This window comes from Denitratimonas organivorans (genome assembly GCF_037478135.1).
Taxonomy (GTDB): Bacteria; Pseudomonadota; Gammaproteobacteria; order Xanthomonadales; family Xanthomonadaceae; genus Denitratimonas.
This window is the reverse complement of sequence record NZ_JBBHDV010000002.1, coordinates 1-56,587: the sequence shown is the minus strand read 5'-3', so window position 1 is coordinate 56,587 and position 56,587 is coordinate 1. Positions and strand designations below refer to the sequence as shown.

The window sequence follows — 56,587 nt, the reverse complement described above, 5'->3', positions numbered from 1 at the left end:
CCAGGCACCGCCTCGCCAATCCGTGGCCAAAAGTGTCACAAACTTGGTGGTCGTTTTTGGCACTTTTGCGAGATGAAAAAAAGTGCCAGTGCCACAGAACCTGTCACAGAAAGCGTCAAAGAACTCCTGAGTCCCAAAAAGCAAAAGGGCCAACAAGCGCTAACTTGTTGGCCCTTTTGGCTTTTATATGGCGCGCCCGGAAGGGTGGGCCGTTGCGGCTTGCGAAGCACCGCTTCGCGCAACGGCGAACGCCCGCCGCGCTGCGGCGGGCCGGAAATCCGACGGGCGCACAAAAAAAACCGGCCCAAGGCCGGTCTTTCATAAAATGGCGCGCCCGGAAGGATTCGAACCTCCGACCCCCAAGTTCGTAGCCTGGTGCTCTATCCAGCTGAGCTACGGGCGCGTGAGAAGCGGAATTATGTGCGGTTCTGGCGTTGCCGTCAATACCTGAATTCCACTTTTCCCGTTTTCCGCATCCAGCCGCGTGCTGCGGGTCAGGTTGCGGGGGAGACTGGCGGAGTGAGAGGGATTCGAACCCTCGATAGAGCTTTTGACCCTATACTCCCTTAGCAGGGGAGCCCCTTCAGCCTCTCGGGCATCACTCCGTTTTCTTCTGCCGCCGCCGAATCGGGTTGCGGCGCGACAGACTGGAAATCTTAACCGTTCCGGGCGGCCTGGTAAAGACCATTCGGCATCGATCTGTTCCGAACCGTGTCCATCACATATGCCGGCAAGGCCTCAGTCGACCTTGCTGACCTCGGCGGATTCCGGCTGTTCGGCGTCCACGCGCAGGATGCGCTGGAAGATCTCCTCGCGATGCACGGACACATCCTTGGGCGCGCTGATACCCACGCGCACCTGGTTGCCCTTGACCCCGAGGACGGTCACCGTGACCTGCTCGCCGATCATCAGGGTTTCCCCAACTCGGCGGGTAAGAATCAACATTTCACACTCTCCTTGTCGCCCGATCCGCATCCGCGCGGATCCCCTGTCCGGGCGGTACCTCGCGTGCGCGGGGTACTGCCGATCCTTGGCACACACCTGAACGGTGCGTGAAAACTGTCCAGATACTATCGCAACGCAGCAAAAGCCTGCAAACCGCAAGATGGTCGAAGGCACGGCCTGAGGAAACGGACCCGACACACTGAAGTCACGACGGTTACACCATCCTGGCGCCGGACTGTCCGCAACGCCCGGCCATTTCCGGCCGGGTGCTGCGCGCCGGCCCTGCTCAGCCGAGCCGTTCGCGCACGAAGCTGCCCACCTGTTCCAGCGCGGCCGGTAGACGCGCATCGTCTTCACCGCCGCCCTGGGCCATGTCCGGGCGGCCACCGCCCTTGCCGCCAATCTGGCCGGCGACATGGGCCACGATCTCGCCGGCCTTGATCTTCTGCAGCGCCCTGCCCTGCACGCCGGCCACCAGCGATGCTTTTGCGCCATCGCCGGATGCCAGCAGGATCACCGCGTCGGGCAGCTTCTGCTTGAGCTGGTCGACGCTGTCGCGCAGCGACTTGGCGTCCAGGTTGTCCAGACGCGCGGCGACAACCTTGATGCCGTCGATATCCTGCGCGTTCGCGGCCAGGTCGCTGGCGGCACCGGCGGCGGCCTTGGCCTTCAGCGATTCCAGTTCCTTTTCCGCCTTCTTCTGGCGTTCAAACAACTGGCGCAGCTTGTCGACCACATCGCCACGGCTGCCGCCGAGCAGGTCGGCGACCTGTTCCAGACGGCGCTCTTCCTCTGCGATGTAATCCAGCGCGCCCTGCCCGGTCACCGCCTCGATGCGGCGGATGCCGGCGGCCACCCCGCCTTCGGAGATGATCTTGAACAGGCCGATGTCGCCGGTGGCCTGCACGTGGGTGCCACCGCACAGTTCGGTCGAAAATTCGCCCATGCGCAGCACGCGGACTTCGTCGCCGTATTTTTCGCCGAACAGCGCCATCGCGCCGAACTCCAGCGCCTCGTCCATCGCCATGTGGCGGATTTCCGCCTGGGCATTGCCACGGATGCGGGCGTTGACCATGGCTTCGATCTGCGCCAACTGGGCGCTGTCGATGGCCTGGAAATGGGAGAAGTCGAAGCGCAGCCGATCCGGCGCCACCAGCGAGCCCTTCTGCGTGACGTGCGTGCCCAGCACTTCGCGCAGCACCGCGTGCAGCAGGTGGGTGGCGGAATGGTTGAGCACGATGGCCTGACGGCGCTGGGCGTCGATGTTCGCCTTCACGCTGTCGCCAACCTTCAGCGTGCCGGCCTTCAGCGTGCCGACGTGGCCGTGGTAGCTGCCGGACAGCTTCTGCGTATCGGATACGGTGAACAGGGCATCGCCGGCGGTCAGCTCACCGGTATCACCGACCTGTCCGCCGGATTCGGCGTAGAACGGCGTGGTGTCCAGGATCACGGTGCCGATTTCGCCGGCCGCCAGCGCCTGCACCGGGCTGCCCTCGCGCAGGATCGCGAGCACCTTGCTGGCATCCAGCCGGCTCTGTTCATAGCCGACAAAACGGGTCGGCGCGAGGGTGGCGACCAGATCGGCCGGCAACATGCCGCTGCCGGCAAACTTGCTGGCGGCGCGTGCCTGTTCGCGCTGGCGTTCCATTTCCGCCTCGAAACCGTCCATATCCACGCTCCAGCCGTGCTCACGCGCGACATCGGCGGTGAGATCGACCGGGAAACCGTAGGTGTCGTACAGCGTGAACGCGGTCTTGCCCGGCACCTGGCGCTGCTTTGCCGCCAGCGAGCCTTCGTCGCGCAGCACCGAATCCAGCAGCTTCATGCCGTGTTCGAGGGTTTCAGCGAAGCGCTCTTCTTCGTTCTTGAGCGCGTTTTCGATCGTGGCGCGCTGTTCGATCAGCACCGGATAGGCATCGCCCATCTGTTCGATCAGGGTGCCGACCATGCGGTGGAAAAACGCTTCGCGCGTGCCCAGCATCCAGCCGTGGCGCAGCGCACGGCGGATGATCCGGCGCAGCACGTAGCCGCGCCCCTCATTGGAGGGCAGCACGCGGTCGGCGATCAGGAAGGCGCAGGCGCGGATGTGGTCGGCGATCACGCGCAGCGAGTTGTTTCCAAGATCGGCGGTGCCGGTCAGCTCCGCGGCCTTGCGGATCAGCGCCTGGAACAGGTCGATTTCGTAATTGGAATGCACACCCTGCAGGATCGCGGCCAGGCGCTCCAGGCCCATGCCGGTATCCACACACGGCGCCGGCAGCGGCACCAGGCTGCCGTCGGGCTGGCGGTCGAACTGCATGAACACCAGATTCCAGATTTCGATGAAACGGTCGCCATCCTCGTCCGGCGAGCCGGGCGGACCGCCGGCAATGTGCTCGCCGTGGTCGTAGAAAATCTCGGTGCAGGGGCCGCAGGGGCCGGTGTCGGCCATCTGCCAGAAGTTGTCCGAAGCGTACGGCGCGCCCTTGTTGTCGCCGATACGCACGATGCGGTCTTCCGGCACGCCGATCATGTCACGCCACAGTTCGTAGGCTTCGTCATCGGTGTGGTAGACGGTGACCAGCAGGCGCTGCGCCGGGATGTTCCAGACCTGCGTCAGCAGTTCCCACGACCAGGCGATCGCATCGCGCTTGAAGTAGTCGCCGAACGACCAGTTGCCCAGCATTTCAAAGAAGGTGTGGTGGCGCGCGGTGTAGCCGACCGAATCCAGATCGTTGTGCTTGCCGCCGGCGCGCAGACAGCGCTGCACGTCGGCCACGCGCGGCGCGATGGGCTTTTCGCTGCCGAGGAAGGCGTTCTTGAATTGCACCATGCCCGAGTTGGTGAACAGCAGGGTCGGGTCGTTGGCCGGCACCAGCGGCGCGGACGGCACGATGCGATGCTCCTTGCGGCGGAAGAAGTCGAGGAAGTCGTTGCGGATCTGGCTGCTGGTTTTCATGGACTGACGATTGGGCGGAAGGGACGGTGCTGCGGCAGCAGCAAGGCGGCCGGACGGCTCCTTCACGGACCCTGCCCAACCGATGCGGCGCTGCACCAGGACCGGCAAGAGTATCAGTTTGTGGCGCTCCTGCGCTGTTGCAAGCCCTGGCGCGGCGCGGGTGGGCCTTGGCCGGTCCGGCTCCACGATCAGGCGCCATCACGCGCCCGGGGAACATCTGAACAGGGCGTCATTACGGCGAACACCCGGTATCCGGCACGTCATTGAAAAGGCTGGTTATTGAAAAAGCGTGATTCCGGTGTGACCAGCTTCGCTGTTGGAATTCGCCAAGATGACGCTGTGAGGCTTGACCGGACACTCCCCAAAGGATGGCCCGGTCAGATATCCCCGGAATCCACATCATTTTCTACCGCACGCAGCGCGGCGTGGATCGCGTCCAGATCAAAACCACGGCGTTGCAGGAAATTGCCACGCTTGGCCTTGTCGTTGCGATCGCGCGGCGGCCCCGGATGGCGGCGGCGCAGCAGTTCCACCGCTCGCTGAGTCCAGTCGGTTTCACAGGCTTCCAGAGCAGCCTCGATGGCCGCATCGTCAATGCCGTGCATACGCAGTTCGGCACGGATGCGCAGCGGCCCCTGACCGGAGTTGGCACGGCTGCGGGCCAGCGATTGGGCGAAACGTTCGTCATCCTGCCAACCGCGTTCGGCCATGTCGTCCACGGCGGTCTCGGCGGATTCTTCGTCGATGCCGCGCTGTACCAGCTTGCGCAACAGTTCCTGACGGGAGTGTTCGCGCCGGGTCAGCAATTCCAATGCCTTGCGGCGTGGATCAGGTGGCGGTGGAGTTTCGCGCGCGGCGCGTGATCCGGGCTGCTCCTGTCCATCCTGCCCTGCCACATCCGGTTCGACATCGAACCCGGCCCGGGCATCGGCAAGACGGGAAGCCGCGTCCAGATCAACGGAACCGGACGCGCCCTCGTCTCGCTGGCGCGCGGCCGGGAAACTTCCCCGACCGCGCCGCAACCCCCTCATGCCTCTTCGGCCGCCTCGGCGTCTTCGCCTTCTTCTCCGGCGAAGATCGCGGGCGCAAACTTCTCGCGCAGGCGGCTTTCCAGTTCGGCCGCCAGCGCCGGACGCTCGCGCAGGTACTGGCGGGCGTTGTCCTTGCCCTGACCGATGCGCTCGTCACCGTAGCTGTACCAGGCGCCGGCCTTGTCCACGATCTTGGCGTCCACGCCCATGTCGATCAGTTCACCTTCGCGGCTGATGCCCTCGCCGTAGAGGATCTCGGTGACGATCTGCTTGAACGGCGGCGCCATCTTGTTCTTGACCACTTTGATGCGGGTCTGGTTGCCGATGATCTCGTCGCCGCGCTTGATCGAGCCGATGCGGCGGATATCCAGGCGCACCGAGGCGTAGAACTTCAACGCGTTGCCGCCGGTGGTGGTTTCCGGGCTCTGGCCCGGCATCATGATGCCGATCTTGTGGCGCAACTGGTTGATGAACAGCACCAGGCAGTTGGAGCGCTTGATGTTGCCGGTCAGCTTGCGCAGCGCCTGGCTCATCAGGCGTGCCTGCAGGCCGGGCAGCTGGTCGCCCATGTCGCCCTCGATCTCGGCCTTGGGCGTGAGCGCGGCGACCGAGTCGATCACCACCATGTCCACCGAGTTGGAGCGCACCAGCATGTCGGCGATTTCCAGCGCCTGCTCGCCGGTGTCGGGCTGGGAGATCAGCAGATCTTCCAGATTGACGCCCAGCTTCTGCGCGTAGCTCGGATCCAGTGCGTGCTCGGCATCAACAAAGGCGGCGGTGCCGCCGGCCTTCTGGCACTGCGCGATGGCCTGCAGCGCGAGGGTGGTCTTGCCGGAGGACTCCGGGCCGTAGACCTCCACCACACGGCCCTTCGGCAAGCCGCCGATGCCCAGCGCGATGTCCAGCATCAGCGAGCCGGTGCCGATGACTTCAACCGCCTCGGCGGCCTTGTCGCCCATGCGCATCACGGCGCCCTTGCCGAACTGCTTTTCAATCTGGGAAAGGGCGGCGGAAAGAGCGCGCTTCTTGTTGTCGTCCATGTCTGTGTCCTTGGTCGGGTAAGCGGAGGATTGATCGGGGAAACGGGGTGTTGCGATGTTGGATGCAAGCTTAGGGGGCGCCTGTCTCACAGGCTGAGATTGGCGCCGGGACCAGCTTCGCGCAGTGGCGACAAGGCCGGCCATCGGTACTTGCCCGGCCATCGGCTAGGAAAATTCCGGAAGAAAGATTGCGAAACCCGGTCATCGGCGCACGCTGCGATTGGGCCGGATCAGGCCGCAATACAGGCCTTCGAGCGCGAATTCGGCGTCAGCCGGCACCTGGATCGGGGCAAAACCGGCGTTGCACGGCAGCAGCCGGATGCCGCTGGCGGTCTGCTCGAACACCTTGATCGTCAGCTCCTCATCCAGCCGCGCCACGACAATCTGGCCGTTGCGCGCCAGCGTGCTGCGATGCACGCCGACCAGATCGCCATCCAGGATGCCTTCCTCGCGCATGGATTCACCCTCGACCCGCAGCAGATAGTCAGGCACGGGCGAGAACAGCGCGGGATCGAGCGTGAGTTCGTGTTCGACGCCGGCATCGGCGCCAATCGGCTCACCGGCCGCGACCCGCCCCAGCACCGGCAGACGCAGCACCTCGGTAATGGTTTCGTCCAGCGCCAGCTGACCCTGCGGCGGCTGCGGATGCTGCTTGATACGGATGCCGCGCGCGCGCCCGGGAAGACGCTCAATGGCACCGGCCGCTTCCAGTGCTTCCAGGTGGTATTGCGCCGCACGCACCCCCTTGAAGCCGAACGCACGCGCGATTTCGGTCTGCGACGGCGGCAAGCCGTCGGCCTCGATGCGCTCGGCGATCATCGCCAGGATGGCCTGCTGGGTATCGGTGATATCCATGATTAGCAGTATTACTACTAACAGGCTGGCTTGCAAGTGCCGGCGCGGTGCGACACGAGGCTGTTGTCAGGGTGAGAAGGTGGGCACCGGAGCGGCGAGTGCTTTTGCTTGCAGTTATTGCGGAAAGCTCCCCCTCACCCCAGCCCTCTCCCCCGCTCGCGGGGGAGAGGGAGTGTTTCTGTCACCCCGAAGCAAGTCCTGGAATCCGCGCCGACGCGCAGCCGCAATCTCAGCCCAGCAGGCCGTCGACCCCTTCCAGTGCAGCGGCCACGGTCTGGCGGCGGATTGCATCGCGGCTGTCGCCATCGAACAGGAACAGGCGCGCGCTCGGATATCCGCCACGCTTTTTCCACGCGATCCAGACACTGCCGACCGGCTTGTCGGCGGTGCCGCCACCCGGCCCAGCAATGCCGGTGACGGCCACCGCGACGGTGGCGCCGGAATGGATCAGCGCGCCGTTGACCATTTCCAGCGCGGTTTCCTCACTCACCGCGCCCTCGCGCAGCAGGGTTTCGGCGCGCACGCCGAGCAGCGCCTGCTTGGCCTCGTAGCTATAGGCCACCAGCCCGGCTTCGAACCAGTCCGAACAGCCGGCCACATCGGTGATGGTCTTGGCGATCCAGCCGCCGGTGCAGCTCTCCGCCGTGGCCAGGGTGTGGCGCTGGTGGGCAAGCCTTTCGCCGAGGGCTTTTGCCTGGGCCAGCAGCTGGGTATCGCTGGGCACGGAGCCGGAATGTTCGGATGTGGTCATCGTTGCAGCCTGCTTGTTGGGCCTGGTGACGAACGGAAGTGCGCTCACTCCTCATCCGGCCAGCGCGGCATCGCCGGGGCGTTGCGCGCGGGTGTCGGAAGATGGGGTTGCAGGGCCTGCCACAGTGCCAGCGCATCGCGCAGCGGCGCCACGTCGTGCACGCGCAGCAGCATCGCGCCACGCTGGGCGGCGATCAGATGGGCCGCGACCGATGCGGCCGCGCGCTCACCCACTTCGCGCCCAGTAATCTCGCCGAGCATGCGCTTGCGCGACAGGCCAGCCAGCAGCGGCACGCCCAGATCGGCGAAAGCCTCCAGCCGTGCCAGCAGGTGCAGATTGTGGTCCAGGTTCTTGCCGAAACCGAAACCCGGATCGATCACCAGACGTGATTTCGGGATACCGGCCAGTTCGCAGGCGAACAGCCGGTCCGCGAGGAAACGCCGCACCTGCCCGACCACATCGTCGTACTGCGGCGCATCCTGCATCGTCCGCGGCTCGCCCTGCATATGCATCAGGATCACCGGCACGCCCAGTTCGGCGGCGGCCTCCAGCGCGCCATCCTGCGTCAGCGCGCAGATGTCGTTGATCAGGCCGGCGCCGGCTGCGACTGCGGCACGCATCACCTCTGGCTTGAAGGTATCGATGCTGATTGGCACCTGGGTGGCGCGGGCCAGGCCTTCGATCACCGGCAGCACACGCGCCAGTTCGGTTTCAAGCGGCACCGCATCGGCACCGGGGCGGGTGGATTCGCCGCCGATGTCGAGCGCGTCGGCGCCGGCTTCGACCAGTTTCAGCCCGTGTTCGATCGCGGCCTGTGTGCTGTCGTACGCGCCGCCGTCGGAAAACGAATCAGGGGTGACATTGACGATGCCCAGGATGCGCGGCCGGTCCAGCTTGAGCGGGCGGCCGGCGCAATCCAGGGTAGGCGTGATATCGAACATGGGTGGTCGCAATCCGGGAGGGCGCGGGCCATGCCCGCTGCGCAATTATGCCGCGTTGATCCCGCCCGGATCGCCCTTCCCGGCGCCTTAGACCTGCGGCGCCGGACCGCCCAGCGGAGCACCGCCGGCGGCAGGACCGGAATCACCGCGACCCGGCGGCGGCGTACGGCCACTCTTGGCCCAGTCGGCCGGTGGCCCGGGCTCGCGCCCGGCCATGATGTCGTCGATCTGGCTGGCGTCGATGGTTTCGTACAGCAGCAGCGTATTGGCCATCACGTGCAGCTTGTCGAGGTTCTCGGTCAGGATCTCGGTGGTGCGGGCGTAGGCGCGGTCGAGGATGCCGCGCACCACTTCGTCGATCCTGCGCGCGGTTTCGTCCGAGACGTTCTTGGTCTGGGTCACCGAACGGCCGAGGAACACTTCGTCTTCTTCCTCGCCATAGGAGATCGGGCCCATTTCATCGGACAGGCCCCACTTGGTGACCATGTTGCGCGCCATCTTGGTCGCACGTTCGATGTCGTTGGAGGCACCAGTGGTAACCTTGTCGGCACCGAAAATCAGTTCCTCGGCCACGCGCCCGCCGTACAGCGAGCACAGCTGCGACTGGATCGCGACCTTGTTGTAGCTGTACTTGTCGCCTTCGGGCAGATACATCGTCACGCCCAGCGCACGGCCGCGCGGAATGATCGTGACCTTGTAGACCGGGTCGTGCTCGGGCACTAGGCGGCCGACGATGGCGTGGCCGGCTTCGTGGTAGGCGGTGAGCTTCTTCTCGTCCTCGCTCATCGCCATCGAGCGGCGCTCGGCACCCATCAGGATCTTGTCGCGGGCCTTGTCGAAGTGCTCCATCCGCACCTCGCGCGCATTCTCGCGCGCGGCGAACAGCGCCGCCTCGTTGACCAGATTGGCCAGATCGGCACCGGAAAAGCCCGGCGTACCACGCGCCACCACCATCGGCTCGACATCGTCGTGCAGCGGCACCTTGCGCATATGCACCTTGAGAATCTGTTCGCGGCCCTTGACGTCTGGCAGCCCCACGACAACCTGGCGGTCGAAACGGCCCGGGCGCAGCAGCGCCGGATCGAGCACGTCGGGGCGGTTGGTCGCGGCGATCACGATCACGCCCTCGCCACCCTCGAAGCCGTCCATTTCGACCAGCAGCTGATTCAGCGTCTGCTCGCGCTCGTCATGGCCACCGCCCAGACCGGCACCGCGATGCCGGCCGACGGCGTCGATTTCGTCGATGAAGATGATGCACGGCGCGTGCTTCTTGGCCTGCTCGAACATGTCGCGCACGCGGCTGGCGCCGACGCCGACGAACATTTCGACGAAATCCGAACCGGAAATGCTGAAGAACGGCACCTTGGCCTCGCCCGCGATGGCACGCGCCAGCAAGGTCTTGCCGGTGCCCGGCGGGCCGACCATCAGCACACCGCGCGGAATCTTGCCGCCCAGCTTCTGGAACCTGGAAGGATCGCGCAGGAATTCGACCAGCTCGCCGACTTCCTCCTTGGCCTCGTCGCAGCCGGCGACATCGGCGAAGGTCACCTTCACCTGGTCCTCGCTCTGCATCTTGGCGCGCGATTTGCCGAAGCTCATCGCACCGCGCCCGCCACCGCCGGACTGCAACTGCCGCATGAAGAAGATGAAGATGCCGATGAAGATGATGTACGGCAGCAGGTTCAGCAGGATGTAGGTCAGCGACGGCCCGGTGGAGATCGGGCTCTGCACGATCTTGACGTTGCGCGTCACCAGGTCATCGATCAGCTTGGGATCGTTGGGCGGCAACGACACGCTGAACTTGCCGCCATCCTTGGTGGTGCCGGTGAGCTCGCGGCCGTTTTCCGAAAACACCACCTCGCTCACGCGCGCATCGCGCACCTGGGTGAGGAACTCGGAATAGGACAGCCCCTGCGCCGTCGTGGTGCGCGGCGTGAAGCTCTGGAACACCGCCATCAACACCACGGCGATGACCACCCACAACACCAGATTCTTCGCCAGATCGTTCATTCTCTATACCTTGCCCGCATCCGGGGCCTGTCGTTTGTCGGTTGCCAGCGCATAGACCTCGGAAGATCGGCTGCGTGACGCTTCCGGCTTGCGCACCCTGACCTGTCGGTACAGGCGGCGCAAGTCGCGGATGTAATCATCAAAACCCGTGCCCTGGAACAGCTTGATCAGAAAACTGCCACCGGGCCGCAGATGCGCCTGCGCGAAATCGCGCGCCAGTTCGGCCAGGTACATCGCGCGCGGCTGGTCGACCGCATCCATGCCGGACATATTGGGCGCCATGTCGGAAAGCACAAGGTCGACCGGCTTCCCGTCCAGCAGCGCCTCAAGCTGCGCCAGCGGTCCGGCCTCGCGGAAATCGCCGTGGATGAACTCGACCCCGGCCAGCGGCGGCATCTCCAGGATGTCCAGCGCCACCACGCGCCCGCTGTCGCCCAGTTCGCGCCGCACCAGCTGCGACCAGCCGCCCGGCGCGGCACCCAGATCGACCACGGTCATGCCGGGCTTGAGCAACTTGTCGCGCGCCAGGATCTCCTCCAGCTTGTAGGCCGCACGCGAGCGCAGGCCCTCGGCCTGGGCCTTCTTCACGAAACGGTCGGAGAAGTGCTCGCGCAACCAGCGCTGGCTGCTCTTGCTGCGTGACATCGGAAAAATCGGTCCGTGGCTCAAACCGCGCATGTTACCCTGTGCGGCCCCCAGACCTGCTGTTTTCCGTTCATGTCCAGCGCATTGTCCGCCAACCAGAAACGTTATCTGCGCGGACTCGCGCACCCGCTCAAACCCTTGATCCAGGTCGGCAACAAGGGCATCACCGACGCCCTGCTCGCAGAGCTGGACCTGGTGCTGGAGCACCATGAACTGGTCAAGGTGCGCATCGCCGCCGAAGACCGCGACAGCCGCGATGCGGCCGTGGCCGATCTGGTGGAGCGCAGCGGCGCGCAACTGGTGCAGCGCATCGGCAATGTCGCCTGCCTGTTCCGGCGCAACCCGGAAGCCTCCCAGATCGCGCTGCCGCGCTGAGGCTGCGGCGATGCATCTGGTCCAGGATCTGAGCGAAGGCCACCATCTGGTGCGGCGTGTCGGCCCGGCCAGCGTGACGGTCGACGATCGCGAACTGACGCGCAGCTTCCTGCTGACCCCTTCGCAATGCCACGAGGATTTCCCGGTGCGCGACATCGCCGGCTTCGACGCCGCCGCGATCCAGCAGGTACTGGACCTGCAACCGGCGCTGGTGCTGATCGGCACCGGCGCCCGCCAGCACCTGGCGTCACCGGCATTGATGGGCGGCTTCCTGACCCGCGGCGTCGGGGTGGAAGCCATGGACAGCGCCGCCTGCGCGCGAACCTTCAATCTTCTGGCCAGCGAAGGCCGCCAGGTGGTCGCGGTTTTTCTGATCGCCTGATTGGCACTTGCGAGGATGTGCTTCTTCCCTGCGACGTGCCGGACCACATAGCCCGGGCAAGCCCCGGGCTTCATCCGGGGCGCACCCGGGTGTGGCTTTCACGATGATGCAGGAACGGCTGCGGACTTCCTGATGATGCTGGTCCCGGGTGCGGCTTCGTCTTACCCGGGCTACTCACCATCCAATAAGCCTGCGCCTCAACGCGCTGGCAGGAAGGGGCGTGGATCGACCGGCTTGCCGCTCTTGCGGATTTCGAAATGCAGCATGTCGCGGGTGGCGCCGCTGCGGCCCATTTCGGCGATCTGCTGCCCGGCCTTGACCTTCTGGCCTTCGGCCACCAGGCGTTTGCGGTTGTGGCCATAGGCCGACAGGTACACGTCCGAATGCCGGATGATCACCAATTCGCCATAGCCGATCAGGCCCGAACCCGAATACACCACTTCACCATCGGCCGCCGCCAGCACCGGCTGTCCGCTGCTGCCGGCAATATTGATGCCCTGGTTGGTCGGATCGCCGGCGACGAAACGCCCGATCACCTGCCCGGCACTGGGCCAGCGCCAGGTGATGCCGTCCACGCTGCGGCTGCCGCCGGTGGTGATCACCGGTGTGGTGGCCGGGCCGGTGGCGGGCGTTGTGGCCGGTGTATTCGATACCACTGGAGCCGGCGGTGTCGGGCTTGCAGAACCGGTCGGCGGTGTCGGCGTGGACGCAACCACCGGCGTTGAGGCTGAAGCTGTGGTCGGCGCACTCGAAGGCACGCGCGTTGCCGCCGGCGCCGTGGCTGCGGGTGACGATGTTGCCGCAGCAGGCGACGCCGAAACCACCGGTGTCGCCGCCGTGACCGGGCGTGTGGCCTGTGCCGTGCCCGCTACCGGTGCATTCAAACGCAGGCGCTGGCCGGGATAGATCGTGAACGGCTCGCGGATACCATTCCAGCGCGCCAGATCACGATGATCCAGCCCATTGCGGAAGGCGATGCCATACAGCGTATCGCCGCGTACCACGGTGTGTTCGCGCGTCGTGACTGCTGTGGGCGTCTCCTGCCGGGCGGGCACCGTGGCACGATCCGGCGCCGAAGGAACTTCCGTGACCACCGCACGCGGGCGCACGCTGCACCCCGCCAGCAGCACGCACACCAGCACCGCCATCATCCTGATCGTGTTCATCCCCGCCCTCCGGAAAACACCAGCCAGCCAATGGCCGCAGCCAGCAACGCCAGCGCGATCCAGCCAATCGGTTCGATATGCCGGCGCAGCATCATCTCGGCCTTGGCGCCGCCCAGCCGGATCGCCCAGGCCACCAGAAAGACGCGCTTGCCGCGCCCGATCAGCGCACCAAAGAAGAACGGCAGCAGCGGCATCCCGATGGCACCCGATGCCAGCGTGAACACCTTGAACGGCACCGGCGTAAAGCCGGCCAGCAGCAACAACCAGAAACCGTTGTCGGCGGCCTGCTGCTTGATCTGTTCGAACTGTTCGGCATAACCAAAGCGCTCCAGCAGCGGCATCGCCAGCTCGATCGCGAAATGCCCGATCGCGTAACCCACGAACATGCCCAGCATCGAGGCCACCAGGCTGATCGTGGCGAACCAGTACGCCCGCTTGGGCTGCGCCAGCGACATCGGCGCCAGCATCACCTCGGGTGGAATCGGGAACACGATGGCCTCGAAGAAGCTGACCCCGCCCAACAACGCCGGCGCGTGCCGGTGCCGCGACCAGGACAGCATGCGCTCGTACAACGGCGCGAAGATCTTCACGCGGTGCCCCCCAGCAAGGGCACGAACGAGACCGCGCCCAGCACCTCCGGCTGCCAACCGTTGCTGCCACCACTCCAGCGCATCAGTTGCTGCGCACCCGGCTCGCCGACCGGCGCCACCAGCACGCCCTGCGGCGACAACTGGCGCAACAGTTCCGGATCCAGCGCCGAAGCGGCGGCGGTGACCATGATCGCGTCATACGGCGCATGTTCGGCCCAGCCGATGCGGCCATCGTCGTAACGGCAATGCACATTGCGGTAACCCAGGCGGAGGAAGCGGCGGCGCGCGGCGCGTTGCAGCTCGTCGATGCGTTCCACCGTGTAGACATGCTCCACCAGATGCGCCAGCACCGCGGCCTGATAACCCGAGCCGGTGCCGATCTCCAGCACCTTGCTGCGCGGCCCGCCTTCCAGCAGCGCCTCGGTCATGCGCGCCACCACCCAGGGCTGGGAAATCGTCTGCGCACGGCCAATCGGCAATGCGGTGTCCTCATAGGCGCGCGAGGCCAGCGCTTCGTCGATGAAAAGATGGCGCGGCACGCTGCCCATCACCGCCAGCACACGCTCGTCGCGGATACCGTTGCGGCGCAGGCTTTCCACCAGCCGGGCGCGGGCGCGGGGCGAGGTCATGCCCAGCCCGGCCGCTTCCGGTGTCAGACGCGAACCCGGAATCACGGTGTCTCCACCGCACGACTCAGGCCATCGACCCAGCCAGCGACCTTGTCCAGCGCCTGGTAGCGGGTCAGGTCGACATGGATCGGCGTGATCGATACGCAGCGCGAACGCACCGCGTGGAAATCGGTGCCCGGGCCGGCATCCTGCTCCGGACCGGCCATGCCGATCCACCAGATCGGCCGGCCACACGGGTCGACCTGCGCCACGCACGGCTCGGCCCGGTGGCGATGACCCAGCCGCGTCACCTCGAAGCCTTCCAGTTCGGCCCACGGCACGTCCGGAACATTCACATTGAGAATGGTGTTGGCCGGCAGCGGATCCACCAGCAGGCGCGCGGTCAATTGCGTGGCCACGCGCGCGGCGGTGTCGTAGTGACGCTGGCCGGTGCCCAGGTAGGCCAGCGACATCGCGATCGCCGGCAGGCCGAGGAAGCGCCCTTCCATCGCCGCGGCTACGGTGCCCGAATAGATCACGTCATCGCCGAGGTTGGCGTGGGTGTTGATGCCCGACACCACGATGTCCGGCTCGAAATCCAGCAGGCCGGCCAGCGCCAGATGCACGCAATCGGTCGGCGTACCGGCCACCGACCAGGTGGACGCATCGATCTGCCGGGCGCGCAATGGGCGATCCAGCGTCAGCGAATTCGACGCACCGGAACGGTCACGGTCCGGCGCCACCGTCACCACCTCGTGCCCGGCATCGCGCAGGCCCTGCGCCAGGATCCTGATGCCCGGCGCATCCACACCATCGTCGTTGCTCACCAGTACCCGCATGGCCAGTAACACCTCCGGAAAACACGCCATCATAGCGGATGCGTGCAGTGGCCTGATCCCGTAGTCCGGCACATCGACGCGATAGCGTGACCTGCTGCCGGCCCGCCCTCGCATGGCCTCGAACACCATCTGCGGCGCAGCGCCTACACAGCAGTGTGTGAGAACAATTCCCGCTCGCCGCGTAGTTGCCTGAAAACGCCGGCACAACGCAATATGCTGCATAGCAGCAGTTCAGGTGGCGTTGCCTTGCCGGCTCACATGAGGCATAAAGCCCGGGAGCCAACACTCGTTCTTCGACCCGAACATCATCCACAGGGGGGATGACTCCGGGTGTCCATCTTCCTGGACGCGAGATGCTGCAGGGTGACACCACACGCGTCCCTCCCTTCCCTGGCGGACGTGCTTGCAGCTACAGCCACGAATGGGCCTGCTGGCGGGCGTACTGCAACAGGATGGGCAATGCGAGACACCACACGAAACGCAGAAAACGCAATGGACTGCACTGCGGCAATCAGGTTGTAACAGGCACCCTGACGGCGGAAATCTGCTGTCGGGGTTATTCCTTTTTGGGGAGGTACCAGATGAAAATCAGGATAACTAAGACAGCGTTGGCGCTGTCTCTGCTCGCCGGTGGAGCCGCCTTTGGCGGATCCGCCCTCGCGGCGGGCAGTGCCACAACATTGGCCGAGGCCTACAGTACAAAGGAGGCTTACGCTCTCCTGGCTGCTGGCGGCCCGGTCCAGGTGGTCAAAAACGCGGCTTGTGAGCCGACCGTTGACTTCATCGTCGTCCACGACGACAACCAGGCCGAGAACGGTTTAGGGTGGAACGCTGCGGCCAACGTCGGCCGTCTGGCGGATCAGTTCACGCCAGAGCTCTACCCCGCAAACATAGAAACCGTATGCGTGTCGTTCATCACGAACGCATCCGTGACAAGTTTCGATTTCAGGCTGAACGTCTACGACGACGACGGTGCGGGCGGCAGCCCGGGCTCACTGCTCGCCGGCAAAGACCTGACGGTGACGCCTACGCCAATTGCAGGCATTCCCTTCACACCCACTTTCCAGAATTTCGACATCTCCGATCTGGGCATCGTCATTAACGATGGCAGTGTCTATTTGTCGATCGAGTGGGACGCTTCCACAGCTCCGGCGGGCGTGTTCCTGGCCAACGACGAATCACCGGCAACACCGTACGCGAACGGTTACTTCGGCACTGACGGTGGCCCATGGACCGCATTCGCGGACGATGAAGACTTCGAAGATAACCGTGCGCTGATGATTCGCGCCACGATGCCGCCCACCGGCCCGACCACTCCCGGCCTCAGTAAAGCGTTCAGCCCCACCCGGATCGCCTCGGACGGCACCAGCGAGCTGACGATCACGCTGAACAACGCCAGCCAGCCGACCGCCGCAGTACTCAGCGCAGATCTGGTTGACAACCTGCCGGCCGGCCTCGAAGTTGCGTCCCCTTCGAATGCGGCCACCACCTGTAGTGGCACGCTGACCGCGGTTGAGGGCAGCAGCTCCATTACGTTGGCGGCAGGCGCGGAAGTACCGGCCGAAGGCAAATGCACCATCACGGTGGATGTTGCGGCCACGGCCGATGGTGACTACGTCAACAGCATGGCTCCAGGTGCCCTGCAGACCAACCACGGCAACAATCCCAATCCGGCAGAGGCCACGTTGGGAGTGGGCTTCGTTTTCCCCGAGCCGTATTGCGAGGTCACTTTCTCGTTCTCGGTCGAGCCTATTTCCCGCGTATTGTTCACCGGCATCGACAACACCAGCAGCGCGGTACTCGACGGCAGCCCCGCACATGAAGACTTCCTCTCGGTCACCGGTGGCGAAGTCATGCAGGGCTTCAGCTATCCGGCTGCGGTGGAAGGCAACACCGGCGGCAACTACACCAACAAGGTCACGGTCTATATCGACTGGAACCAGGACGGCGTCTTCTCGGAGACCACCGAGGCCTACCAGCTGACCGATCTTTACGGCTCCACCGGCACCGACAACCAGCAGGCCATCGGCGATATCGAGGTCCCGGTTGATGCAGTGCCGGGCGAGACCCGCATGCGGGTGGTGAAGAACTACAGCAGTGCCCCGACTTCATGCCTTGCCGGCTCATTTGGCCAGGCCGAGGATTACACCCTCACCGTCAACGCACTGCCCGAATACACCGTTACGCCGAGCGTCGGCGCCGGTGACGGCACGATCTCCCCTGACACCGCCCAACTCGTGACCCAGGGCAGCACCGCCACCTTCACCCTGGTGGCCGGTGCCGGCAATGTCATCGATAACGTCGACGGCACCTGCGGCGGCACCCTGACCGATGACACCTTTGTCACCGACCCGGTGACCGAGGACTGCACCGTCATCGCCAACTTCAAGGCCGCTGCCGTCACCGTTGCCAAGTCGTTCGATCCGGCCACGATCACCGAGCTTGAACAAAGCACGGCGATCATCACGCTGACCAACCGGCTGACCGTCGACGCCACGCTGACCGCACCGTTCGTCGATCAGTTGCCGACCGGCCTGAATGTCACCTCGGCCACCACCACCTGCGGCATGATCCTGACCGGCGGTGAAGGTGAAAACACCATCTCGGCCACCCAGTTCGGCCTGCCGGCCGGCATCGTGCTGGCCGCTGACAGCAGCTGCGAGATCCGCGCGACGATCGTGCCCGATGTAGCCGGCACCTACGTCAACGAGATCGCCGCTGGCGACCTGCAAACCGACCAGGGCAGCAACACCGAAGGCGCCGAAGCAACCCTGGTGGTCACCGGCTTCCCGACGATCGATGTCAGCGAAGACTCGCTGTCGTCCACGCTGGTCACCAACACCACCGATACGCAGTCGCTGGACATCTCCAACATCGGCACCGGTGACCTGGTGTGGAACATCACCGAAGCCGGCGCACTCAACGCCAACCCGCCCAGCTTCCGCAACGTCACCCGGATCGGCAGTTCTGCCGGTGCGGCACTGACCAGCGGTACCAGCCTGGGTCTGCGTGGCAGCGGTGCTCCGGTGATCCTGGCACCCACCGACATCTCGCAGATGGAAGACAACTCCCCGGGTGACCAGGGTGTTTCCTGCGGCACGACGGGGGCCTCCACCGCCGACAACAGCTGGTGGCGCCGTTTCTACTTCAACGAGCACCCGGAAGTGGGCAGCGCCGCGACCGTCACTTCGGTGACGATCTCGACCGGCTCCATTGACATCCCGGGCGGCCTGCCGACGACGATCAATCTGTACACCATCCCGAGCAGCACGACGGTGGACACGATCCCGACCGCTGCACTGACTCTGATCGGCACCACAACCACCACCGTGAGCGGCGCATTGGCCTCGGTCACCATTCCGGTGACCGGCGTGATCAGCGACACCGTCGCTACCGATCTGGTGGTCGAGTGGTATACCGATGGCAGTGACGACGGACAGTTCTTCCCGGGTGCCAACGCCACCCCGGAAACCCATCCGACCTTCATCAGCAGTGCCACCTGCTCAATCGACCAGCCAACCCCGGCCTCCGCCATCAACTTCCCGGACTTCCACCTGACCATGGTGGTGAGCGTGGAAAGCGGTGGCAGCGCCTGTGCCAGCCCGGTCGATCTGCCCTGGCTGTCGGTGAATCCGACCAGCGGCACCACCGGTGCCGGCGGCAGCGACAGCGTGGACGTGACCTTCGATGCCACCGGCATGCCCCCGGGCACCTACGAAGGTGAGCTGTGCATCAACAGCAACGACGAGGAAAACCCGCTGGTTTCCGTCCCGGTTGAAATGGTCGTCAACCCGAGCGGCGTGACGTTCGAGGTGACCCCGTCGGTCAACGGCGCCAACGGCACGATCTCGCCGAACACCGTGCAGACGGTTGATGAGAACGGCCTGGTCACGTTCACCCTGACGCCGGACTTCGGCTATGGCGTGGGCACGATGGGCGGTACCTGCCCGGGCACCCTGAGCGGCAACACCTACATCGCCGGCCCGGTCACCGCCGACTGTACGGTCGAGGCCCAGTTCGTCGAGCTGCCGTTCCCGGCACCGTACTGCAACGTGACCTTCCCGTCCGACGTGGAGCCGATCAGCCGCGTGGTGTTCAGCGGCATCGACAACGAAAGCGATCCGGCGGTTGGCGGAAGCCCGGCGCTGGAAGACTTCCGTGCCGTCACTGGCGGTGATGTATCGCTGGGCGGCGTGTACTCGATTGCGGTCGAGGGCAACACCGGCGGTAACTTCACCACCCGCATCCGCGCCTACATCGACTGGAACCGCGATGGCGTGTTCGACGCGAGCGAAGGCTACGTGCTGACCGACCTTGTCGGATCGACCGGTACCGATGGCAAGCAGTCCACCGGCGAAATCACGGTGCCGGAAGGTGCGCTGCTGGGCGAAACCCGCATGCGCGTGATCAAGAAGTTCAGCTCCGTGCCCGAGCCCTGCAACACCGCAGGTTACGGTCAGGCCGAGGACTACACGATCGTGATCAACGACGACCCTCTGCCCCAGCCTGAAATCGATCTGGACAAGTTCGCACTGAACATCACCGCGATGGCCGGCACCACCGGCACCGACACGCTGCAAATCAGCAACGTCGGTGAAGCCGGCAGCCGTCTGGAATACCAGATCCGACGTGCCCTGGCCGGCCCTGCAGCTGTCACCCAGGCCGACATGCGCCGGAACACCGGCACCAATGACGCGGCCAAGTTCGATCCGTCCGCACCGGCACAGGCCTCGGCTCACCATGACCTGAAGTCTGATGCAGCGGCGTACCACACGCCTCCAGCGACCGTTTCCAACGTCGTCTTCGCCAACGATCCGTCGTGCCAGGTTGGTACGCCCGGCCTGGTGGTGCACGATGGCAACGGCGCACCGGACAACGGTTACGGCTGGAACGCCAGCGCCGGCACCGATCCCAAGTACGTCGACAAGTTCACCCCGAGCAGCTACCCGGCCACCTACACCACGGTCTGCGTCTCGCTGCTGACCAATGCCGGCGTGACTTCGGCACCGGTCGTGGTGGTGGTCTTTGCCGACGACGGTCCGGGCGGTGCTCCGGGTACCGAGCTGGGTCGGGTGAACGCCACGGCGAACAACATCACCGCCGCACTGGAGCAGAGCTTCCAGGCCATCGACATCTCCGAAATGGGTCTGGAAATCACCGAAGGCAGCGTCTACATCGGCCTTGAGTGGGATGCCACGTCGATCGCGGGGCTGTACATCGCCTCCGATGAAACCAGCAGCGCGAATGCGGGTGGCTACTCGTATTCCTCGGGCGAATGGACTCCGATCATCGATGGCTTCGAGGAGTACAAGAGCCTGTTCGTCCGTGCCATCGAAGACCAGGCTGGTCCTCCGGGCATCGGCTGCGAAAACCCGAGCAACGTGTCCTGGCTGAGCGTCACCCCGGCCTCCGGCACGATCATGGACGGCGATTCGCAGACGGTCACGGTTACGGGCAATGCCACCGGCATGGCACCGGGCAGCTACGAGGCCCTGATCTGTGTGAACTCCAATGACACGGAGTACCCGCGCATCGACCTGACGGTCACCATGGAGGTCACCGCGCAGCCGCCGGCGATCTTCAGCGACGGCTTCGAAGGTGATGATCCGCCGCCGGAGCCGGAAATCGTGGTTGGCCAGATCAACACAACCATCGACGCAGGAGGAGACATCACCTACGACTTCGTGACCCAGACTTTGGATACCTGGGACCCGAATCGGGTCGACGATATCAACCTGTACGACTACGGTGATGGCAGCCTGACCGTGTACTGGTTCGGCGACGCCGCCTCTCTGGATGTCGGCGGCGTCGTGGACGGCGATGGCGTGGAGTTTGCCGTGCTGCAGCCCGGTGACACCATCGGCCCAGCCTCCCCCATCAGTGCGGCTTCGCTGAAGCTGGTGAACTGGAACGGTAACGTTGATGGCTATATCGGCTTTGCCTTCGAAAACGAGGAAACCGGCAAGCTGAACTACGGCTACCTCCGTGTGGTGTCTTCCGGCGCCACAGGACTTCCAGCCCAGGTCATTGAGTACGGCTATAACAAGGCCGGCAATGCGATTACGATCCCTACCCCGTAATCCATAGCCTGCGGTAAACCTTGATCGGGCCTCCTTCGGGAGGCCCGATTTTTTTGTAGCCGGTATCCACGGCGCACAGCCTGCGCTCCTTTTTCCAAAGCACCGCGCCCGGACGGACCCATGGATTTCGTGGTACTTTCCAGCACACTCGATTTCGCAGACGGGAAAACAGCCAGGGGGGCTGGCTTCCATTCCGGACCCAGGCAACACCCGGTTGCGCTACCACATCCGTCCGCCATCAGTGCTGCGAAGTACGACAGTTGATCACCTGACGCGGCGCCAAGACGCCCGGTTTCACCATCTTTCGAGGGAGCCTCCATGCGTAAAGTTCTTCCACTGGCCATCATGCTGGCATTGCCGGCGATGGCGTCAGCCGACACCCATGGGTGTCTGGTGTCGTTCTCCGGCGCCACCCACGATGTCTGCAGCGGCAATACCGTCGCCAGCGGCTCGGCCCTGAACAGCCTGCTGTCTCACAGCGCAGTCGACCGTTCGACCCTGCGCATCGTCAAGTTCGACGGCCCGATCGGCGAGCGCCAGCGTCATGCCGTGGAAGCCGCCGGCGCCCGCATCATCGGCTACGCCCCGCATTACGCCTATATCGTGCGCATGCCGGCCACGCTGGACAGCACGATGCAGGCGATTGATGGCGTGGTCTGGAGCGGCCCGATGTTGCCGGCGCTGAAGGTCGACCCGAACATCTACACCACGCTCGATGGCGATGACCTCATCGCCGCGCTGGGCGTGGAGCGGCTTGAAATCACCCTGGACACCCGCGCCAGCCTCGACGCCTCGCGCAGCGCGATCGCCTCGGTGGCCGGGCTGCTGGACGCGCAGACAATGAATGTCGGCGGCGAACTGCTGACCTTGGCGCGATTCGAGCGCGATGCGCTGGCCGGCATCGTCGAACAGCTGGCCCAGCGCGACGACGTGCTGTCGGTTGGCCTGCATCTGCCGGCGCGCAGCTACAACTCGCAGGGCCAGTGGCTGCACCAGAGCAATGAGAACTCGCCTTCACCGCAAACCCCGGTCTGGGATCGCGGCGTCTACGGCTGCGGGCAGACGGTCGGCGTGCTGGACACCGGCCTGTACCAGGACAACCGCGCCTTCCGCGATGACACCCAGGTCACCCCGATCGACGTCTGCACCTCGGGCACCTCCTGCCCCAGCATTTCGCCCAACAACGATGCCCGCAAGGTGGTGGCCTATTACAAATGGTCCGGCCTTTCCGGCGGCTCCTGGGCCGACAACCATGGCCACGGTACGCACGTGGCCGGCTCGGTCGCCGGCAATGACAGCTTCTCCAAGCCGGGGGTGGACTGCGACAACTTCACCACCGCCAGCGGCGGCACCAATCTGGACGGCATGGCCACCGGTGCCAAGCTGGTGATACAGGAAACCGGCAGCAACCTGGCCTATCTGAACCAGCACGGCGGCAATCCCTATCACGCGGCCGAAGTGGCGTATCAGAGCGGCGCCCGCATCCACAACAACTCCTGGGGATCGGGCTGTGTCAGCAGCCAGACTGGCCTGTGTGTTTCAGGATGCACCATCCCCTACCGTCCGAATTCACGTCATGCCGACCGCATCATGCAGGACCACGACGATCTGCTGATGGTGTTTGCCGCCGGCAACGATGGCACCCAGTGCCCCAACGGCAACAACGTCGGCAGCCCCGGCAACGCCAAGAACGTGCTGTCGATCGGCGCCACCAGCCGCGGAACCGCAGCCAACAACATGGCCAGCTACTCCTCGCGCGGCCCGGCACTCGACTCGCGCACCAAGCCCGATCTGACTGCCCAAGGCAGCAGCGTGCAGTCCGCCGGACGTTCCGAGTCCGGTGTCGCCGGCATGAGTGGCACCTCGATGGCCTCGCCCACTGCTGCAGGTCTGGCGGCACTGGTGCGCGACTATCTGGCCAGCGGCTTCTACCCCAGCGGCCAGCGCACGCCGGCCGACGCCATGCCGGATGCATCCGGCGCGCTGGTCAAGGCCGTCATGGCCACCGGCGCATTCCGCATGACCGGCAGTGGCGCAGGCGCCAATCCGGGACAGGCGCAAGGCTTTGGCCGCATCCTGCTGGACGACTCGCTGCATTTCGTCGGTGATGACACCCGCCTGTTCATCCATGATGAAGAAATCGGCCTGGCTACCGGTGAGGCACACACCTACCAGCTCAGCGCCACCTCCGACGAACGCCTGACCTTCATCCTGACCTGGACCGACGAGCCCGGCAGCGTCAATGCCAGCCCGGCCACGGTCAACAGCTTGCGGCTCGAAGTGAAGGCCCCCAACGGTGATGTCTGGACGCAGAAGCTGCCGGCCGGTTTCAACGTGAACAACGCCAACCCGACCCAGGACACCAGCACCAGCAACTACGACAACCTCAACAACCTGCACCGCATCCAGTTCGATGCACCGGCCTTGGGTGTGTACGAAATCCAGGTGCGCGGCATCAACGTGCCGATGGGGCCGCAGACCTATGCCCTGGCCGCTGCGGGTGGTTTCGACATCAGCACCGAGCCGGATTTCAATCTGTCGGTCACCCCGGGTGCGGTCGAGATCTGTGCAGGTTCCGACGCGCAGTTCGATATCGGCGTGCTCAGCCGCTACGAGTTCGTCGATCCGGTGACACTGAGTGTCAGCGGCGTGCCGGCCACGGCCGGCAGCAGCTTCACGCCGAACCCGCTGACACCGGCGGCACCGGCGGCCATCAGCCAACTGTCGGTGCACAGCACTGACAGCGTGGCCAGTGGCAGCTACCCGCTGACGATCAACGGTGTCTCCAGTGGCGCCGAGCCGATCAGCCACGACATCGCCGCCACGCTGGCCGTCAAGGCCGGCCTGCCCGGTGATCCGGTGCTCGCGCTTCCAGCCGACGGTGCGACCGATGTACCGCTGATTCCGACCTTCTCCTGGGCTGACGACGCGGAAGCGACGGAATACACCATCCAGGTCGCCACCGATGCCGGGTTCAGCAACATTGTGGCCAGCGGCAGTTCGAACCTGAACACCTGGTCGCCGGACACCGAACTGGCACTTCAGACCACGTACTACTGGCGTGTCGGGGCCAACAACGTCTGCGGCGACAGCGACTTCTCCGAGCCGTTCTCGTTCACCACGCCTCCGGCCTACACCGTCGGTGGCGAGGTTGACGGGCTGACCGGTGAAGGGCTGGTGCTGTGGCTCAACGGTGCCAGCAGCCTGCCGATCAGCGCTGATGGTCCGTTCGAGTTCGATCTGGGCCTGGCCGATGGCGCGCCCTATGTCGTCGTCGTAGGCACGCATCCGTTCGGTCAAAGCTGCGAGGTCAGCAATGGCGAAGGCACGATTGCCGCTGCCCACGTGACCGATGTGGAAGTGGTCTGTGAGGACCTGCCGCCGGTGATCAGTCCGGTGGGTGGTCAGCTTCGCAACATGTCCGCCGGCAACGAGATCGTGCTGCAGCTCAATGGCGACCAGACCATCACCAGGCGCTTCAACGGGCTCTTCAGCTTCAACCCCGGCCTGGCAACCGAAACCGCCTACGAGGTCACCGTCCACACCCAGCCGGAAGGCCAGAACTGCATCGTCAGCAACGGCAGCGGCGTCATGGGCTTTGACCCGATCACCGACATCGACGTGAACTGCGCCATCCGTGGCCCGGACATCTTCGAGGACGGTTTCGAAGGCGCCGGCGGGGACTGATCGCCGGTTGCACCCCTGCCTGGCCGGAACATCTCCCGGCCAGGTGTTTTCCCGGAACGGCCTGTCGCGCATGCGGCAGGCCGTTTTCGTTTCCGCCTGCCCGCGCTGCGGTACTGCGACGGCCGGCACCACTGAGCCCGTATCGGCGCGCCAACGGGTGCAGCCGGATGCGACAGCACTCGCAGCAACGACAAAGTTCACCTGCACATCATGCTGCACCGCAGTAGAATCGGCGGCTTACCGTCTGGAGACATCCGATGCTGTACACCCTGCATGAAGCCCAGCGCGCGCTGATGTCGCCGTTCACCTATCTGTCCGAGGCCGGGGCGCGGATCTTTTCCGAGAAGGGCAGCCTGTATTCCTACGTGCCCGGCGCGGCGCGGCTGGCGGCTGATTTCGAACTGGCCTACCGCATCGGCAAGGACTACGAAAAGCCCGAGTTCAATCTTGCCCAGGTGCAGGCGCATGGCACCGAGATCGCAGTGCTGCAACGCACCGTGCTGGATACGCCGTTCTGCAAGCTGCTGCGTTTCAAGCGCTTCAGCGACGATGCCGGCTGCATCGCCGGGTTGAAGGACGACCCGACCGTGCTCGTGGTGGCGCCGCTCTCCGGCCACCATTCCACCCTGCTGCGCGACACCGTGCGCACTCTGCTGGCCGACCACAAGGTCTTCATCACCGACTGGGTCGATGCGCGCATGGTGCCACTGTCCGAAGGCACTTTCGGGCTGGGGGACTACATCGCCATCGTGCAGCAGTTCATCCGCCATATCGGGGCGCGCAATCTGCACGTGATCTCGGTCTGCCAGCCGACCGTGCCGGTGCTGGCGGCGATCTCGCTGATGGCCAGCGCAGGCGAGGATCTGCCGCTGTCGATGACGATGATGGGCGGCCCGATCGACACCCGCAACAGTCCCACCCAGGTCAACTCGCTGGCCACCACCAAGCCGCTGCACTGGTTTTCCAACAATGTCATCCATGAAGTGCCGCATCCCTATCCAGGGCACGGGCGCAAGGTGTATCCGGGCTTCCTGCAGCATGCCGGCTTCATCGCGATGAACCCGGGCCGCCACTTCCAGTCGCACTGGGATTTCTACCAGGACCTGCTGCGCGGCGATCTTGAAGACGCCGAATCGCATCGCCGCTTCTACGACGAATACAACGCGGTGCTGGACATGGACGCCGAGTTCTACCTGGACACGATCGAAATCGTGTTCCAGAAGCATCTGCTGCCGCGCGGCGAATGGCATGTGGACGGAGTGCGCGTGGCGCCCGAAGACATCCACGACAGCGCGCTGCTGACCATCGAAGGCGAGCTGGACGATATTTCCGGCCTCGGCCAGACCCGCGCCGCACAGGATCTGTGCAGCAACGTGCCGGATGACCGCCGCCAGCACATCGAAGTGGAAGGCGCCGGGCATTACGGCATCTTCAGCGGCCGGCGCTGGCGGCAGACGGTCTATCCGCAGGTGCGCGACTTCATCCGCGCGCAGGACCAGCGCCGCTCCAACGGCCGGGGCGAAACCGCCACCTCATCGCACAAAGGCGTCAACAAGGATTGAAGCCGCCTCCCGGCGCGCCGAGGCTGGCAACAGGCCACTCCGCGCGACCTGCAAGCACGCCTCAGTCCGCGCCGGGTATCGAAAACGGCCCGCCCCGTTGCAGCGCCCTGCGGTAAGCCGGGCGCGCGTGGATACGCTGCAGGAAACCGGCCAGATGCGGCTGTTCCGCCCCGAACCCGAAACGCGCCGCCATCGCTTCCAGCGGAAAGCTCATCATGATGTCGGCGGCGCTGAAGGCCTCTCCCGCGAACCAGGTCCGCGCCGCCAGCTCGCCTTCCAGATAGCTGCGCTGGGCCGCCAGCTGCGGTGTGATCAGCCGTGCGCGGACCTTGTCGGCGACACCACGCAGCACCGGCTTCAGGAAAAACGGCGCCGGTGCCGAACCGATCCGGTCGAAAACCAGCTTCATCAGCAGCGGCGGCATCGCCGATCCTTCGGCGAAATGCATCCAGTACAGGTAGCGCGCCCATTCCGGGCTTCCCAGCGGCGGGCGCAGACGTCCGGCGCCGTGGCGTTCCACCAGCACCTCGCAGATCGCGGCCGATTCGGCCAGCACCTGGCCGTCGTCCTCGACCAGCGGTGACTTGCCCAGCGGGTGCACCGCACGCAACCCGGGCGGCGCCAGCAAGGTGTCAGGATCGCGCGCGTAGTGCACGATCTCATAATCCAGCTCCAGTTCCTCCAGCAGCCAGAGGATCCGCTGGGAACGGGAATTTTCCAGGTGGTGAACGCGCAGCATCGGGCTTTCCGGCAGAACAAACGTCAATCATACGCGCAGCGCCGCGGCCTGGGATTTCCCGGGCCGGGCTTGAGTTGCCGGGCTTACGACCAGATTAAAGTGCCAGACCCACGATGCCTTCGCCGCATCCTTCACCCGCCAACGCGCCGCACCACCGGCTTCACCCGCCGCGCGCACCCTGCCACGAGGCCTGCATGATTCCTTTTTCGATCCTTGATCTGGCGCCGATCCGCCAGGGCGGCAGCGCCGCAGATTCCTTTGCTGAAACCCGCGATCTGGCGCAATGGGCCGAATCGCTGGGTTACCACCGCTACTGGCTGGCCGAGCACCACAACATGACCGGCATCGCCAGCGCCGCGACCTCGGTGCTGATCGGCCATGTCGCCGGGGCCACCTCGCGTATCCGCGTCGGCGCCGGCGGCGTGATGCTGCCCAACCACGCGCCATTGGTGATCGCCGAACAGTTCGGCACGCTGGCTGCGCTGTATCCGGGACGCATTGATCTGGGCCTGGGACGTGCGCCGGGTACCGACCAGCGCACCGCTCGCGCGTTGCGTCGCAATCTGGTCGGTGATGTCGACGGCTTCCCGGACGATGTCAACGAACTGATCGGCTATTTCGCCCCGGCCCGTCCCGGCCAGGCAGTACAGGCCGTGCCCGGTGCCGGACTGGACGTGGCGGTGTGGATACTGGGATCGAGTCTGTACGGTGCGCAGCTTGCGGCGATGATGGGGCTGCCCTACTCGTTCGCCTCGCATTTCGCACCTGCGCAGATGCACGATGCGCTGGCCACGTACCGCCGCCTGTTCCGCGTTTCGGCCCGCCTCGACAAGCCCTGCGCAATGGTGGCGGCGAACGTCATCCTGGCCGACGACGGCGATGTCGCGCGCGTGGCGGCGACCTCGCAGCAACAGCAGTTCGTGCAGCTGATCCGCAACCAGCCCGGCCAGCTGCCGCCGCCGCGCGAGGACATGGAGAGCTTCTGGTCGCCGGCCGAGCGCGCGCATGTGGAAAAGACGTTGTCGGTCAGCTTTGTCGGTTCACCGGCTGAAGTGGAGCCGCAGTTGCGCGAGTTCCTGCAAGCCACCGGCGCCGACGAGCTGATCGTCAACTGCCACGTCTTCGACCACCGCGTGCGGCGCCGTTCGCTGGAACTGCTGGCGCAGATGCGCGAACGGCTGTGAGGTTGGTGTCCGGATGTTGAAGATGTCGGGCATCGCTGTGCTCAGCTCGACCTATTGAGGGCTTGGATCAAAACTTCGTGTCCACCTGCGATGTGCGCTCCTACCGAATTTACGGTGGCCGGTATCGACACGCTTGCATAGGTTGGCGGTGAACGCAGCGAACCCCAGCATCTTGATGGCCAACGCATCCGGATGTCGGGCATCGCTGTGCTCAGCCCGACCTATGCAGTGGATGCCTCGCAGCGGACGTGATGCAGGGAAACCGCAACATCAATACCGGATATGTGCCTCAGCCTGGCGGCCAGTGCAGTTGACGGCCAGCGAGCAGGTGCAGGTGGATGTGGTAGACGGTCTGGCCACCAAGCTGGTTGCAGTTCATCACCACGCGATAGCCGTCTTCGGCCAGGCCCAGCTCCTTCGCATGCGCAGCGGCGGCCAGGATCAGGCGGCCGGCCAGTTCGGCATGTTCGGTTTGCAGATCGTTGAGCGTGGCGATCGGGGTTTTCGGGATGAACAACACATGCGTGGGCGCCTGCGGCGCGATGTCGCGGAAACCAAGCACGTGCTCGTCCTCGTAGACGATGTCGGCCGGGATCTCGCGCCGGATGATCTTGCTGAAGATGGTCTCGTTGTCGCTCATCGCAAACCTCGTGTGTCGCCGCAGATGGCGGCAGGCTCAGGGGGATTCGTCGGGAATATCCATGCGGGCGCCGAAGGCGTGCGCCAGCGTACCGCGGTCGATGTATTCCAGCTCGCCGCCCAGCGGCACGCCGTGCGCAAGACGGCTGGGCCGCACCCCGTGCTGGCGCGCGAGCTGGGCCAGATAGTGCGCGGTGGCCTCACCTTCGACGGTGGGGTTGGTGGCGATGATCAGCTCGCGCACATGGCCATCGGCAAGGCGTGTGGCGAGCAGATCCAGCCCGAGTTCGTGCGGGCCCAGACCATCAAGCGGTGACAGCCGGCCCAGTAGCACGAAGTACAGGCCGCGAAAGCCGGTGGCCTGTTCAATCGCAAACTGGTCGGCCGGCATTTCCACCACGCATACCACCGCGGCATCACGCGAGGCATTGCTGCACAGTGCACAAACCTTGGTATCGCTGAAGTTGCGGCATTGCGCGCAGTTGCCGATGCCGTCCATCGCTTCGCTCAAGCGCTGCGCCAGGCGGCGGCCACCATCGCGGTTGCGCTCCAGCAAGTGGTGCGCCATGCGTTGCGCGGTCTTGCCGCCGACACCGGGCAGGCAGCGCAGGGCTTCGATCAGTTCTTCGAGCAGGCGGGAGGAGCTCATGCACGGGTGATCGCGGACTCCCTCTCCTCCGCAAGCGGGGGCGAGGGAGCAAAGAAGAAGCTCATCAGAACAGGCCGGGAATCTTCATCCCCGGCGGCAGCGGCATGCCGGCGGTGGCTCCGGCCATGCGCTTGTTGCTTTCCTCGTTGGCCTTGTTGACCGCGTCGTTGATCGCGGCGGCGATCAGGTCTTCGAGCATTTCCACGTCATCGCCGACGGCGGCCTGGTCGATGCGCACGCGGCGCGCCTCCATCTTGCCGGTCAGCGTGACCTGCACCATGCCGCCGCCGGCCTGGCCGGTGACTTCCAGATTGGCCAACTCTTCCTGCGCCTTTTGCAGGTTTTCCTGCATGCGCTGGGCCTGCTGCATCAGATTGCCAAGTTGTCCGCGCATTGCGCTCTCCTTGAAAGATGTGGGGTATGTAAAAGTGTCGCGCGATTCAGCCGTCGTCGCGCGGGCGCACCGATTCGGTACGGATCTGCGCGCCTCCTGCGACCAGTTCGCGCACCACCGGATCGTCGGCGAAGGCAGCGCGGGCGTCGTCGTGGCGCGCCTGGTTTTCGCGCCGGGTACGGTCTCCCAGGGTTTCGCTATTGGCGGCCGCCGGTGCGCTCACGAATTCCAGCTTCGGCACGCTGCCCAGCACCGCGCCCAGCGCGTCGACCAGTTGCTGCTCCATCAGGCCAGAGCGCAGGTAGTCCATCACCGGAGGCAGGTGCACCTTCACGCGGCCATCGCTGGCGCTGACGAAGGCCAGGTTCGCACCCAGCTCGCGCGCCGGCCCGCTGATGGCGCAGGCCGACAGCACCTGCAACCAGCTTTCGTTGTCGTGGATGGATTGCGGCGCGGCCACGGCCGCTGCTGCCGGACGCGTAGGTTGTGCGGCGGCCGGCGCGGCGCTTTCTGCAATCCGGGCTGCTGGCGGCGGTGGCGAAGACGCGGGCGCCGGCGGGTAATGATTGTTTCTGGCGGCAGCCTGCGTATCGCCTGGTGCTGCACCACGGCTGGCGGGAGCCGCCGCCGGATCACGGCGCGGCGCTTCCGGTCGCGGTGCATCGCCCGGCGTCGCAGCCGGCTGGAAGGCCAGCATCCGCAGCAGCGTCATTTCAAAGCCGACCCGCGGGCTCGGTGCCAGATCGATATCGCGCCGTCCCAGCAGCGCCATCTGGTACCACAGCTGCACGGTTTCCGGCGGCAGCGCGGCGGCCAGCGACGCCACATCGACGCCTTCGGCCTCCACCTGCAGATCCGGCACCAGCTGGGTCAGCTGGATGCGATGCAGCGCGTGCGCCAGTTCATCCAGCACCCCGGCAAAATCCGGCGCGAATCCGGCGATGTCCTCGGCCACCTGCATCAGACGCGCGCCATCATGGGCGGAAAGCGCATCCAGCAGGCCGGAAATCTGGTTGCGGTCGACGCTGCCGAGCATGCCGCGCACATCGTCGGTCTGCACCCGGCCGCCGCCGAAAGCGAGCGCCTGATCCAGCAGCGAAAGCCCATCTCGCAGACTGCCATCGGCGGCGCGCGCCAGCTCGGCGATGGCCTCGTCATCGGCCGGCACCGATTCGGCATCCAGGATGTGGCGCATCTGCCCGCCGATCTGTTCCTGGGTCAGCCGCCGCAGATTGAATTGCAAGCAGCGGCTGAGCACGGTGGCCGGCAGCTTCTGCGGATCGGTGGTCGCGAGCAGGAATTTGACGTGTTCGGGCGGCTCTTCCAGCGTCTTGAGCAGCGCATTGAAGGCGTTGCGCGACAGCATGTGCACCTCGTCCACCAGATAGACCTTGTAGCGGCCGCGCGTGGGCAGGTACTGGGCGTTGTCGATCAGCTCACGCACATCGTCCACGCCGGTATTGGAGGCGGCGTCGATTTCCAGCAGATCGACGAAACGGCCCTGATCCACCGCCTGGCAGATCTCGCACTCGCCGCAGGGTTCGGCACCGACACCCTGGATACAGTTCAGGCTCTTGGCGAAGATGCGCGCGATCGTGGTCTTGCCGACGCCGCGCGTGCCGGTGAACAGGAAGGCGTGATGCACGCGCCCGGTTTCCAGCGCGTTGGACAGCGCACGCACGACGTGTTCCTGGCCGACCAGCTCGGAAAACCGCCGGGGCCGCCACTTGCGGGCAAGAACGAGATAGGACATGGCACCGGAATCGGGAAACGAACGGCCATTGTGCCAACCCTACCCCCATACGGCCAAGCAGCGCGCCGCCAGCACGCCGTGGGGATGGCGGGAAACGGCTCAGGCGCGCAGGAAACCGTCGTCTCCCGTACCGCCGCCGGATTCCGGCGTGGCCGCATGCCAATCGGCGATCAGCGCACGCGCGGCGTCGGCATCCTCGTCGACCACCATCACCGCCAGCAGCCCCAGCGCCGGCAGCTCGCCCATCGCGCCGGTGAGGTGTTCGCCGCGAATGTGCGCGGCGATGCCGGCCTGTGCCAGCAGGCCCTTGAGCAGATGCGCTTCGATCAGGTTTTCCGGTTCGTAGACGACGTGCATGATGCGCCCACTTTAGCGCCTCGCCGCTCCGCATCGAAGCGTCGGCGCGTGCCGGCAGCGGGCTTCGCCGCCGCGCTACGGTGCCGCCGCAGGGCCGCCACATCCGCCTGTTCGACCACACGAACCGGCAAGCGCGGGCGCGCTGCGCCACAATGTCGTGCTGGCCGCAGCGGTAAGGCAGGCGCCGGGAATGGGACTTTAGGACACTCGACGCTGGCGCCCGCACATCCGAACATGGCCGCATCCATCCATCCGGAGCAAAGGACCACCGATGCAAAACAAACTGTTCGCCACCGCCGCCAGCGCCCTTGAAGGCGTGGTTGCCGACGGCCAGACCCTGGCGGTCGGCGGCTTCGGCCTCTGCGGCATTCCCGAGGCCCTGATCGCGGCGCTGCGCGATTCGGGCGTGAAGAACCTGACCGCGATTTCCAACAATGCCGGTGTCGACGGCTTCGGCCTCGGCCAGCTGCTGGAAACCCGCCAGATCAGCAAGATGATTTCGTCCTACGTGGGCGAGAACAAGGAGTTCGAACGCCAGTTCCTGGCCGGCGAGCTGGAACTGGAATTCAACCCGCAGGGCACCCTGGCCGAACGCCTGCGCGCCGGCGGCGCCGGTATCCCGGCCTTCTTCACCGCCACCGGCTACGGCACCGTGGTGGCCGAAGGCAAGGAAACCCGCGAGTTCAACGGCAAGCACTACGTGATGGAAACCGCACTGGTGGCCGACGTGGCGCTGATCAAGGCGTGGAAGGCGGATGCCTCGGGCAACCTGCTGTTCCGCAAGACCGCGCGCAACTTCAACCCGGCCTGCGCCATGGCCGGCAAGGTCTGCGTGGTGGAAGTGGAGGAACTGGTCGAAGTCGGTGCGCTGGACCCGGACCAGATCCACCTGCCCGGCATCTACGTCGACCGCATCGTGGTCAACGCCAGCCCGGAAAAACGCATCGAACAACGCACCGTTCGCCAAGAGGAGAACCGCTGATGGCTTGGAACCGCGATCAAATGGCACAGCGTGCCGCCAGGGAACTGACCGATGGCGCCTACGTCAACCTCGGCATCGGCCTGCCGACGCTGGTGGCCAACCACATCCCCGACGGCGTTGACGTATGGCTGCAATCGGAAAACGGCCTGCTCGGCATCGGCCCGTTCCCGACCGAAGACGAAGTCGACGCCGACCTGATCAACGCCGGCAAGCAGACCGTCACCGCACGCCAAGGCGCCAGCTATTTCGGCAGCCATGACAGCTTCGCGATGATCCGTGGCGGCCACATCGATCTGGCCATCCTCGGCGCGATGCAGGTCACCCACCAGGGCGATCTGGCCAACTGGATGGTGCCCGGCAAGATGGTCAAGGGCATGGGCGGCGCGATGGACCTGGTGGCCGGCGTCAAGCGCGTCGTGGTGCTGATGGAGCACGTGGCCCGCAACGGCGAGCACAAGATCCTGCCCGAATGCACCCTGCCGCTGACCGGCGTGGGAGTGGTCAACCGCATCATCACCGACCTGGGCGTGTTCGACATCACCCCCGACGGCCTCAAAGTGGTGGAACTGGCCCCCGACGAAACCCTGGAAACCGTGGCCGAACGCACTGGCGTGCCGCTGCTGGCCGCGTAACCACCAACCCGCGCAACATACAAAAAGGCCCCGACGAGTTCGTCGGGGCTTTTTTGTTGGCGTTACCTGTGGCGCCAAACCTTGGGAGACCACCGGCGTGTATCGCTTCCAACAATCCGGCGAAACTGGTCACCAACATAGGTCGGGGTGAGCAACGCGAACCCCGACACCGCAAGACCAACCAGCACAACCTTGAGACCTCGGGCCTTGCAGGCATTCGAGCGGTCAATCAGCGCCACGTCGGCTGACCCACCTGCGGTTGTTGAAAAGCGCCTCACCGCTGCGCGGCTTGAGCCGGTCTGCAGAGCGAGGGCGAGAGTCGGGCTCAGGTCCGCGGCAACGTCACACCGCGCTGGCCCTGATACTTTCCACCACGGTCGCGGTAGCTGGTTTCGCAGATTTCGTCCGATTCGAAGAACAGCATCTGCGCCACGCCCTCGTTGGCGTAGATCTTCGCCGGCAGCGGCGTGGTATTGGAGAACTCCAGCGTCACATGGCCTTCCCATTCCGGTTCCAGCGGCGTGACGTTGACGATGATGCCGCAGCGCGCGTAGGTGCTTTTCCCCAGGCACACCACCAGGGTCGAGCGCGGGATGCGGAAATATTCGACGGTGCGCGCCAGTGCAAACGAATTGGGCGGGATGATGCAGACTTCGCCGGTGAAGTCCACGAAATTTCCCGAGTCGAAATCCTTGGGATCGACCACGGTGGAATTGATGTTGGTGAACACCTTGAACTCGTTGGCGCAGCGCACGTCATAACCGTAGCTGCTGGTGCCATACGACACGATCCGCCCGCCGGACGGGTTATGCCGCACCTGGCCGGGCTCGAACGGGGAAATCATGCCCTCTTGCTCCGCCATGCGGCAGATCCAGATGTCGCTCTTGATGCTCATGCAGGACTCGTGCGGTTCGGAACGGGTGACCGGCGATTCTAGCCCGGATACGACGCCGGAAAACGCAGGCGGCGCCACATGCGATGCCCCGCAGCGTTCGCGATCCGGCGCGTGCGCGGCCGCTGCAGCCGGCTCAATCCTCGAGCGGGAAGGCCTGCGTCGCTGCTTCCACTTCCACTTCGCCGGCGTCACCGATCACGTCCACGCCGGGCGGCGGCACGAAGCGGAAGGTGTCCGGAGCGAACGCGGAATTGCGCTTCCAGCCGGAAAACTCGATCCGGGTGCGTTGCCCAAGCGAATCGGTCATGTCCATCCGCAACAGCTGGCCTTCGGCGAATCCCAGGCGGCCGGAACTGAAGCCCGCATCCGCGTCACGCGGCTCCAGCGTCACCCAGTCCAGACCTTCACTCTGGCCACCATCGGCGACGATGAACTGACGCTCCAGTTCGTCCGGGTCGGTCAGCGCACTGAGCGGGCTGCGCTGTTCCTCGGCATCCTGCGGGCGCACCTGCACCTGTTCCAGATCCGGATCGAAGATCCACACGCGGCTGCCATCGGCCACGATCAACTGCGGGAACGGGGTTTCGTATTCCCAGCGGAACTGGCGCGGCACCGCCAATGCAATCCGGCCCTGACTGTCTTCCTCGACGCGGCCATCCGGATCCAGCACACGCTGGCGGAAATCGCCGGACAGGCCCTGCACATCGCGCATGAAGCCTTCCAGCAGGGCCTGCGGTTCGGCCGCATGGGCGAAGGTCCAGGCTGCGGCCATGCCAAGAGCGAACGCGGCACTCATTGCCAGACGACGGGTCGGGGAATTGGGCATGCAGAACCTCCAGCGGGGCAATGGAACGATGGAACGCGGCAGGATGATGCCAGCGTGCTGCGGCCTATGCTGCCGCCCGACGGCCCACCGCCAGATGAATCCGACCAGCGCCGGGTTTCCGCTTCTCAGCGCCGCCCCGCGCCACACCTGGAAGATGCCCAGCGCCATGCACACCACGGCCGGCCAGAAACTGAAGAAAAACAGCAATCCCGGGCCGATCGGATTCGGGTTCGGCCACAGGCCGATGCCGGCCAGCACGATGATCAGCAGCAGCGGCGACCAGCCGACCAGCCGACCAGCCGACCAGTGCGATGATCGCGCCGATCCGGAATATGCGGTTGTTCCAATAGTCCTTCATCGCCGCCTCCGGCGCGCGAATACGGGTTTTCAGCTTACGCCCGGCACGCGGGCGCTGCGCGCATTTTCTGTCGATGCAAACGGCAGTGAAAGCCCGGAATAAGCCGCAGCCGGATCAGGGCTGCACCGAAAGATCCATGCGGATCAGCGGCGCCGGCAGGCGTTCGGAACTGAGCCACAGTGCGCGGCCTTCCGCATCGAAACCCATCGCCTCGGCCTGTGCCATCCACGGCAGATCACGCTGTTGCGGCGGCTGTGCCAGCGCCGCGCCCCAGCCGTCGCGATGGCGCGGCCACAGGTAGATATGCAGGTAACTCATCACTGCGAAATAACGCCCATCGGCGCTGACGTCGGCGGCCGTGATCTGCGAGCGGTAGCGCCCGTAAACCGGGCTGCGCGCCAGATCTTCGGCCGTGGGTTGCACGATGCCGGCCAGGGTGCCGATGCGTTCGGCCTCGTGCAGCGTATCGGGCGGCTGGTTTTCCTCCGGCCACAGTGGCAGCCGGAACAGGTCCGGCGGGGTGCGCTTCTTGCCGATCAGGTAGATCGCACCATGCTGCACATCCACCGCCACCGCTTCGCAGTCGCGCGCGCCATCCGGCCAACGGAAGCGGATCGTGCGCACCACCTCGGCGGCGATATCGTGGTCGGCCAGGGTGCCGGGTTCGGGCAGCAGGTGCAGCGCCAGTTCGGTGCGTATGCCGCCGTTGTCGCCGGTGTCGGCCACCAGCAGCCAGCTGCGGCCGGCATGTTCGAAACTGCTGATGTCTTCCCAGTCGATATTGGGCACCGGCAGTTGCAGCGTGGCGCGGATCCGGCCCTGCACATCGACGCCGTACAGCGCATTGGCGTCGTGACTGTCGTTGTGCATCCAGAAGATGTCCGGATGGCGGCGCGACAGCGCCAGCCCGCTGATTTCCGACAGGCGCGAATCGGTGATCAAGGCCGCCAGCTCCACCCCTTCGGGCAACGGCGGCGGCGGATCGGGCTGCGCATCGCGGCCGGGCTCGCGCGCACCGGCAGGCAGCGCGATCAGGCTCAGCAGCAACAGGGCGGCAATCCGGTTCATCAGGCCCGATGATGCCATGCGTCCGGTCTGCCGGATGAACGCCTGCCACCGCAGCCATGTCGCATCGCGCTTCCGGCCAGGCACTACAATGGCCGGCTGGTGCGATGCTGCTGGAGGCACGAATGAACCTGGATTCACCGGATTTCGGCACACCGTCGAGCAGCAGCGCGGTCCGCCTGCTGTTGCTGGGTTCGGGCGAACTCGGCAAGGAAGTGGCGATTGAAGCGCAGCGCCTGGGCGTGGAGGTGATCGCCGCCGACCGCTATGCCAACGCCCCGGCGATGCAGGTGGCACACCGCGCCGTGGTGCTGGACATGCTCGATCCTGTCACATTGCGTGCGCTGATCGCGGAGGTTCAGCCGCATCTGGTGGTGCCGGAGATCGAGGCCATCCACACCGCGACGCTGGCAGCGATGGAACGCGAGAACGGCCTGTGCGTGGTGCCGACCGCGCGCGCCACCCAGCTGACGATGGACCGCGAAGGCATCCGCCGCCTCGCCGCCGAGGAACTCGGCCTGCCGACGTCGCCCTACCGCTTCGTCGATACGCATGAGGAATACCGCCAGGCGATCAGCACCATCGGCCTGCCCTGCGTGGTCAAGCCGGTGATGAGTTCGTCCGGCAAGGGCCAGAGCCTGGTGCGCGACGAAGCCGGTATCGACAGCGCCTGGGACTACGCCCAGCGTGGCGGCCGCGCCGGCGCCGGACGCGTGATCGTCGAAGGTTTCGTCGCCTTCGATTACGAAATCACCCTGCTGACCGTCAGCCACCGCGACGGCATCGATTTCTGCGCGCCGATCGGCCACACCCAGGAAGACGGCGACTACCGCGAAAGCTGGCAGCCGCAGCCGATGTCGGCGCTCGCGCTGCAACGCTCGCAGGACATCGCGCGCGCCGTGGTGCACGCGCTCGGCGGTCGAGGCGTGTTCGGCGTGGAGCTGTTCGTGCGTGGTGATGAAGTGCTGTTTTCCGAAGTCTCGCCGCGCCCGCACGATACCGGGCTGGTGACGCTGGTCTCGCAGGAACTGTCCGAGTTCGCACTGCATGTGCGCTCCATCCTCGGCCTGCCGATCCCGTTGATCCGCCAATACGGCCCTAGCGCTTCCTGCGCACTGCTGGCGTACGGCCATGGCGTGCCGCGCTTTTCCAGCGTGGCCAATGCGCTGGCCGAAGCCGATACCGCGCTGCGCCTGTTCGGCAAACCAGGAGTCGAAGGCCAGCGCCGCGTCGGCGTCACACTGGCGCGCGCCGACAACATCGACGCAGCACGTGCCAAGGCCTGCGCCGCAGCGGCGAAGATCACGGTGCATCTGGATTGAGCCGCGTCGGCAGTACCGGGAAAGCCGCGCGGTTCGACTCCCGACTCCCGATTCCCGATTCCCGATTCCAGCACCAGACCGCTGGCGCTACATCGAATCCAGATCACCCAGCGCCTGGATCAGACGCCGCGCGCGTTTGTCCGGTTTGTGTGCGGGGGGCTGGTAGCCGGCGCGTTCTGCAGCGCGCAGTGCGCGTTGCTGTTCGCGGCGTTCGCGCGATTCGACGCTTTCCTCGTACAGCGTCTGCGCGACGCTGGCCGGGCCGCGCCTGTCGCTCAGGCCCAGCACCGTCACGTCCCAGGTTTCACCGGCGCGTTCGATTGAAAGCCCGTCACCTTCGCGTACCGTGCGCGAGGGTTTGCAGGTCTGGCCGGCGATCTTCACCTGCGAGCGCGTGATCGCTTCCTTGGCCAGTGCGCGGGTCTTGAAGAAGCGTGCCGCCCAGAGCCAGAGGTCGAGCCGCACGCCGGGGTTTTCTGCACTCATCCGGCGGCAATCCGCTGCTCGGGCTGGCTGCCCTGCACGAAAAACTCCAGCGCGTCCGAGTTCAGGCAGTAGCGGGTGAAGGTCGGCGGCGGGCCATCGGGGAACACATGGCCCAGATGTCCGTCGCAGCGTGCGCAGCGCACTTCGATGCGCACCATGCCGTGGCTGGTATCGCGCACCTGGTACACGTGCTCAGCATCGAACGGGCGCTGGTAGCTGGGCCAGCCGGTGCCCGAATCGAATTTGTCCTGCGAGGAAAACAGCGGCAGCCCGCACAGCGCACAGGCATAGAGGCCATCGAGCTTGTTGTCCAGCAAGCCGCCGCAGAATGGCGCTTCGGTGCCATGCGAGAGCAGGATGTGGCGCTGCTGCGGCGTGAGCCGGGCGGCCAGCGCGAAACGTTCGTCCTGGCTCAGCGGGGTGAGGTCGAAACCGGTGGCGGTGGTCTTGCGCATGGGATTCACTCCTTTCGCAACTGGTCGCCGTACCAGGCCCGGACCTTGGCGACCTTGGGCGCGGCAGCGGCGCGGATGTAGGGCTGCTCCGGGTTCTGCGCCGCGTAGTCCTGATGATGGGCCTCGGCCGGATGGAAGACATCGAATGCTTCCAGCGTGGTGACCACGGGCGAAGGGTAGACACCGGCGGCGTCCAGCTGCGCGATGTAGCGGCTGGCGACCTCGTGCTGCGTCGGGTCGGCGTAGAACACCGCCGAACGGTACTGGGTGCCGATGTCGCCACCCTGGCGGTTGAGCTGGGTCGGATCGTGCGCGACCGAGAAGAACACCTTCAGCAGTTGGCCGTAGCTCAGGCGCTGCGGGTCGTAGCTGATGCGGATCGCTTCGGCATGGCCGGTGCTGCCGGTGCACACCGCTGCGTAATTGGCGCGCGCCGGATCGCCGCCGCTGTAACCGGATTCCACCGCCAGCACGCCATCCAGCTGGCGGTATACCGCCTCGGTGCACCAGAAGCAGCCACCGGCCAGTACCGCCTGCGCCTGCGTGCCGCTGGCGGGTGGATCGAACTGCGGATCGGGGAAAGTTTCGGGCGTAGTGCCCGGCAGGGGACAGGAATCGGCCATGGGTGCTGTCGCATGAGAGGGATGCGTACAGGATGTGGCCACAGGCGTCCGGCTTCAATGCCCGCGCCGGCTGCGAGTGCAGCCGGGCGCGGTCGGAGGACATTATTTCGTCTCGGCGCTGCGCGACTTGGCTGTCTTGCGTGGCGTGGTGACCAGCGCCGGCATCGGGCTGGGCGGCGGCACCGGCGCGGCGGACTTGCTGCCGGCGCTCTTGCGTGGCGGCCCGCTGCTGGTTTTCTTCGCCGCAGCGGCGGCCCTGGCCACAGGTTTTGCGGTTGCGGCAGAGGATGTGGCCGTGCCGGTGGTCGAATCTGCTGTCTTGGCGGCCGACTTTTTGGCGCTGGTCGCGGTTTTGGCGATGGCCTTTGTAGCGGCCTTCTTCGCCGTCTTCTTTACCGGTTTGCTGGCTGCCTTGGCCGCCGGCTTGCGCGCGAGCTTGTTGCCGGGCTGTGCTTCAGCGGCCGGCTTTTTCCCTGCTGAGCGGGCTGCGGCGGTGCTGGCCGGCTTCGCCTTTTCCGCCGTCTTGTCGGCCTTGCCGCCGACCGATGCGCTGTAGACCGCACTGACCGAAGGCACAGCCTGCGCCATGAAACGCTGGAAACCCATCGCCACATCGGAAAACCCGGGCAGTGCGGACAGGCCGCCACCCAGGTTCGGCAGCACGCCGGAACCGACCGCGTCGAAAGCCTCCGAACAGGCCGCCTGCCATTCCCGCAGGGCTTCCTGCAAGCCGTCCGAAAACAGCGTCTGGTTTTCCACCGCATGGGAAATCATTGCCTGCCAGCGACCCACGTCCAGTTGCAGGAACTGCGCCGCCGCATCGGCCGGCAGTGCGGCCAGCTTTTCCAGCGAGAACTCGCTACCCAGCGCGCCAAAGCTGGAAACGCCTTCGTCGAAACGGGTGCTGGCTTCCTCGGCAAACAGGTCGAACCACTGTTTGCCGTTTTCCTGCAATAGGGCCGCGATGCGCAGCGCAAGATCGATATTGGCCTGGTACAGCGCCTTGGGAATGGATGCATCAACAGTCACGGCACACTCCTTTCATGTGGGTGGAGAGGGCAGAACCTTGGACAGGATGTGGGAGGGCAAAACGGCGTCCAATCACCGGCTTGCCACCCAAGGGTAGCGAAATCCGCACACGCCCGTATTGCGATGGATCATGTCGATGCGCGAGGGCGGTACCGGTTGCCTGATAACGGCACGGGCAGCGGCACCGCTCCCATCTCCGGCGCGCGACCTTCGCGCAAGGCAGGCGGGCGCCGCTACGGCTGCGGATCAGTCCCGGTTTGCCTGCGGCGGCGGCGATGCCGCGTCATCGCGCCACAGCGCATCCCAACCGGTGCGCCCCAGTTCGCGCAGACGTGCGATGTTGCGTTCGTAGATGGCGTCGGTATCGGGCACCGCGTCCACCGCGCGTTCGATCGAGGCTTCGCGCAGCAGGTGCAGGGTCGGGTATGGCGAGCGGTTGGTGAAATTGGCCACATCGCCGATCGGCGCATCGACGAATTCGTAATCGGGATGGAAGCTGGCGACCTGCAACTCGCCTTCCAGATTCATCTGCACCAGCGCGGCATCGGCAAGATCGAGAAAATCGTTGAAGCCGGGGAAATCACCGAGCACCTGCGGGTGCACCAGCAGCGTGGTTTCAACCTCGTTTTCGTCGCTGACCGCCAGCCGTTGCAGTTCTTCGCACAGATCCAGCAGCAGGGTTTCTTCATCGCGCGCGGGGCTGACCACGATGCGCACCTGCCCGCGCAGATACGGCGCCCGCGCGAACGGGCACAGGTTCAGGCCGATAACGGCGCGCTCCAGCCAGCGCCGGGTGGCGGCGATGACGGCGGCGTCATCCGGCATGGGCGATGTCATTCGCCGATATCCTCATTCCACAGCTGCGGTTTTTCCCGCATGAAGCGCGCCATCAGTTCGATGCAAGTGGGGTCGTCGAGCACGGTCAGTTCCACGCCGCGGCTGCGCAGCAGTTCTTCCTCGCCCATGAAACTGCGGTTTTCGCCGATCACGATGCGTGGGATGCCGTACAGCAGAATCGCGCCGGAGCACATCGAACACGGCGACAGCGTGGTGTAGAGCGTGCATTCGCGATAGACGCTGGCCGGCTGCCGTCCGGCGTTTTCGAAGGCATCCATCTCGCCGTGCAGGATCGGGCTGCCGTTCTGCACGCGACGGTTGTGGCCGCGCCCGATGATGCGGTCCTGGTGCACGATCACCGAGCCGATCGGGATGCCGCCTTCGTCAAAACCGGCCTGCGCCTGCGCGATGGCTTCCTGCATGAACTGATCCATGAAACCTCCTGCCGCCGCTGCGGCTTACTGTGCCGCGAAATAGGGATTGGTACCGCTGGCGTGATCGGTGACATCGCGCACTGCGGTGACGCCGGGCACCTTGGCCAGCAGGGTTTTTTCGATGCCTTCCTTGAGCGTGACATCGGCCATGCCGCAGCCGTGGCAACCACCGCCGAAACGCAGCACCACCACGCCCTCGGCGGTCACCTGCTCCAGGCTCACACGCCCGCCATGCGAGGCGATCTGCGGATTGATGTCGGCATCGATCACATAGCGCACGCGTTCCACCAGCGAGGCGTCCTCGCCCGGCAGCGCGCCCTTGATGCGCGGGGCGCGGATGTTGAGCTGGCCACCGGTGGCGCTGGGCAGGTAGTCGATTTCAGCCGAATCGAAGAACGGCACGCTGGCCGCATCCACGTACAGCATGAAACCTTCGCACTCGATCTCCCATTCGTCGCCCTGCAGGTCGGAAGGCTCGCAGAATTCCAGCCGCGCATCGGCCGCCGGTGTGCCGCCGTCCACCGCGCGCAGGCGGATGCCGATGGCATCTTCGCCCTGGCTCTGGAGCAGGCGGAGGAAATGGTTCTGGGCAGTGGTGCTGATCTCGATCATGGTCATGGCCGCGATGGGTTCACCGGCCATTCTATCGCCGCAGCAACGGCGCTGACGCAACGCCACGTATACTGGCGGGCCGTGCCCCGCGCCGCAGCGCTCTTCGACCAGGAATCTGTCATGTCCACACTGTCCGAACTGGCCCGCGCCTCCTGCCGTCCGCTGCGCGGCGCCGAACACCGCCTGGCTGCCAGTCAGATCACGGAGAAGCTCGCCGCCCTGCCCGGCTGGGAACTGGTCGAAAAGGATGCGGCGATCTGCAAGACCTTCCGCTTTCCGGACTATTACCGCACCCTGGCCTTCGTCAACGCAGTCGCCTTCATCGCGCATCGCGAAGACCATCATCCGGATCTGGGGGTGCATTACGACCGCTGCGTGATGCGCTGGTCCACGCACGATGTCGGCGGCCTGTCCGACAACGATTTCATCTGCGCGGCCAAGGTCGAACTACTGGCCGGCGCCGACGCCGCCTGAACCCGCACCGCCGGCCATGTGGCGGCTGACGCTGACAGCGGCACTTGCGATTGTCGGGTTGTGGGCCGTGTCCCAGCTCACCGTCGCGACCTGGCTGGCGCAGCAAGCGACACAGCGCGAAGCCGACTGGGCGCAGGGCATCTCGCCCTGGCAGTGGGATTTTTCCGATCCGGCCAGCATCGTGCACGGCGGCAGCCACGGCATCGACAACGCACGTCATTTCAGCGGCGAACTGTGGTTGAGTGCACCGGATGACGGCGTGGTGAACCTGTCGCTGCCGTTGCGCGGCGGCCATATCGACGCGCGCGCGGTGCAGCACGCGCAACTGGAAATCGCCAGCGCCGCCAGCGGCCGCATCCTGCTGTTGCTGGCCCAGCCCGCAGGCCCGCAGCAGTGGAGTGAAGTCCACATTTCCACCGGCGTGCAGCGGCTGCAACTGGCGCTGGCCACCCTGCCCGATGCCGTGCCGGCCGCCGGCCTGCAACTGCGCATCGAAACCACGCCCGGCGCCCATCTGCGGCTGCGCTCGCTCGGTCTTTTCACCACACCCTGCGAGTCGCTTGAAACCTGCCCGGAGTACAGCCGCAGCGCACCGCCATTCGCCACGCCTGAATCCCTGTTGCGCTACCGCGATGCACAGCAGGCGCTGGCCCCGGCGCTCACGATCCGCGCCGGCGGCCATACCGGGCGCACCGGCCAATGGCTCGCCACACATTTGCCTTCCAGTTCCAGTCTGCTGCTGCGGCTGGCCAGCGCGTTACTGCTGGTGCTGGTGGCCAATGCGCTGTGGCGGCGGCTGAAGCCTTCACCCCACGACAGCCCGCGCCGTGCCGGCTGGGAACTGACCACCACACTCGGCCCTGCCATCGCGCTGCTGCTGTCCGGCTGGCCTTCACGGGATACGCCGGTCGAGGTCGATGTCACCCTGCTGTTGTGCCTGGTCGCGCTGATGCTGCTGCCGGCACCCGGACCGCGCCGCTGGCACTGGCGTGGCGACCGCGCCGCGTGGAAGGCCGCGATCGGATTCACCTGCCTGGCGCTGGTGCCGCTGCTGTTGCTGGCATGGCTGGATCCATCCGACACCGGCAGCCGCACACCCGGGCGATACCTGCGCTATCCGCTCTGGGCCACGTTGCAGCAGTGGTTGCTGATCGCCGCGATCGCACCGCGACTGCGTGTACTGCTGCCGGATGCGCGCCACTGCGCACTGGCCTGCGGCCTGATCTTCAGCCTGCTGCACGCACCCAATTTCGCGCTGATGCTGTTCACGCTGGCCGGCGGCACCGCCTGGGCCTTGCTCGGCCAGCGGCACCGCGCGTTGTGGCCATTGATCGTCAGCCACACCCTGCTCGGCCTGGCCCTGGTTCTGCTGGCGCCGCCCTGGCTGCTGCGCTCGGCGGAAATCGGCGGGCGTTATCTGATGGTGCCGTGATGAAAATGACCGGTGCAGTCGGGTTGCAGCAACAGCAGCAGTGCGCTCGTCATGCTCTACAGCAGGAGTCTTGAAGACGCGCTGGGCACGGTCGAAGCTGCTGGCGGCAACGAACTGGCGGTGTGGTCGGAGTGAGATCCTGTCCGGAAACCCACCCGGATATCCGAACCGGTGCAACAATGCCCCCATCATCCGCAGCCCATTCCCCGGAAATCCCGATGACTCTTTCGCATGCCGGTTCCACGCTGTTTGCCGCACCTTCGCCCTGCTGCTGGGCGCATGCAGTTCCCAGCCACAGCCAGCCACATCGGTCGGCATCGCCAACTCTGCTTCCGAGCATTGCCTGAAAAAAGGCGGGAAGCTGGAAATCGTCAAGGAAGCATCCAGCGAGAAAGGCATGTGCCACCTGCCTGATGGCACGGTGATCGAGGAATGGACGTTGTTCCGGCGCGACAATCCCTGACCGGTGGCCGCTTCCGGATACAGAGCCGCCACCGGGATCAGCCCGGACCCAACAACTCCGGTGCCCGCGCTTCGGCCCGCACATGATCGTCAAAGCGCATCGCATGGGCGTGGCGCGCGTCGGCAGGGTGTTCTTGGCTGTGGATCAGCCGCCAATGGGCCGGATCCAAGCGCGGGAAGAAGGCGTCAGCGCCCTCGACCCGCGTATCGACATGCGTCAGATGCAGGGCGTCGGCCAGTGGCAGCGTCAGCGCGTAGATTTCACCGCCGCCGATCACGCACAGTTCGGTCGCGTGTTCGCGCTGCGCCAGTTCCAGTGCCTGCGCGATATCGGCCACCGCCTGCATGCCCTCGAACGGCACCTGGCCGCTGCGGGTCAGCACCAGATTGGTACGGCCCGGCAGTGCGCGGCCGAGTGATTCGGCGGTCTTCCGACCCATCAAAATGGGTTTGCCGAGCGTCAATGACTTGAAACGCCTCAGGTCGTCGGGCAGATGCCAGGGCATGGCATTGCCCTTGCCGATGGCGTGATGGCGATCCAGCGCGGCGATGAGTACGAGTCGCGGGCTTGTCTGCTCCCTCTCCCCCAATGGCATTGGGGGAGAGGGCTGGGGTGAGGGGGGCTTTTTGTCACCGCCAGAAACAAAAGCACTCGCACCTGCGGTGCGCACCCCCTCACCCCAACCCTCTCCCCCGCCGCTGGCGGGGGAGAGGGAGAAGGACTGCGGCCCACTCACACCGCCACCGGCGCTTTGATCGCCGGCCACGGGTCGTAGCCTTCAAATGCGATGTCGTCGTAGCCGAACGCGAACAGATCGTGCACATCGGGGTTGAGCGCCAGCCGCGGCAGCGTGCGCGGGGTGCGGGCCAGTTGTTCGCGTGCCTGTTGCAGATGATTGGCATACAGATGCGCATCACCCAGCGTATGCACGAAATCGCCGACTTCCAAGTCGCAGGCGCGCGCCACCAGATGGGTCAGCAGCGCGTAGCTGGCGATGTTGAATGGCACGCCGAGGAAGATGTCGGCGCTGCGCTGGTAGAGCTGGCAGGAGAGCTTCCCGTCCGCGACATAGAACTGGAACAGCGCATGGCAAGGCTGCAAGGCCATCTTCGGCAGATCCGCGACATTCCACGCGCTGATCACCAGCCTGCGCGAATCCGGATTGCGGCGGATTTCATCCAGCAGCCACTGCATCTGGTCGAACACCTGCCCGTCCGCGCCCTGCCAGCGGCGCCACTGGTGGCCGTAGACCGGGCCGAGATCACCGTCGGCATCGGCCCATTCGTCCCAGATGGTGACCTTGTTGTCGCGCAAATAGCCGATGTTGGTATCGCCTTTCAGGAACCACAGCAGCTCGTGCACGATCGAGCGCAGGTGCAGCTTCTTGGTCGTGACCAGCGGAAAGCCTTCGGCCAGATCAAAGCGCATCTGCCAGCCGAACACGCTGCGCGTGCCAGTGCCGGTGCGATCGCCTTTTTCCGTGCCGTGCTCCAGCACATGGGAAAGCAGATCCAGGTATTGCCGCATCTCAAGGGTTCTCCGCGCGCAGCGCCAGCGTGGGTGCGCGGCGCGAACGCCACAGCAGCCACAGGCCGACCAGTATCAGCGGAATCGACAGCACTTGCCCCATCGTCAGCCAGCCGAAGGCCAGATAGCCCAGATGCGCATCCGGCTCACGCACGAATTCCACCAGAAAACGGAACACGCCATACAGCAGCGCAAACAGCCCCGACACCGCATAGCGCGGGCGCGGTTTGCGCGAGAACCACCACAGCACGGCAAACATCAGCAGCCCTTCGAGAAACGCCTGATACAGCTGGGAAGGATGCCTGGCATAAACCTCCAGCGCACCGGAGGCATGCATCTGGCGCAGCGCATCAGCCGGCAGCGTAGCCAGATCGGCAGGCAAGGAGTTGCGGAACACCACGCCCCATGGCGCATCGGTGTGGTGGCCCCACAGTTCACCGCCGATGTAGTTGCCCAGCCGCCCGAAACCCAGCCCCGGCGGCACCAGCGGCGCGATGAAATCCACGCTGTCGAAAAAATGCAGCCGGTGCTTGCGCGACCACCACGCCACCGCCGCCAGCACCCCGAGCAGGCCGCCGTGGAAGCTCATGCCGCCCTCCCAGACACGCAGGGCATACATCGGATCGGCCAGCACATGCGGAATGCCGTAGAACAGCAGATAGCCGATACGCCCGCCCAGCAGCACCCCGAGCATGGCGTAGAAGATCAGGTCCGAATACGCCGCCTCGTCCACCGGCAAACGCCCGGCCCGGATGCGGCGCAGGCCCAGCCACCATGCGAGTGCGAAACCGGCCAGATACATCAGGCCGTACCAGTGCACCGCGACCGGGCCAAGCTGGATCGCCACCGGATCGATGGTATGCAGGATGCTCATGTCAGCTCGGCAGGATGCGGCAGATGAAGCCCTTCAGGTAATCGCTTTCCGGGATCGCCGCCTGCACCGGATGGTCGGGGCCCTGCTGCAGGCGTTCCAGCACCTGCGCCTGGCGGTCCAGATGGCGGGCACCGGCGTTGATCGCGTCCAGCAGGGTATCGCGCTGCATGTGCTGGCTGCACGAACAACTGACCAGCAGGCCGTCGCGTTCCAGCACCTGCATCGCCATTTCGTTGATGCGGCGATACGCCACGGAACCTTCCTTGAAATCCTTGCGGCGCTTGATGAAAGCCGGCGGATCCACGATCACCACATCCCAGCGGCGGCGCTCGGCGCGTGCCTGCTTCAGGAACTCGAAAGCATCGGCGCGCACCGCTTCGACCTTCTCGGCCATGCCGTTGAGCGCGGCATTGTTCGATGTGGCTTCCACCGCGCGCGCCGAACTGTCCACGCAGGTGACCTGACTGGCGCCAAATCCGGCCGCACGGATGCCCCAGGCGCCTACGTAGGAAAACAGATCCAGCACCCGCGCGCCGCGCACATACGGCGCCAGGCGATCACGGTTGGCGCGCTGGTCGTAGAACCAGCCGGTCTTCTGCCCTTCCAGCGGATCCACTTCGAAGTGGAAACCGCCTTCTTCCACCGTCAGCGGGCCAGCGTGTTCGCCCAGCGCCACCTGGACATGGCGATCCAGCGATTCCAGCTCACGCGCCTGGCTGTCGTTCTTCCAGATCAGCGCGGAAGGCTTGAGCACCTTCTCGATCGCGGCCTCGATCTCGCCGCGCAGGCGCTCCATGCCGGCAGTGCCGATCTGGCCCACGAGCACATCGCCGAAGCGATCCAGAACCAGGCCGGGCAGCCCGTCGGATTCACCGAACACCAGGCGGTAGAACGGCGCCTCGTACAATTTTTCGCGCAGCGCCAGCGCCACGTTCAAGCGGTGCACGAACAGCGAACGGTCCAGCGCATGCCCGCTGCGGTCCACCACGCGCGCGGCGATCAGCGTGGACGGGTTGACGTAACCACTGCCGATCTGGCGCCCGCCGGCCTCGGCGATGATCACCGGATCGCCGGCGGCAAAGCCGGTCAACGGCGTGCGCGCCACGTCGATCTCGTTGCTGAAAACCCAGCTATGGCCGGCGCGCAGGCGGCGATCCCCACCGCGGTTGAGCAGCAGGACGGGAAGCGATGCATCAGTCATGGAAAATCCTTGAAGAAACCGCAGATGCCGGTCGGCACCCGCGTGAAAAAACCGGCACTCACGCCGGATATGCTCTCAGACCCGGTGCATCAGGCCCACAGCCGTGGCAACAGCAGCAGACCCCAGACCAGCAGCACGTTCATCATGAACACGAACACCGCCGCCGAGCCCATGTCCTTGGCGCGGCCGATCAGCTCGTGACGCTCCGGCCCGAAGCGGTCCACCGCCGCCTCCAGCGCCGAGTTCAACACCTCGGCACCGAGCACCGCCAACAGGCAGGACACCAGCAGCACGCGCTCGACCGCATCCTGGCCCAGCCAGACACCCAGCGGCGCCAGCACCGCGAACAGCATGCATTCGAGCCGGAACGAGGACTCCAACCGCCAGCAGGCGACCAGCCCCTGCCATGACCAGCGCAGCGCCCGCAGCACCTGCGTCGGGCCGCGCAGGAAGCCGGCCTTCGGCCCGTCAGCCATGACGCCACCGCAGGCCGGAGCCGGCACGCGCAATCATCTCATTCATGCGGCCCATCACCCGGTCCAGCCTGCCATCACTTGTCCTGTTCGGCCGCGCCGCCGGTCCAGATCGGCGCATTCCACGCGAAACGCGAATGCCGCGCCAGCTCTTCCGGCGTCAGCATGCCGTTGTAGCGCTGCCCGCGAATGATCCAGGTCGGGAAACTGTCGATGCCCTGCGAGGCGCATTCGAACGCGATCGCGCCGTTGCGCCCGTTCGGGCTGCATTCCACGTATGGCAGCTTGTCGGCCGAACGTCCGAACATGCGCCGCTGCTTGAGGCAGTTCGGGCACCAGAACGCACCGTAATACTTGGCATCGCTGCGCTCGCTCAGATGCACCGCCAGCGCATCCAGGCGCGGATCGGCCGGCGGTGAAAGCCAACCGGCCTGCGCCGCGGCGATCAGCAGCAAGGCCGGCAACAACGTCATCGCATGCAGCCCGATCCAGCGCGGCCAGCCGCCATTGGGCCCCTGCGCCGGGCGACGCAGCGTGGCCAGCACGAAGATTGCTGTGATCAGCAGCAGCGAAATGGTGCACCACAGGCAGAACGCACCCAGCCCGACGGCGGCCACGATCGTCAGGTAAACACTGATCAGCAGGCCGATCAGCGACAGCGTCCAGAGCCGGCGCCAGCGCGCCGCAGCATGATTGCCGGTGACGGACACCAGCGCGATCAGCGCGTACAGGCCCAATCCCCACAGCGCGACCGGCAGACCAAACAGCGTCGACCAGCGGCTCTCCTGCACGATCTCGCAGGACGAACCTTCGGCACAGAACGCCGCACCGCCGGCGGACATGTTCACGAACAATAGATAGGCGGTCAGCAGCACGCCCAGGATCGCCAGCACCAGGATCGGCCGATCCGGCGCCAACCGGGGCCGTTTTACCGCAGTGGCGGCGGTCTTTGCCTGTGGTTTCCTGCGTGCTCTGGCCATCGGTTCCTGCGCTCCCCTTGTCATGTTCTGTCATCAACGCCACGGTGGCGTGGCGCGGAAGGTTATCAGGCCGGCCGATGTCCGCGTTAGCCGGCAGCGGCCTCCCGGATCACGGCAATTGTGCGCGATTGTGAAAAATCCCCGCCAGGACCAGAACCTGCGGAGATTTGCCGTATGCTCTTGTGCCCCTTCGCCACGCAGACCGAGCCCGGAAGCATGTCCTCGCCCCGCACCCTGTCCATCGTTGGCGCGTCCGAGGAAACCACCGCGCACGTCCGCCTGCTGATGCGTATGGCTGGCCGCCAGCTGCAGCACCGCTGGCAACTGCGCGAGGGCGAGGAAGCGGATCTGGTCATCATCGAACCGGGCGACGACATCGCCACCCGCACCCTGCCGGCCCGTTGCCAGGCTGCCGGCATTCCATTCGCGATCCTTGCCGATGAAGGCAGCGTCGTGGTTCACGGCATGGTGCTGCGCCGCCCGCTGCGCATGGATCAACTGGTCGCGGTGCTGAACGCCGCCGGCCAGATGCGCGAAGACGCCCGCGTGGTCAGCAGTATCGATGCGGATTTCTACAATGCCGAACTGGGCGACCTGGTGCCGCAGGGCAGCACCAGCCCGGACACACATTGGGACCAGCCGCAACACGAACAGGAACTGCCGCCGCCGGCGCCGCCACCTGCTTCAGACAGCGGTCTGGACGCACTCGATCTGCTGATCCACGGCGACCCGCTGATTGAGCCCGAACCGCCGACGCCACTGGTGGACGAGGACACCACACTGGATGCGCGCCAGGGCGGCGACACCGCACGCAGCACACTGCGGCGCGAGGACCGCAGCTACGACGCCAATCTGATCGGCATCACTCCGCTGGATGTGGCACCGATCTCGCGCACCCCGCTCGTGCGTGCCAGCAAGCCGGCCCAAGAGCGCACCGCCACCGCGCACTTGGCCGAACTGCTGAAAAGTGGCGCCATCCTCAGCCCCACCCGGATCAATGGCGAAGGCCTGCCGGAACTGGTGCTGGACCCGAAACTGCGCCGTTACTATTCCCGCGCCCAGCTGCACGAACTGCTGCCCTACGCCGAAGCCCCGGCGGAGCACTTGCGCACCGGCTCGATCGTCGGCAGCGAACTGCAACGCGTGCGTGACAGCCAGATCCCGCGCTCGTTCGACGAACTGCAATGGCTGCTCGCACTGGCCACCTCGCGCGGGCGGCTGGATTCGCGCCTGGACCCGGGCGGCAGCTACAGCATCCGCAATGCCCTGGTCGCCGCCACCGAACTGCGCTCGCACGGGCGCATCGCCGCCCTGATGGCCACGCCGATGCCGCTGCACGAAATCGCCCGCGCCAGCGGCGCACGGATGGAAGAAGTCTTCGACATCGTCAACGCCTACCACGCCATCGGCCGCATCGAGTACATCCCGCGCCAGCGCCTGCAAGGCATTCCACCGACACCGCCGGCCCAGGGCGGCGAAGCGACCCGCAGCCGCCTGGCACGGTTGTTCGGCAAGAAGTGAGCACAATAGCGGGGCTTGCGCACCCGTGCCTCGTCACTCGATGAAAATCCCGACTGCGCACATCCAACCGAGCATCCCGGACAAGGCCAAAGGCCGCACCCGGGGCCGAAAATCACCGGGAAAGCCACACCCGGGTGCGCGGTGCTTACCCGGGCTACATGGTTTGCTGCGAAGTCCGCACAGATCGGTGTGAGCCTGACGAGCTCCGTCATCCGGAGGCTCGGCGGCGCGATACCATGCGACGGTCAGCATCCCGAGTTAGTTCAGGACATGGAAGACAAACCCAAGCGCTCCCCCGCCCTGCGCCTGTTCAACGCCCTCTGCGCGACGGCGCTGATCGCGGCGGTCATCTTCGTGCTCGTTGCCGGATTCCATTCCGGTGCGATGGCGATGGCGGCGCTGGCCATCGCATCGGTGGCTGTGCCGGTGGTGATCGGTGGCGTGGGCATCGTGGAGATGCTGACGGGCCTGGTCGAGGCGCTGGTGGATGGCGTGATGGCGATCATCGAGTGCATCGTCGGCGCGATTTCCGGATTGTTCGGATAGCCATATGAAACCCACGACGCACAACGTGCTGGTTGTCTGCGGCAAGAGCCGGCTGCGCAGCCCGACCGCGAACACGCCTCCGCCGCCTGATCCGGCGCGGTCCGCGACAACGGCATGACCACGGTCGCACTCCTGTCACATCGGGCACCGCCCGCCGCAGCCATGCCGACGCAGGCAGGGCACCTTTCCCAAATCCACGCTGAACAGGGAGGTCCGGCTGGCGTATCATGGCCGGCGCCATCACTTGCCCGTGCGGGACCAATGCCCAGCAGATCGACCAGCCCCTATCCGCCCGTCCGCCTGATCCAGCCCGGCCCCCCGAACCCGGTGGCCGCCGACGATGGCGACGAGTACGAGTTCTGCAGCACCTGCGCGTTCTCCGGGGTGTGCCTGGAACAGGGCTATGACAAATCCGCGCTGGCGGATCTGCACTGTCTGGTCGAACACGTCGGCCCGTTCCACGAAGGCGAATACGTGTTCCGCGAGGGCGAACCGTTCAAGGCCATCGCCGCGATCCGTGGCGGCACGGTCAAGACCTGCACCACCGACAGCGAAGGCCGCGAGCAGGTGCTCGGCTTCTTCCTGCCCGGCGAGATCATCGGCCTGAATGCGATCCACCCCGAGCACTACCCCTGCGATGTGGTGGCGCTGAGCCCGACCTACCTGTGCCGCTTCTCGTTCCCGAAGATCGCGCTGCTGGCCACGCGCATGCCGGGTTTGCAGGCGCAACTGTTCCGGCTGCTGAGCCAGGACATCGGCAAGGCCGGCCTGCTGGCCGGTGATTTCAGTGCCGACGAGCGCGTGGCGGCCTTTATCCTGGGCCTGTCCGAACGCTTCCGCGTGCGCCGCCTGCCGCACCTGTGCTTCACCCTGACGATGACCCGCAGCGACATCGGCAACTATCTGCGCCTGGCCCCGGAAACGGTGAGCCGGGTGCTGCGCCGGATGCAGGACGAGGGCCTGCTGAAAGTGGAACGGCGCGAGCTTCAGATCATGGACCTGGCACGTCTGCAACAGCTGGCAAAGACAATCCTGCGCGGCAGCTGATCCAGGTCAGTTCGTTTCCGGATACCGCTGGGTACGATGCTGCGGCCAACGCAATATCTGTCTCCGAGGAGAGATCATGGATACGACCAAACGACTGTGGTGGGGCCTGTCGACCCTGCTGATCGTCACCTTCGCCATCATGTTGTGGATGGGTCGCGAGATCCACCAGCAAGCACCGCCGCTTCCATCGAAAATCGTCACGGAAAGCGGTCAGGTCGTCTTCACCAAGGAAGATCTCGAAACCGGACGTGTGGTCTGGCAGAGCTTCGGCGGCCAGCAGATCGGCTCCATCTGGGGCCACGGCGCGCTGCTGGCACCGGACTGGTCGGCCGAATGGCTGCACAAGGAAGCGCTTGCGATCCTGGACGAGCGCGCCCTGGCACAGTACGGCAAGCACTACGACGAACTGCCCGAGGACGACCAGGCCAGGCTCCAGACCCAGGTGCGGCCCAGCCTGCGCACCAACACCTACGATCCCGAGACCGACACGCTCATCATTTCCGATGAACGCGCCCGTGCCATCGAAGTGGTGTCGGCGCACTACGACGGCGTTTTCTCCGACAACCCGGCCATGGCCGACCTGCGTGAAACCTACGCGCTGCGCGAGAACCCGATCCCGGACGCCGAGCATCGCCGCCTGATGTCGGGCTTCTTCTTCTGGGCCTCGTGGGCCACGGTGACCGAGCGCCCGGGCAGTGACATCACCTATACCCACAACTTCCCGCACGAGCCGCTGGTGGGCAACACGCCCACTTCCAGCAGCTTCATGTGGTCGATGTTCAGCATCCTGCTGATGATCGCCGGCATCGCGCTGCTGGTCTGGCACTACGCGGCCTTCCACGCGCAGGAGGAACCGCTGGTTCCACCCAGGACCGACCCGTCGCTGAAGATCGGGGTCACGCCTTCGATGCGTGCGGTCGGCAAGTACTTCTGGGTGGTGATGGGCCTGTTCCTGGTGCAGATCCTGCTGGGCGCGACCACGGCCCACTATCAGGTCGAAGGCCAGGCCGCGTATGGTCTGCCGCTGGCTGAAATCCTGCCCTATACGCTGACCCGTACCTGGCATACCCAGCTGGCGATTCTGTGGATCGCGACCGCCTGGCTGGCCACCGGCCTGTACCTGGCCCCGGCCATCTCCGGGCATGAGCCGAAGTTCCAGCGCCTGGGTGTCAACTTCCTGTTCATCAGCCTGATCCTGATCGTGGTGGGCTCGTTCGCCGGCCAGTGGATGGCGGTGATGAACAAGCTCGGCCTGGCGCAGAACTTCTGGTTCGGTCACCAGGGCTGGGAATACACCGACATCGGCCGCTTCTGGCAGATCTACCTGTTCATCGGCCTGATGCTGTGGCTGTTGCTGATGGGTCGCGCGCTGTGGCCGGCACTCAAGCGCAAGGACGAAATGTCCTCGATTGCCGGGCTGCTGTTCCTGTCGGTGATCGCGATCGGCCTGCTGTACGCGGCCGGCCTGATGTGGCACGAGCATTCGCACATCTCGATCATCACCTACTGGCGTTTCTGGATCGTGCACCTGTGGGTGGAGGGCTTCTTCGAGGTCTTCGCGGTGGCGGTGATCAGCTTCATCTTCGTCAAGCTGGGCCTGGTGCGCGGCAAGACGGCCACCATCGCGGTGCTGTTCGCCACCATCGTGTTCATGGCCGGCGGCGTGCTGGGCATGTTCCACCATTTGTACTTCTCCGGCACGACAACCGCGATCATCGCGGTGGGAGCGAGTATCTCGGCACTGGAGGTGGTGCCGCTGGCGCTGATCGGCCTGGAGGCCTATGACACTTGGAAGAACGGCCGCGCCACGCCGTGGATGTCGCGCCACAAGTGGCCGATCATGTTCTTCCTGGCGGTCAGCTTCTGGAACCTGGTGGGTGCCGGCCTGCTCGGCTTCCTGATCAACACGCCGATCGCGCTGTACTTCATGCAGGGCACCAACCTGACCGCAGCCCACGGCCACACCGCGCTGTTCGGCGTGTACGGCATGCTGGGCATGGGCCTGATGCTGTACTGCCTGCGTGGCCTCAAGCCGGACCTGGTCTGGCGCGAGGGGCTGATCCGCTCGGCCTTCTGGGCGTTCAACATCGGCCTGGTCCTGATGACGGTGCTGACTCTGCTGCCGATGGGCGTGCTGCAACTGGAAGCCAACATGGAACACGGCTACTGGTTCGCCCGCTCGGCCGAGTTCATGGATCGTCCGATCATCGACGTGCTGGTCTGGCTGCGCACCCCGGGCGATGTGGTATTCGCCGCCGGCGCGGTGCTGATGGCCGCCTTCGTGGCCTCGCTGTGGCTGGCACCAGGCACCGCGCGCGACCCTGCCGCACTGGTTGAGGAAGACCACAACCCGGCCTGACTGCAACACGCACAGGCCAACACGAAAAAGGGGCGGCTTCGGCCGCCCCTTTTTTGTTTCCGCGACAAAAATGCGCCGGCCGCACACGCATGCATACGAAGGTTTCCGAGCACTTCTCCGATGAACACACAGGATCTCGCCGGCAAATGTCCGGAAAGCGCACTGCTTCGGGTTGTTGATGCTTTCGCATCCCTCGATGGAGTCAGACATGCATCAACCCGTCCTTTCTGCCCGGTGTTGCAGCAGTTGGCTGCTGCTGGCGACAGTTTTCGTTGTATCGGCAAGCCAGGCACGATCCCCGCATGATCCCGGGGCGGCACCACAGGCCATGCTCGCGGTGCATACCGTCGGCGAACAGGCCGATTGCGACTTTTTCAGCCTGCAGGATGCGATCAATGCTGCGGCCCCAGGCGACACCATCCGAATCGCCCGCAGCACCAGCCACGAGGGCAACACCTACGCCCTGTACGGCAAGAGCCTGACACTGCAAGGCGGTTTCGACAGCTGCGATGCAGGGGAGGCGCCATCCGGCCGCACCACGCTGGATGCCCATGGCGCCAATCAGCCGGTACTGGACATCTGGCAAGGCGCCACACCACCCGACCAGATGCGCGTGGTGCTGCGCGATCTGGAACTGCGCCGTGGCAATGGTGGCCTGAAGATGGAAGGCCAGCTCGGTCGTCTCAGCGTCCAGTTGCAAAACACCGGCATCATTGAGAACGCCTCATCCACTTCCGGCGGCGGCATCAAGGTCCTCATTCCCCATGACAGTGCCCATGACGGCAACTCACAGTCGCTGCTGCGCATCGACAACGACAGCCAAATCAGCCACAACTCCAGCGATGGCGATGGCGGTGGCATCTATTGCTGGCAGCCCTCGGGCACCCACTTTTCCCGGGCGGATTCAACCGCGAAGTGCAACGCGTGAGTGGTGAAAGAATACCTCGAAAGGGGTGAGGAAGCGGTGGCGTTTC

General features: G+C 65.5%; 54 protein-coding genes and 2 tRNA genes. 19 read left to right on the top strand and 37 right to left on the bottom strand.

Features of this window, described 5'->3' with window-relative positions:
* Positions 1-326: 326 nt before the first annotated feature.
* The 11 genes from WDB66_RS02540 to rlmE all read right to left on the bottom strand — a co-directional run bounded on the left by WDB66_RS02540 (position 327) and on the right by rlmE (position 11,156).
* A tRNA-Arg gene (locus tag WDB66_RS02540) sits at positions 327-403 on the bottom strand.
* A 109-nt stretch (positions 404-512) separates the two neighbouring features.
* Positions 513-605: transfer RNA gene (locus WDB66_RS02535), tRNA-Ser, on the bottom strand.
* A 133-nt stretch (positions 606-738) separates the two neighbouring features.
* Positions 739-945, bottom strand: coding sequence for a carbon storage regulator CsrA (gene csrA / locus WDB66_RS02530; protein WP_339396871.1), 207 nt, complete (start codon positions 943-945; stop codon positions 739-741).
* A 286-nt stretch (positions 946-1,231) separates the two neighbouring features.
* Positions 1,232-3,883 carry an alanine--tRNA ligase gene (alaS, locus tag WDB66_RS02525; protein ID WP_339396869.1) on the bottom strand — a complete coding sequence of 884 codons (2,652 nt, stop codon included), beginning with the start codon at positions 3,881-3,883 and terminating at the stop codon, positions 1,232-1,234.
* A gap of 377 nt (positions 3,884-4,260) precedes the next feature.
* Positions 4,261-4,914 carry a regulatory protein RecX gene (locus WDB66_RS02520; protein ID WP_339396867.1) on the bottom strand — a complete coding sequence of 218 codons (654 nt, stop codon included), beginning with the start codon at positions 4,912-4,914 and terminating at the stop codon, positions 4,261-4,263.
* The gene (recA, locus tag WDB66_RS02515; RefSeq protein ID WP_339396865.1) at positions 4,911-5,954 is read right to left on the bottom strand and encodes a recombinase RecA; all 1,044 of its coding nucleotides are present in this window, start codon (positions 5,952-5,954) and stop codon (positions 4,911-4,913) included. The genes WDB66_RS02520 and recA overlap by 4 nt, the downstream gene beginning before the upstream one ends.
* A gap of 201 nt (positions 5,955-6,155) precedes the next feature.
* Entirely contained in the window at positions 6,156-6,809 is a 654-nt protein-coding gene (gene lexA / locus WDB66_RS02510) for a transcriptional repressor LexA (RefSeq protein WP_339396863.1), read from the bottom strand.
* 229 nt (positions 6,810-7,038) lie between these two features.
* Positions 7,039-7,560, bottom strand: coding sequence for a CinA family protein (locus tag WDB66_RS02505; protein WP_339396861.1), 522 nt, complete (start codon positions 7,558-7,560; stop codon positions 7,039-7,041).
* A gap of 44 nt (positions 7,561-7,604) precedes the next feature.
* Positions 7,605-8,501: a dihydropteroate synthase gene (gene folP, locus WDB66_RS02500; protein ID WP_339396860.1), complete on the bottom strand. Its 897-nt coding sequence runs from the start codon at positions 8,499-8,501 to the stop codon at positions 7,605-7,607.
* A gap of 87 nt (positions 8,502-8,588) precedes the next feature.
* On the bottom strand, positions 8,589-10,511 hold the full coding sequence (gene ftsH, locus WDB66_RS02495) for an ATP-dependent zinc metalloprotease FtsH (protein ID WP_339396858.1): 1,923 nt from the start codon (positions 10,509-10,511) through the stop codon (positions 8,589-8,591).
* A gap of 3 nt (positions 10,512-10,514) precedes the next feature.
* A complete protein-coding gene (rlmE, locus tag WDB66_RS02490) occupies positions 10,515-11,156 on the bottom strand; it encodes a 23S rRNA (uridine(2552)-2'-O)-methyltransferase RlmE (RefSeq protein WP_339396856.1) in 642 nt (213 codons plus the stop codon).
* Between the two features lie 72 nt (positions 11,157-11,228).
* Here rlmE and yhbY point away from each other — a divergent pair, with 72 nt between their 5' ends.
* Positions 11,229-11,531 (top strand): ribosome assembly RNA-binding protein YhbY, encoded by a 303-nt coding sequence (gene yhbY / locus WDB66_RS02485; protein WP_339396854.1) that lies wholly within the window; start codon positions 11,229-11,231, stop codon positions 11,529-11,531.
* A gap of 10 nt (positions 11,532-11,541) precedes the next feature.
* On the top strand, positions 11,542-11,913 hold the full coding sequence (locus WDB66_RS02480; protein WP_339396852.1) for an Mth938-like domain-containing protein: 372 nt from the start codon (positions 11,542-11,544) through the stop codon (positions 11,911-11,913).
* A gap of 197 nt (positions 11,914-12,110) precedes the next feature.
* Here the strand turns inward: WDB66_RS02480 and WDB66_RS02475 are convergent, their stop codons facing one another.
* From WDB66_RS02475 to surE, 4 genes are read right to left on the bottom strand one after another with little or no spacing between them, the layout of a single operon-like run.
* On the bottom strand, positions 12,111-13,079 hold the full coding sequence (locus WDB66_RS02475) for a peptidoglycan DD-metalloendopeptidase family protein (RefSeq protein ID WP_339396850.1): 969 nt from the start codon (positions 13,077-13,079) through the stop codon (positions 12,111-12,113).
* Positions 13,076-13,669, bottom strand: a complete 594-nt coding sequence (locus WDB66_RS02470) for a YqaA family protein (RefSeq protein WP_339396848.1) — start codon at positions 13,667-13,669, stop codon at positions 13,076-13,078. Before WDB66_RS02470 ends, WDB66_RS02475 begins: the two co-directional genes overlap by 4 nt.
* Positions 13,666-14,343 (bottom strand): protein-L-isoaspartate(D-aspartate) O-methyltransferase, encoded by a 678-nt coding sequence (locus WDB66_RS02465; RefSeq protein ID WP_339396846.1) that lies wholly within the window; start codon positions 14,341-14,343, stop codon positions 13,666-13,668. The genes WDB66_RS02470 and WDB66_RS02465 overlap by 4 nt, the downstream gene beginning before the upstream one ends.
* On the bottom strand, positions 14,340-15,116 hold the full coding sequence (gene surE, locus WDB66_RS02460) for a 5'/3'-nucleotidase SurE (protein ID WP_339396845.1): 777 nt from the start codon (positions 15,114-15,116) through the stop codon (positions 14,340-14,342). The genes WDB66_RS02465 and surE overlap by 4 nt, the downstream gene beginning before the upstream one ends.
* Positions 15,117-16,045: 929 nt before the next feature.
* Between surE and WDB66_RS02455 the strand changes: the two genes are divergently transcribed.
* From WDB66_RS02455 to WDB66_RS02445, 3 genes are all read left to right on the top strand, one after another.
* Positions 16,046-21,196: a DUF7933 domain-containing protein gene (locus WDB66_RS02455; protein WP_339396844.1), complete on the top strand. Its 5,151-nt coding sequence runs from the start codon at positions 16,046-16,048 to the stop codon at positions 21,194-21,196.
* 318 nt (positions 21,197-21,514) lie between these two features.
* Entirely contained in the window at positions 21,515-24,883 is a 3,369-nt protein-coding gene (locus WDB66_RS02450) for a S8 family serine peptidase (RefSeq protein ID WP_339396843.1), read from the top strand.
* Positions 24,884-25,140: 257 nt separating this feature from the next.
* The gene (locus tag WDB66_RS02445) at positions 25,141-26,445 is read left to right on the top strand and encodes a polyhydroxyalkanoate depolymerase (protein ID WP_339396842.1); all 1,305 of its coding nucleotides are present in this window, start codon (positions 25,141-25,143) and stop codon (positions 26,443-26,445) included.
* Between the two features lie 61 nt (positions 26,446-26,506).
* Here the strand turns inward: WDB66_RS02445 and WDB66_RS02440 are convergent, their stop codons facing one another.
* Positions 26,507-27,184 (bottom strand): glutathione S-transferase, encoded by a 678-nt coding sequence (locus tag WDB66_RS02440; protein WP_339396841.1) that lies wholly within the window; start codon positions 27,182-27,184, stop codon positions 26,507-26,509.
* Positions 27,185-27,378: 194 nt separating this feature from the next.
* Between WDB66_RS02440 and WDB66_RS02435 the strand changes: the two genes are divergently transcribed.
* Complete coding sequence (locus tag WDB66_RS02435) at positions 27,379-28,368, top strand: LLM class flavin-dependent oxidoreductase (protein ID WP_339396840.1); 990 nt, start codon at positions 27,379-27,381, stop codon at positions 28,366-28,368.
* Positions 28,369-28,657: 289 nt separating this feature from the next.
* Here WDB66_RS02435 and WDB66_RS02430 read toward each other — a convergent pair whose 3' ends face one another.
* The 5 genes from WDB66_RS02430 to WDB66_RS02410 all read right to left on the bottom strand — a co-directional run bounded on the left by WDB66_RS02430 (position 28,658) and on the right by WDB66_RS02410 (position 32,160).
* Positions 28,658-29,008, bottom strand: a complete 351-nt coding sequence (locus WDB66_RS02430; protein WP_339396839.1) for a histidine triad nucleotide-binding protein — start codon at positions 29,006-29,008, stop codon at positions 28,658-28,660.
* Between the two features lie 36 nt (positions 29,009-29,044).
* On the bottom strand, positions 29,045-29,656 hold the full coding sequence (gene recR, locus WDB66_RS02425) for a recombination mediator RecR (RefSeq protein ID WP_339396838.1): 612 nt from the start codon (positions 29,654-29,656) through the stop codon (positions 29,045-29,047).
* A gap of 64 nt (positions 29,657-29,720) precedes the next feature.
* The gene (locus WDB66_RS02420) at positions 29,721-30,050 is read right to left on the bottom strand and encodes a YbaB/EbfC family nucleoid-associated protein (protein WP_339396837.1); all 330 of its coding nucleotides are present in this window, start codon (positions 30,048-30,050) and stop codon (positions 29,721-29,723) included.
* 46 nt (positions 30,051-30,096) lie between these two features.
* On the bottom strand, positions 30,097-31,803 hold the full coding sequence (gene dnaX / locus WDB66_RS02415; protein WP_339396836.1) for a DNA polymerase III subunit gamma/tau: 1,707 nt from the start codon (positions 31,801-31,803) through the stop codon (positions 30,097-30,099).
* A gap of 99 nt (positions 31,804-31,902) precedes the next feature.
* Entirely contained in the window at positions 31,903-32,160 is a 258-nt protein-coding gene (locus tag WDB66_RS02410; RefSeq protein WP_339396835.1) for a putative signal transducing protein, read from the bottom strand.
* 271 nt (positions 32,161-32,431) lie between these two features.
* On the opposite strand from WDB66_RS02410, the gene WDB66_RS02405 reads away from it, so the two are divergent.
* The gene (locus WDB66_RS02405) at positions 32,432-33,142 is read left to right on the top strand and encodes a CoA transferase subunit A (RefSeq protein ID WP_339396834.1); all 711 of its coding nucleotides are present in this window, start codon (positions 32,432-32,434) and stop codon (positions 33,140-33,142) included.
* The gene (locus WDB66_RS02400; protein WP_339396833.1) at positions 33,142-33,774 is read left to right on the top strand and encodes a CoA transferase subunit B; all 633 of its coding nucleotides are present in this window, start codon (positions 33,142-33,144) and stop codon (positions 33,772-33,774) included. Before WDB66_RS02405 ends, WDB66_RS02400 begins: the two co-directional genes overlap by 1 nt.
* Before the next feature lie 325 nt (positions 33,775-34,099).
* On the opposite strand, the gene dcd is transcribed toward WDB66_RS02400, so the two are convergent.
* Both dcd and lolA read right to left on the bottom strand, forming a co-directional pair.
* The gene (gene dcd, locus WDB66_RS02395) at positions 34,100-34,669 is read right to left on the bottom strand and encodes a dCTP deaminase (protein WP_339396832.1); all 570 of its coding nucleotides are present in this window, start codon (positions 34,667-34,669) and stop codon (positions 34,100-34,102) included.
* 133 nt (positions 34,670-34,802) lie between these two features.
* On the bottom strand, positions 34,803-35,495 hold the full coding sequence (gene lolA / locus WDB66_RS02390) for an outer membrane lipoprotein periplasmic chaperone LolA (protein ID WP_339396831.1): 693 nt from the start codon (positions 35,493-35,495) through the stop codon (positions 34,803-34,805).
* Between the two features lie 94 nt (positions 35,496-35,589).
* Here lolA and WDB66_RS02385 point away from each other — a divergent pair, with 94 nt between their 5' ends.
* Positions 35,590-35,955 carry a hypothetical protein gene (locus WDB66_RS02385; RefSeq protein ID WP_339396830.1) on the top strand — a complete coding sequence of 122 codons (366 nt, stop codon included), beginning with the start codon at positions 35,590-35,592 and terminating at the stop codon, positions 35,953-35,955.
* Positions 35,956-35,967: 12 nt separating this feature from the next.
* Here the strand turns inward: WDB66_RS02385 and WDB66_RS02380 are convergent, their stop codons facing one another.
* Positions 35,968-36,921 (bottom strand): hypothetical protein, encoded by a 954-nt coding sequence (locus WDB66_RS02380; protein ID WP_339396829.1) that lies wholly within the window; start codon positions 36,919-36,921, stop codon positions 35,968-35,970.
* 122 nt (positions 36,922-37,043) lie between these two features.
* Between WDB66_RS02380 and purT the strand changes: the two genes are divergently transcribed.
* Entirely contained in the window at positions 37,044-38,240 is a 1,197-nt protein-coding gene (purT, locus tag WDB66_RS02375; RefSeq protein WP_339396828.1) for a formate-dependent phosphoribosylglycinamide formyltransferase, read from the top strand.
* Between the two features lie 87 nt (positions 38,241-38,327).
* Here the strand turns inward: purT and WDB66_RS02370 are convergent, their stop codons facing one another.
* From WDB66_RS02370 to WDB66_RS02340, 7 genes are all read right to left on the bottom strand, one after another.
* A complete protein-coding gene (locus WDB66_RS02370; RefSeq protein WP_339396827.1) occupies positions 38,328-38,726 on the bottom strand; it encodes an RNA-binding S4 domain-containing protein in 399 nt (132 codons plus the stop codon).
* Positions 38,723-39,181 carry a peptide-methionine (R)-S-oxide reductase MsrB gene (gene msrB, locus WDB66_RS02365; protein WP_339396826.1) on the bottom strand — a complete coding sequence of 153 codons (459 nt, stop codon included), beginning with the start codon at positions 39,179-39,181 and terminating at the stop codon, positions 38,723-38,725. Before msrB ends, WDB66_RS02370 begins: the two co-directional genes overlap by 4 nt.
* A 5-nt stretch (positions 39,182-39,186) precedes the next feature.
* Entirely contained in the window at positions 39,187-39,804 is a 618-nt protein-coding gene (gene msrA, locus WDB66_RS02360) for a peptide-methionine (S)-S-oxide reductase MsrA (RefSeq protein ID WP_339396825.1), read from the bottom strand.
* A gap of 102 nt (positions 39,805-39,906) precedes the next feature.
* Positions 39,907-40,833 carry a hypothetical protein gene (locus tag WDB66_RS02355; RefSeq protein ID WP_339396824.1) on the bottom strand — a complete coding sequence of 309 codons (927 nt, stop codon included), beginning with the start codon at positions 40,831-40,833 and terminating at the stop codon, positions 39,907-39,909.
* Positions 40,834-41,079: 246 nt separating this feature from the next.
* Positions 41,080-41,670: a DUF1415 domain-containing protein gene (locus WDB66_RS02350; RefSeq protein ID WP_339396823.1), complete on the bottom strand. Its 591-nt coding sequence runs from the start codon at positions 41,668-41,670 to the stop codon at positions 41,080-41,082.
* Positions 41,667-42,104, bottom strand: a complete 438-nt coding sequence (locus tag WDB66_RS02345; protein ID WP_339396822.1) for a nucleoside deaminase — start codon at positions 42,102-42,104, stop codon at positions 41,667-41,669. Before WDB66_RS02345 ends, WDB66_RS02350 begins: the two co-directional genes overlap by 4 nt.
* A 24-nt stretch (positions 42,105-42,128) precedes the next feature.
* Positions 42,129-42,716, bottom strand: a complete 588-nt coding sequence (locus WDB66_RS02340; protein WP_339397229.1) for an NfuA family Fe-S biogenesis protein — start codon at positions 42,714-42,716, stop codon at positions 42,129-42,131.
* 120 nt (positions 42,717-42,836) lie between these two features.
* On the opposite strand from WDB66_RS02340, the gene WDB66_RS02335 reads away from it, so the two are divergent.
* The 3 genes from WDB66_RS02335 (at position 42,837) to WDB66_RS02325 (ending at position 45,085) form a co-directional block, all read left to right on the top strand.
* Entirely contained in the window at positions 42,837-43,190 is a 354-nt protein-coding gene (locus WDB66_RS02335) for a 4a-hydroxytetrahydrobiopterin dehydratase (RefSeq protein WP_339396821.1), read from the top strand.
* A gap of 67 nt (positions 43,191-43,257) precedes the next feature.
* A complete protein-coding gene (locus tag WDB66_RS02330) occupies positions 43,258-44,622 on the top strand; it encodes a CPBP family glutamic-type intramembrane protease (RefSeq protein WP_339396820.1) in 1,365 nt (454 codons plus the stop codon).
* Between the two features lie 70 nt (positions 44,623-44,692).
* On the top strand, positions 44,693-45,085 hold the full coding sequence (locus tag WDB66_RS02325) for a putative hemolysin (RefSeq protein WP_339396819.1): 393 nt from the start codon (positions 44,693-44,695) through the stop codon (positions 45,083-45,085).
* Between the two features lie 37 nt (positions 45,086-45,122).
* On the opposite strand, the gene WDB66_RS02320 is transcribed toward WDB66_RS02325, so the two are convergent.
* The 6 genes from WDB66_RS02320 to WDB66_RS02295 all read right to left on the bottom strand — a co-directional run bounded on the left by WDB66_RS02320 (position 45,123) and on the right by WDB66_RS02295 (position 50,053).
* Complete coding sequence (locus tag WDB66_RS02320; RefSeq protein ID WP_339396818.1) at positions 45,123-45,680, bottom strand: dihydrofolate reductase; 558 nt, start codon at positions 45,678-45,680, stop codon at positions 45,123-45,125.
* Positions 45,681-45,817: 137 nt separating this feature from the next.
* On the bottom strand, positions 45,818-46,612 hold the full coding sequence (locus WDB66_RS02315; RefSeq protein WP_339396817.1) for a thymidylate synthase: 795 nt from the start codon (positions 46,610-46,612) through the stop codon (positions 45,818-45,820).
* 1 nt (position 46,613) lies between these two features.
* Positions 46,614-47,486 carry a prolipoprotein diacylglyceryl transferase gene (gene lgt / locus WDB66_RS02310; protein WP_339396816.1) on the bottom strand — a complete coding sequence of 291 codons (873 nt, stop codon included), beginning with the start codon at positions 47,484-47,486 and terminating at the stop codon, positions 46,614-46,616.
* A gap of 1 nt (position 47,487) precedes the next feature.
* The gene (locus WDB66_RS02305; protein WP_339396815.1) at positions 47,488-48,687 is read right to left on the bottom strand and encodes a class I SAM-dependent rRNA methyltransferase; all 1,200 of its coding nucleotides are present in this window, start codon (positions 48,685-48,687) and stop codon (positions 47,488-47,490) included.
* 89 nt (positions 48,688-48,776) lie between these two features.
* Positions 48,777-49,163, bottom strand: a complete 387-nt coding sequence (locus WDB66_RS02300) for a diacylglycerol kinase (protein ID WP_339396814.1) — start codon at positions 49,161-49,163, stop codon at positions 48,777-48,779.
* Positions 49,164-49,237: 74 nt separating this feature from the next.
* The gene (locus tag WDB66_RS02295; RefSeq protein ID WP_339396813.1) at positions 49,238-50,053 is read right to left on the bottom strand and encodes a vitamin K epoxide reductase family protein; all 816 of its coding nucleotides are present in this window, start codon (positions 50,051-50,053) and stop codon (positions 49,238-49,240) included.
* Between the two features lie 303 nt (positions 50,054-50,356).
* Here WDB66_RS02295 and WDB66_RS02290 point away from each other — a divergent pair, with 303 nt between their 5' ends.
* The 6 genes from WDB66_RS02290 (at position 50,357) to WDB66_RS02265 (ending at position 56,541) form a co-directional block, all read left to right on the top strand.
* On the top strand, positions 50,357-51,661 hold the full coding sequence (locus WDB66_RS02290; RefSeq protein WP_339396812.1) for a hypothetical protein: 1,305 nt from the start codon (positions 50,357-50,359) through the stop codon (positions 51,659-51,661).
* Positions 51,662-51,850: 189 nt separating this feature from the next.
* Positions 51,851-52,207 carry a hypothetical protein gene (locus WDB66_RS02285; protein ID WP_339396811.1) on the top strand — a complete coding sequence of 119 codons (357 nt, stop codon included), beginning with the start codon at positions 51,851-51,853 and terminating at the stop codon, positions 52,205-52,207.
* 261 nt (positions 52,208-52,468) lie between these two features.
* Positions 52,469-53,254 carry a helix-turn-helix domain-containing protein gene (locus tag WDB66_RS02280; RefSeq protein WP_339396810.1) on the top strand — a complete coding sequence of 262 codons (786 nt, stop codon included), beginning with the start codon at positions 52,469-52,471 and terminating at the stop codon, positions 53,252-53,254.
* A 76-nt stretch (positions 53,255-53,330) separates the two neighbouring features.
* Positions 53,331-55,613, top strand: a complete 2,283-nt coding sequence (locus tag WDB66_RS02275) for a nitric-oxide reductase large subunit (protein WP_339396809.1) — start codon at positions 53,331-53,333, stop codon at positions 55,611-55,613.
* Between the two features lie 120 nt (positions 55,614-55,733).
* Positions 55,734-55,919 (top strand): hypothetical protein, encoded by a 186-nt coding sequence (locus tag WDB66_RS02270; RefSeq protein WP_339396808.1) that lies wholly within the window; start codon positions 55,734-55,736, stop codon positions 55,917-55,919.
* Positions 55,920-55,941: 22 nt separating this feature from the next.
* Positions 55,942-56,541, top strand: coding sequence for a right-handed parallel beta-helix repeat-containing protein (locus tag WDB66_RS02265; RefSeq protein ID WP_339396807.1), 600 nt, complete (start codon positions 55,942-55,944; stop codon positions 56,539-56,541).
* The last annotated feature ends 46 nt before the right edge of the window (positions 56,542-56,587 follow it).

Bases quoted from the DNA above. Each gene is read 5' to 3' on its own strand.
- csrA (WP_339396871.1), bottom strand. From the start codon at position 945: ATGTTGATTCTTACCCGCCGAGTTGGGGAAACCCTGATGATCGGCGAG.
- alaS (WP_339396869.1), bottom strand. From the start codon at position 3,883: ATGAAAACCAGCAGCCAGATCCGCAACGACTTCCTCGACTTCTTCCGC.
- WDB66_RS02520 (WP_339396867.1), bottom strand. From the start codon at position 4,914: ATGAGGGGGTTGCGGCGCGGTCGGGGAAGTTTCCCGGCCGCGCGCCAG.
- recA (WP_339396865.1), bottom strand. From the start codon at position 5,954: ATGGACGACAACAAGAAGCGCGCTCTTTCCGCCGCCCTTTCCCAGATT.
- lexA (WP_339396863.1), bottom strand. From the start codon at position 6,809: ATGGATATCACCGATACCCAGCAGGCCATCCTGGCGATGATCGCCGAG.
- WDB66_RS02505 (WP_339396861.1), bottom strand. From the start codon at position 7,560: ATGACCACATCCGAACATTCCGGCTCCGTGCCCAGCGATACCCAGCTG.
- folP (WP_339396860.1), bottom strand. From the start codon at position 8,501: ATGTTCGATATCACGCCTACCCTGGATTGCGCCGGCCGCCCGCTCAAG.
- ftsH (WP_339396858.1), bottom strand. From the start codon at position 10,511: ATGAACGATCTGGCGAAGAATCTGGTGTTGTGGGTGGTCATCGCCGTG.
- rlmE (WP_339396856.1), bottom strand. From the start codon at position 11,156: ATGTCACGCAGCAAGAGCAGCCAGCGCTGGTTGCGCGAGCACTTCTCC.
- yhbY (WP_339396854.1), top strand. From the start codon at position 11,229: ATGTCCAGCGCATTGTCCGCCAACCAGAAACGTTATCTGCGCGGACTC.
- WDB66_RS02480 (WP_339396852.1), top strand. From the start codon at position 11,542: ATGCATCTGGTCCAGGATCTGAGCGAAGGCCACCATCTGGTGCGGCGT.
- WDB66_RS02475 (WP_339396850.1), bottom strand. From the start codon at position 13,079: ATGAACACGATCAGGATGATGGCGGTGCTGGTGTGCGTGCTGCTGGCG.
- surE (WP_339396845.1), bottom strand. From the start codon at position 15,116: ATGCGGGTACTGGTGAGCAACGACGATGGTGTGGATGCGCCGGGCATC.
- WDB66_RS02450 (WP_339396843.1), top strand. From the start codon at position 21,515: ATGCGTAAAGTTCTTCCACTGGCCATCATGCTGGCATTGCCGGCGATG.
- WDB66_RS02445 (WP_339396842.1), top strand. From the start codon at position 25,141: ATGCTGTACACCCTGCATGAAGCCCAGCGCGCGCTGATGTCGCCGTTC.
- WDB66_RS02440 (WP_339396841.1), bottom strand. From the start codon at position 27,184: ATGCTGCGCGTTCACCACCTGGAAAATTCCCGTTCCCAGCGGATCCTC.
- WDB66_RS02435 (WP_339396840.1), top strand. From the start codon at position 27,379: ATGATTCCTTTTTCGATCCTTGATCTGGCGCCGATCCGCCAGGGCGGC.
- WDB66_RS02430 (WP_339396839.1), bottom strand. From the start codon at position 29,008: ATGAGCGACAACGAGACCATCTTCAGCAAGATCATCCGGCGCGAGATC.
- recR (WP_339396838.1), bottom strand. From the start codon at position 29,656: ATGAGCTCCTCCCGCCTGCTCGAAGAACTGATCGAAGCCCTGCGCTGC.
- WDB66_RS02420 (WP_339396837.1), bottom strand. From the start codon at position 30,050: ATGCGCGGACAACTTGGCAATCTGATGCAGCAGGCCCAGCGCATGCAG.
- dnaX (WP_339396836.1), bottom strand. From the start codon at position 31,803: ATGTCCTATCTCGTTCTTGCCCGCAAGTGGCGGCCCCGGCGGTTTTCC.
- WDB66_RS02410 (WP_339396835.1), bottom strand. From the start codon at position 32,160: ATGCACGTCGTCTACGAACCGGAAAACCTGATCGAAGCGCATCTGCTC.
- WDB66_RS02405 (WP_339396834.1), top strand. From the start codon at position 32,432: ATGCAAAACAAACTGTTCGCCACCGCCGCCAGCGCCCTTGAAGGCGTG.
- WDB66_RS02400 (WP_339396833.1), top strand. From the start codon at position 33,142: ATGGCTTGGAACCGCGATCAAATGGCACAGCGTGCCGCCAGGGAACTG.
- dcd (WP_339396832.1), bottom strand. From the start codon at position 34,669: ATGAGCATCAAGAGCGACATCTGGATCTGCCGCATGGCGGAGCAAGAG.
- lolA (WP_339396831.1), bottom strand. From the start codon at position 35,495: ATGCCCAATTCCCCGACCCGTCGTCTGGCAATGAGTGCCGCGTTCGCT.
- WDB66_RS02385 (WP_339396830.1), top strand. From the start codon at position 35,590: ATGAATCCGACCAGCGCCGGGTTTCCGCTTCTCAGCGCCGCCCCGCGC.
- WDB66_RS02380 (WP_339396829.1), bottom strand. From the start codon at position 36,921: ATGAACCGGATTGCCGCCCTGTTGCTGCTGAGCCTGATCGCGCTGCCT.
- purT (WP_339396828.1), top strand. From the start codon at position 37,044: ATGAACCTGGATTCACCGGATTTCGGCACACCGTCGAGCAGCAGCGCG.
- WDB66_RS02370 (WP_339396827.1), bottom strand. From the start codon at position 38,726: ATGAGTGCAGAAAACCCCGGCGTGCGGCTCGACCTCTGGCTCTGGGCG.
- msrB (WP_339396826.1), bottom strand. From the start codon at position 39,181: ATGCGCAAGACCACCGCCACCGGTTTCGACCTCACCCCGCTGAGCCAG.
- msrA (WP_339396825.1), bottom strand. From the start codon at position 39,804: ATGGCCGATTCCTGTCCCCTGCCGGGCACTACGCCCGAAACTTTCCCC.
- WDB66_RS02350 (WP_339396823.1), bottom strand. From the start codon at position 41,670: ATGACATCGCCCATGCCGGATGACGCCGCCGTCATCGCCGCCACCCGG.
- WDB66_RS02345 (WP_339396822.1), bottom strand. From the start codon at position 42,104: ATGGATCAGTTCATGCAGGAAGCCATCGCGCAGGCGCAGGCCGGTTTT.
- WDB66_RS02340 (WP_339397229.1), bottom strand. From the start codon at position 42,716: ATGATCGAGATCAGCACCACTGCCCAGAACCATTTCCTCCGCCTGCTC.
- WDB66_RS02335 (WP_339396821.1), top strand. From the start codon at position 42,837: ATGTCCACACTGTCCGAACTGGCCCGCGCCTCCTGCCGTCCGCTGCGC.
- WDB66_RS02320 (WP_339396818.1), bottom strand. From the start codon at position 45,680: ATGCCATTGGGGGAGAGGGAGCAGACAAGCCCGCGACTCGTACTCATC.
- WDB66_RS02315 (WP_339396817.1), bottom strand. From the start codon at position 46,612: ATGCGGCAATACCTGGATCTGCTTTCCCATGTGCTGGAGCACGGCACG.
- lgt (WP_339396816.1), bottom strand. From the start codon at position 47,486: ATGAGCATCCTGCATACCATCGATCCGGTGGCGATCCAGCTTGGCCCG.
- WDB66_RS02305 (WP_339396815.1), bottom strand. From the start codon at position 48,687: ATGACTGATGCATCGCTTCCCGTCCTGCTGCTCAACCGCGGTGGGGAT.
- WDB66_RS02300 (WP_339396814.1), bottom strand. From the start codon at position 49,163: ATGGCTGACGGGCCGAAGGCCGGCTTCCTGCGCGGCCCGACGCAGGTG.
- WDB66_RS02290 (WP_339396812.1), top strand. From the start codon at position 50,357: ATGTCCTCGCCCCGCACCCTGTCCATCGTTGGCGCGTCCGAGGAAACC.
- WDB66_RS02280 (WP_339396810.1), top strand. From the start codon at position 52,469: ATGCCCAGCAGATCGACCAGCCCCTATCCGCCCGTCCGCCTGATCCAG.
- WDB66_RS02275 (WP_339396809.1), top strand. From the start codon at position 53,331: ATGGATACGACCAAACGACTGTGGTGGGGCCTGTCGACCCTGCTGATC.
- WDB66_RS02270 (WP_339396808.1), top strand. From the start codon at position 55,734: ATGAACACACAGGATCTCGCCGGCAAATGTCCGGAAAGCGCACTGCTT.
- WDB66_RS02265 (WP_339396807.1), top strand. From the start codon at position 55,942: ATGCTCGCGGTGCATACCGTCGGCGAACAGGCCGATTGCGACTTTTTC.